The sequence below is a fragment of the Candidatus Omnitrophota bacterium genome, assembly GCA_003598025.1.
Classification (GTDB): domain Bacteria; phylum Omnitrophota; class Gorgyraeia; order Gygaellales; family Profunditerraquicolaceae; genus Profunditerraquicola.
Window position 1 is genome coordinate 57672 of the sequence record QZKH01000009.1, and the last position, 54981, is coordinate 112652.

75 protein-coding genes, 2 tRNA genes and 3 pseudogenes (2 of these 80 running past the window's edge) are annotated in these 54981 nt (G+C 41.8%); 74 read left to right on the forward strand and 6 right to left on the reverse strand.

Going from position 1 to position 54981, the window contains the following annotated elements:
- The 13 genes from C4533_07690 to C4533_07750 form a co-directional block, all read left to right on the forward strand.
- Window positions 1-242, forward strand: the 3' portion of a protein-coding gene (locus C4533_07690) for a hypothetical protein (GenBank protein RJP27335.1). It extends 1528 nt beyond the left edge of the window; 242 of the gene's 1770 nt are visible here — the last part of the coding sequence; the start codon falls outside the window, past its left edge; the stop codon is at window positions 240-242.
- Window positions 232-1584, forward strand: coding sequence for an exodeoxyribonuclease VII large subunit (gene xseA, locus C4533_07695; GenBank protein ID RJP27336.1), 1353 nt, complete (start codon window positions 232-234; stop codon window positions 1582-1584). Before C4533_07690 ends, xseA begins: the two co-directional genes overlap by 11 nt.
- A complete protein-coding gene (xseB, locus tag C4533_07700; protein RJP27337.1) occupies window positions 1577-1822 on the forward strand; it encodes an exodeoxyribonuclease VII small subunit in 246 nt (81 codons plus the stop codon). Before xseA ends, xseB begins: the two co-directional genes overlap by 8 nt.
- Window positions 1815-3665 carry a 1-deoxy-D-xylulose-5-phosphate synthase gene (dxs, locus tag C4533_07705; GenBank protein ID RJP27338.1) on the forward strand — a complete coding sequence of 617 codons (1851 nt, stop codon included), beginning with the start codon at window positions 1815-1817 and terminating at the stop codon, window positions 3663-3665. The genes xseB and dxs overlap by 8 nt, the downstream gene beginning before the upstream one ends.
- Window positions 3665-3868: a 4Fe-4S dicluster domain-containing protein gene (locus tag C4533_07710; GenBank protein ID RJP27339.1), complete on the forward strand. Its 204-nt coding sequence runs from the start codon at window positions 3665-3667 to the stop codon at window positions 3866-3868. The genes dxs and C4533_07710 overlap by 1 nt, the downstream gene beginning before the upstream one ends.
- 86 nt (window positions 3869-3954) lie before the next feature.
- Window positions 3955-5028: a 3-methyl-2-oxobutanoate dehydrogenase subunit VorB gene (gene vorB / locus C4533_07715; GenBank protein ID RJP27340.1), complete on the forward strand. Its 1074-nt coding sequence runs from the start codon at window positions 3955-3957 to the stop codon at window positions 5026-5028.
- Between the two features lie 2 nt (window positions 5029-5030).
- Window positions 5031-5759: a 2-oxoglutarate oxidoreductase gene (locus C4533_07720; protein ID RJP27341.1), complete on the forward strand. Its 729-nt coding sequence runs from the start codon at window positions 5031-5033 to the stop codon at window positions 5757-5759.
- Window positions 5756-6292 carry a 2-oxoacid:ferredoxin oxidoreductase subunit gamma gene (locus C4533_07725; GenBank protein RJP27342.1) on the forward strand — a complete coding sequence of 179 codons (537 nt, stop codon included), beginning with the start codon at window positions 5756-5758 and terminating at the stop codon, window positions 6290-6292. Before C4533_07720 ends, C4533_07725 begins: the two co-directional genes overlap by 4 nt.
- A 2-nt stretch (window positions 6293-6294) precedes the next feature.
- Window positions 6295-7590: a glutamate--tRNA ligase gene (locus C4533_07730; protein RJP27343.1), complete on the forward strand. Its 1296-nt coding sequence runs from the start codon at window positions 6295-6297 to the stop codon at window positions 7588-7590.
- A gap of 2 nt (window positions 7591-7592) precedes the next feature.
- Window positions 7593-7772 (forward strand): hypothetical protein, encoded by a 180-nt coding sequence (locus tag C4533_07735; GenBank protein RJP27344.1) that lies wholly within the window; start codon window positions 7593-7595, stop codon window positions 7770-7772.
- A gap of 18 nt (window positions 7773-7790) precedes the next feature.
- The gene (locus C4533_07740) at window positions 7791-8216 is read left to right on the forward strand and encodes a hypothetical protein (GenBank protein ID RJP27345.1); all 426 of its coding nucleotides are present in this window, start codon (window positions 7791-7793) and stop codon (window positions 8214-8216) included.
- Window positions 8217-8425: 209 nt separating this feature from the next.
- Window positions 8426-8500 (forward strand) — tRNA-Gln (locus tag C4533_07745).
- Window positions 8501-8683: 183 nt separating this feature from the next.
- The gene (locus C4533_07750) at window positions 8684-8908 is read left to right on the forward strand and encodes a hypothetical protein (protein RJP27346.1); all 225 of its coding nucleotides are present in this window, start codon (window positions 8684-8686) and stop codon (window positions 8906-8908) included.
- 156 nt (window positions 8909-9064) lie between these two features.
- Here the strand turns inward: C4533_07750 and C4533_07755 are convergent.
- The 3 pseudogenes from C4533_07755 to C4533_07765 form a co-directional block, all read right to left on the reverse strand.
- Window positions 9065-9199 (reverse strand): annotated as a pseudogene (locus tag C4533_07755) (hypothetical protein).
- Window positions 9200-9289: 90 nt separating this feature from the next.
- Window positions 9290-9631: pseudogene (locus C4533_07760) on the reverse strand (hypothetical protein).
- A 9-nt stretch (window positions 9632-9640) separates the two neighbouring features.
- A pseudogene (locus tag C4533_07765) lies at window positions 9641-10279 on the reverse strand (recombinase family protein).
- A 30-nt stretch (window positions 10280-10309) separates the two neighbouring features.
- Here C4533_07765 and C4533_07770 point away from each other — a divergent pair.
- The 33 genes from C4533_07770 to C4533_07930 all read left to right on the forward strand — a co-directional run bounded on the left by C4533_07770 (window position 10310) and on the right by C4533_07930 (window position 30668).
- Entirely contained in the window at window positions 10310-11353 is a 1044-nt protein-coding gene (locus tag C4533_07770) for a radical SAM protein (protein ID RJP27347.1), read from the forward strand.
- Between the two features lie 2 nt (window positions 11354-11355).
- Window positions 11356-11646 (forward strand): hypothetical protein, encoded by a 291-nt coding sequence (locus C4533_07775; GenBank protein ID RJP27348.1) that lies wholly within the window; start codon window positions 11356-11358, stop codon window positions 11644-11646.
- 15 nt (window positions 11647-11661) lie between these two features.
- Entirely contained in the window at window positions 11662-12216 is a 555-nt protein-coding gene (locus C4533_07780; protein ID RJP27349.1) for a DUF1566 domain-containing protein, read from the forward strand.
- An 18-nt stretch (window positions 12217-12234) separates the two neighbouring features.
- Window positions 12235-12438, forward strand: coding sequence for a hypothetical protein (locus C4533_07785; protein ID RJP27350.1), 204 nt, complete (start codon window positions 12235-12237; stop codon window positions 12436-12438).
- 3 nt (window positions 12439-12441) lie between these two features.
- Window positions 12442-12726: a hypothetical protein gene (locus C4533_07790; GenBank protein RJP27351.1), complete on the forward strand. Its 285-nt coding sequence runs from the start codon at window positions 12442-12444 to the stop codon at window positions 12724-12726.
- Window positions 12710-12892, forward strand: coding sequence for a hypothetical protein (locus tag C4533_07795; GenBank protein RJP27352.1), 183 nt, complete (start codon window positions 12710-12712; stop codon window positions 12890-12892). Before C4533_07790 ends, C4533_07795 begins: the two co-directional genes overlap by 17 nt.
- Window positions 12893-13000: 108 nt before the next feature.
- On the forward strand, window positions 13001-13333 hold the full coding sequence (locus C4533_07800) for a hypothetical protein (protein RJP27353.1): 333 nt from the start codon (window positions 13001-13003) through the stop codon (window positions 13331-13333).
- A 409-nt stretch (window positions 13334-13742) separates the two neighbouring features.
- Window positions 13743-15191 (forward strand): potassium/proton antiporter, encoded by a 1449-nt coding sequence (locus C4533_07805; GenBank protein ID RJP27354.1) that lies wholly within the window; start codon window positions 13743-13745, stop codon window positions 15189-15191.
- Window positions 15192-15239: 48 nt separating this feature from the next.
- Window positions 15240-15581 carry a DUF488 domain-containing protein gene (locus tag C4533_07810; protein ID RJP27355.1) on the forward strand — a complete coding sequence of 114 codons (342 nt, stop codon included), beginning with the start codon at window positions 15240-15242 and terminating at the stop codon, window positions 15579-15581.
- Window positions 15582-15595: 14 nt separating this feature from the next.
- The gene (locus C4533_07815; protein ID RJP27356.1) at window positions 15596-16075 is read left to right on the forward strand and encodes a hypothetical protein; all 480 of its coding nucleotides are present in this window, start codon (window positions 15596-15598) and stop codon (window positions 16073-16075) included.
- Between the two features lie 13 nt (window positions 16076-16088).
- Window positions 16089-16634, forward strand: coding sequence for a hemerythrin (locus C4533_07820; protein RJP27357.1), 546 nt, complete (start codon window positions 16089-16091; stop codon window positions 16632-16634).
- An 18-nt stretch (window positions 16635-16652) separates the two neighbouring features.
- A complete protein-coding gene (locus C4533_07825) occupies window positions 16653-16811 on the forward strand; it encodes a rubredoxin (GenBank protein RJP27358.1) in 159 nt (52 codons plus the stop codon).
- A 14-nt stretch (window positions 16812-16825) separates the two neighbouring features.
- Window positions 16826-17416 carry a hypothetical protein gene (locus C4533_07830; GenBank protein ID RJP27359.1) on the forward strand — a complete coding sequence of 197 codons (591 nt, stop codon included), beginning with the start codon at window positions 16826-16828 and terminating at the stop codon, window positions 17414-17416.
- A 117-nt stretch (window positions 17417-17533) separates the two neighbouring features.
- Window positions 17534-18202, forward strand: coding sequence for a DNA-binding response regulator (locus C4533_07835; GenBank protein ID RJP27360.1), 669 nt, complete (start codon window positions 17534-17536; stop codon window positions 18200-18202).
- Between the two features lie 2 nt (window positions 18203-18204).
- On the forward strand, window positions 18205-19236 hold the full coding sequence (locus C4533_07840; GenBank protein RJP27361.1) for a HAMP domain-containing protein: 1032 nt from the start codon (window positions 18205-18207) through the stop codon (window positions 19234-19236).
- 197 nt (window positions 19237-19433) lie between these two features.
- A complete protein-coding gene (locus tag C4533_07845; GenBank protein RJP27362.1) occupies window positions 19434-20162 on the forward strand; it encodes a response regulator in 729 nt (242 codons plus the stop codon).
- 51 nt (window positions 20163-20213) lie between these two features.
- Window positions 20214-20411 carry a hypothetical protein gene (locus tag C4533_07850; GenBank protein ID RJP27363.1) on the forward strand — a complete coding sequence of 66 codons (198 nt, stop codon included), beginning with the start codon at window positions 20214-20216 and terminating at the stop codon, window positions 20409-20411.
- A gap of 52 nt (window positions 20412-20463) precedes the next feature.
- Complete coding sequence (locus C4533_07855; protein ID RJP27364.1) at window positions 20464-21000, forward strand: DUF2179 domain-containing protein; 537 nt, start codon at window positions 20464-20466, stop codon at window positions 20998-21000.
- A gap of 13 nt (window positions 21001-21013) precedes the next feature.
- The gene (locus tag C4533_07860; GenBank protein RJP27365.1) at window positions 21014-21205 is read left to right on the forward strand and encodes a hypothetical protein; all 192 of its coding nucleotides are present in this window, start codon (window positions 21014-21016) and stop codon (window positions 21203-21205) included.
- Window positions 21202-21873, forward strand: coding sequence for a hypothetical protein (locus tag C4533_07865; GenBank protein ID RJP27366.1), 672 nt, complete (start codon window positions 21202-21204; stop codon window positions 21871-21873). The genes C4533_07860 and C4533_07865 overlap by 4 nt, the downstream gene beginning before the upstream one ends.
- Before the next feature lie 23 nt (window positions 21874-21896).
- A complete protein-coding gene (locus tag C4533_07870; GenBank protein RJP27367.1) occupies window positions 21897-22328 on the forward strand; it encodes a hypothetical protein in 432 nt (143 codons plus the stop codon).
- Window positions 22329-22364: 36 nt separating this feature from the next.
- On the forward strand, window positions 22365-22883 hold the full coding sequence (locus tag C4533_07875; protein ID RJP27368.1) for a nucleoside diphosphate kinase regulator: 519 nt from the start codon (window positions 22365-22367) through the stop codon (window positions 22881-22883).
- A gap of 11 nt (window positions 22884-22894) precedes the next feature.
- Window positions 22895-24247, forward strand: coding sequence for a magnesium transporter (gene mgtE / locus C4533_07880; GenBank protein RJP27369.1), 1353 nt, complete (start codon window positions 22895-22897; stop codon window positions 24245-24247).
- Between the two features lie 53 nt (window positions 24248-24300).
- The gene (locus C4533_07885) at window positions 24301-24516 is read left to right on the forward strand and encodes a hypothetical protein (GenBank protein RJP27370.1); all 216 of its coding nucleotides are present in this window, start codon (window positions 24301-24303) and stop codon (window positions 24514-24516) included.
- A gap of 2 nt (window positions 24517-24518) precedes the next feature.
- Window positions 24519-24806 (forward strand): hypothetical protein, encoded by a 288-nt coding sequence (locus C4533_07890; protein RJP27371.1) that lies wholly within the window; start codon window positions 24519-24521, stop codon window positions 24804-24806.
- A 79-nt stretch (window positions 24807-24885) separates the two neighbouring features.
- Window positions 24886-25062 carry a DUF2934 domain-containing protein gene (locus C4533_07895; protein RJP27372.1) on the forward strand — a complete coding sequence of 59 codons (177 nt, stop codon included), beginning with the start codon at window positions 24886-24888 and terminating at the stop codon, window positions 25060-25062.
- 118 nt (window positions 25063-25180) lie between these two features.
- Window positions 25181-25642, forward strand: coding sequence for a hypothetical protein (locus tag C4533_07900; protein RJP27373.1), 462 nt, complete (start codon window positions 25181-25183; stop codon window positions 25640-25642).
- 25 nt (window positions 25643-25667) lie between these two features.
- Entirely contained in the window at window positions 25668-26417 is a 750-nt protein-coding gene (locus tag C4533_07905) for a hypothetical protein (GenBank protein ID RJP27374.1), read from the forward strand.
- A gap of 128 nt (window positions 26418-26545) precedes the next feature.
- Window positions 26546-26677, forward strand: coding sequence for a hypothetical protein (locus C4533_07910; GenBank protein ID RJP27375.1), 132 nt, complete (start codon window positions 26546-26548; stop codon window positions 26675-26677).
- Between the two features lie 21 nt (window positions 26678-26698).
- On the forward strand, window positions 26699-27970 hold the full coding sequence (locus C4533_07915) for an MFS transporter (GenBank protein RJP27376.1): 1272 nt from the start codon (window positions 26699-26701) through the stop codon (window positions 27968-27970).
- 272 nt (window positions 27971-28242) lie between these two features.
- Window positions 28243-29481 carry an MFS transporter gene (locus C4533_07920; protein ID RJP27434.1) on the forward strand — a complete coding sequence of 413 codons (1239 nt, stop codon included), beginning with the start codon at window positions 28243-28245 and terminating at the stop codon, window positions 29479-29481.
- A 201-nt stretch (window positions 29482-29682) separates the two neighbouring features.
- Window positions 29683-30237 carry a hypothetical protein gene (locus C4533_07925; protein RJP27377.1) on the forward strand — a complete coding sequence of 185 codons (555 nt, stop codon included), beginning with the start codon at window positions 29683-29685 and terminating at the stop codon, window positions 30235-30237.
- Window positions 30234-30668: a HEPN domain-containing protein gene (locus C4533_07930; protein RJP27378.1), complete on the forward strand. Its 435-nt coding sequence runs from the start codon at window positions 30234-30236 to the stop codon at window positions 30666-30668. Before C4533_07925 ends, C4533_07930 begins: the two co-directional genes overlap by 4 nt.
- On the opposite strand, the gene C4533_07935 is transcribed toward C4533_07930, so the two are convergent.
- On the reverse strand, window positions 30654-32753 hold the full coding sequence (locus C4533_07935) for a hypothetical protein (GenBank protein RJP27379.1): 2100 nt from the start codon (window positions 32751-32753) through the stop codon (window positions 30654-30656). The two genes, C4533_07930 and C4533_07935, sit on opposite strands and share 15 nt — an antisense overlap.
- Before the next feature lie 57 nt (window positions 32754-32810).
- Here C4533_07935 and C4533_07940 point away from each other — a divergent pair, with 57 nt between their 5' ends.
- From C4533_07940 to C4533_08070, 27 genes are all read left to right on the forward strand, one after another.
- Complete coding sequence (locus C4533_07940; protein RJP27380.1) at window positions 32811-34337, forward strand: hypothetical protein; 1527 nt, start codon at window positions 32811-32813, stop codon at window positions 34335-34337.
- A 177-nt stretch (window positions 34338-34514) separates the two neighbouring features.
- On the forward strand, window positions 34515-34730 hold the full coding sequence (locus C4533_07945; protein ID RJP27381.1) for a hypothetical protein: 216 nt from the start codon (window positions 34515-34517) through the stop codon (window positions 34728-34730).
- 103 nt (window positions 34731-34833) lie between these two features.
- Window positions 34834-35163, forward strand: a complete 330-nt coding sequence (locus tag C4533_07950; protein RJP27382.1) for a hypothetical protein — start codon at window positions 34834-34836, stop codon at window positions 35161-35163.
- A gap of 205 nt (window positions 35164-35368) precedes the next feature.
- Window positions 35369-35659, forward strand: a complete 291-nt coding sequence (locus C4533_07955; GenBank protein ID RJP27383.1) for a MerR family transcriptional regulator — start codon at window positions 35369-35371, stop codon at window positions 35657-35659.
- A 154-nt stretch (window positions 35660-35813) separates the two neighbouring features.
- Entirely contained in the window at window positions 35814-36284 is a 471-nt protein-coding gene (locus C4533_07960) for an Hsp20/alpha crystallin family protein (protein RJP27384.1), read from the forward strand.
- A gap of 47 nt (window positions 36285-36331) precedes the next feature.
- Window positions 36332-36706 carry an Hsp20/alpha crystallin family protein gene (locus tag C4533_07965; protein ID RJP27385.1) on the forward strand — a complete coding sequence of 125 codons (375 nt, stop codon included), beginning with the start codon at window positions 36332-36334 and terminating at the stop codon, window positions 36704-36706.
- A 243-nt stretch (window positions 36707-36949) separates the two neighbouring features.
- Complete coding sequence (locus tag C4533_07970) at window positions 36950-37630, forward strand: Hsp20/alpha crystallin family protein (protein ID RJP27386.1); 681 nt, start codon at window positions 36950-36952, stop codon at window positions 37628-37630.
- Between the two features lie 260 nt (window positions 37631-37890).
- Complete coding sequence (locus tag C4533_07975) at window positions 37891-38181, forward strand: co-chaperone GroES (protein RJP27435.1); 291 nt, start codon at window positions 37891-37893, stop codon at window positions 38179-38181.
- A gap of 22 nt (window positions 38182-38203) precedes the next feature.
- A complete protein-coding gene (gene groL / locus C4533_07980; protein ID RJP27387.1) occupies window positions 38204-39823 on the forward strand; it encodes a chaperonin GroEL in 1620 nt (539 codons plus the stop codon).
- A 94-nt stretch (window positions 39824-39917) separates the two neighbouring features.
- Window positions 39918-40118, forward strand: a complete 201-nt coding sequence (rpoZ, locus tag C4533_07985; protein ID RJP27388.1) for a DNA-directed RNA polymerase subunit omega — start codon at window positions 39918-39920, stop codon at window positions 40116-40118.
- Between the two features lie 45 nt (window positions 40119-40163).
- Entirely contained in the window at window positions 40164-40352 is a 189-nt protein-coding gene (locus C4533_07990; protein ID RJP27389.1) for a hypothetical protein, read from the forward strand.
- 135 nt (window positions 40353-40487) lie between these two features.
- Window positions 40488-40679: a hypothetical protein gene (locus C4533_07995; protein RJP27390.1), complete on the forward strand. Its 192-nt coding sequence runs from the start codon at window positions 40488-40490 to the stop codon at window positions 40677-40679.
- 37 nt (window positions 40680-40716) lie between these two features.
- Window positions 40717-41253, forward strand: a complete 537-nt coding sequence (locus C4533_08000) for a hypothetical protein (protein ID RJP27391.1) — start codon at window positions 40717-40719, stop codon at window positions 41251-41253.
- Between the two features lie 183 nt (window positions 41254-41436).
- The gene (locus C4533_08005) at window positions 41437-41850 is read left to right on the forward strand and encodes a PilZ domain-containing protein (GenBank protein RJP27392.1); all 414 of its coding nucleotides are present in this window, start codon (window positions 41437-41439) and stop codon (window positions 41848-41850) included.
- A 16-nt stretch (window positions 41851-41866) separates the two neighbouring features.
- On the forward strand, window positions 41867-42091 hold the full coding sequence (locus C4533_08010; protein ID RJP27436.1) for a cytoplasmic protein: 225 nt from the start codon (window positions 41867-41869) through the stop codon (window positions 42089-42091).
- A gap of 9 nt (window positions 42092-42100) precedes the next feature.
- Window positions 42101-42733, forward strand: coding sequence for a 1-acyl-sn-glycerol-3-phosphate acyltransferase (locus C4533_08015; protein ID RJP27393.1), 633 nt, complete (start codon window positions 42101-42103; stop codon window positions 42731-42733).
- A complete protein-coding gene (locus C4533_08020; GenBank protein ID RJP27394.1) occupies window positions 42730-43725 on the forward strand; it encodes a MoxR family ATPase in 996 nt (331 codons plus the stop codon). The genes C4533_08015 and C4533_08020 overlap by 4 nt, the downstream gene beginning before the upstream one ends.
- The gene (locus C4533_08025) at window positions 43726-44604 is read left to right on the forward strand and encodes a DUF58 domain-containing protein (protein RJP27395.1); all 879 of its coding nucleotides are present in this window, start codon (window positions 43726-43728) and stop codon (window positions 44602-44604) included.
- Entirely contained in the window at window positions 44605-45810 is a 1206-nt protein-coding gene (locus tag C4533_08030; protein ID RJP27396.1) for a hypothetical protein, read from the forward strand.
- Window positions 45788-46750, forward strand: coding sequence for a hypothetical protein (locus C4533_08035; GenBank protein RJP27397.1), 963 nt, complete (start codon window positions 45788-45790; stop codon window positions 46748-46750). Before C4533_08030 ends, C4533_08035 begins: the two co-directional genes overlap by 23 nt.
- A gap of 3 nt (window positions 46751-46753) precedes the next feature.
- Window positions 46754-47749, forward strand: coding sequence for a VWA domain-containing protein (locus C4533_08040; GenBank protein ID RJP27398.1), 996 nt, complete (start codon window positions 46754-46756; stop codon window positions 47747-47749).
- Between the two features lies 1 nt (window position 47750).
- Entirely contained in the window at window positions 47751-48755 is a 1005-nt protein-coding gene (locus tag C4533_08045) for a VWA domain-containing protein (protein ID RJP27399.1), read from the forward strand.
- Window positions 48752-49603 carry a tetratricopeptide repeat protein gene (locus tag C4533_08050; protein ID RJP27400.1) on the forward strand — a complete coding sequence of 284 codons (852 nt, stop codon included), beginning with the start codon at window positions 48752-48754 and terminating at the stop codon, window positions 49601-49603. Before C4533_08045 ends, C4533_08050 begins: the two co-directional genes overlap by 4 nt.
- 9 nt (window positions 49604-49612) lie before the next feature.
- Window positions 49613-51460 carry a protein BatD gene (locus C4533_08055; protein RJP27401.1) on the forward strand — a complete coding sequence of 616 codons (1848 nt, stop codon included), beginning with the start codon at window positions 49613-49615 and terminating at the stop codon, window positions 51458-51460.
- A complete protein-coding gene (locus tag C4533_08060; protein ID RJP27402.1) occupies window positions 51457-52227 on the forward strand; it encodes a tetratricopeptide repeat protein in 771 nt (256 codons plus the stop codon). Before C4533_08055 ends, C4533_08060 begins: the two co-directional genes overlap by 4 nt.
- A gap of 108 nt (window positions 52228-52335) precedes the next feature.
- Window positions 52336-52875 (forward strand): ArsR family transcriptional regulator, encoded by a 540-nt coding sequence (locus tag C4533_08065; GenBank protein RJP27403.1) that lies wholly within the window; start codon window positions 52336-52338, stop codon window positions 52873-52875.
- A gap of 7 nt (window positions 52876-52882) precedes the next feature.
- Window positions 52883-53305: a HEPN domain-containing protein gene (locus C4533_08070; GenBank protein RJP27437.1), complete on the forward strand. Its 423-nt coding sequence runs from the start codon at window positions 52883-52885 to the stop codon at window positions 53303-53305.
- A gap of 28 nt (window positions 53306-53333) precedes the next feature.
- On the opposite strand, the gene C4533_08075 is transcribed toward C4533_08070, so the two are convergent.
- A complete protein-coding gene (locus C4533_08075) occupies window positions 53334-53675 on the reverse strand; it encodes a hypothetical protein (protein ID RJP27404.1) in 342 nt (113 codons plus the stop codon).
- Between the two features lie 302 nt (window positions 53676-53977).
- Here C4533_08075 and C4533_08080 point away from each other — a divergent pair.
- A tRNA-Leu gene (locus tag C4533_08080) sits at window positions 53978-54061 on the forward strand.
- Between the two features lie 54 nt (window positions 54062-54115).
- On the opposite strand, the gene C4533_08085 is transcribed toward C4533_08080, so the two are convergent.
- Window positions 54116-54981, reverse strand: the 3' portion of a protein-coding gene (locus C4533_08085) for a response regulator (GenBank protein RJP27405.1). The gene runs 61 nt beyond the window's last position; the window shows 866 of its 927 coding nt (coding positions 62-927); its start codon lies beyond the right edge, outside the window — the gene reads right to left on this strand; the stop codon is at window positions 54116-54118.

Consider the following 54981-nt stretch of genomic DNA (forward strand, 5'->3'; position numbering starts at 1 on the left):
AGAATATAAACGGTGATTATGTTTATCAGAGATACGTGGTAGATGCTGTGTGTATCAGCGATTGTGATTTTGCCCCAGCGGAAGAAAAAGATGTTTCTTCCAAAGATAATCTGACATTAGAGTTCAATTTTAAACCGTATTCTGTTAATTTATTAGTTCTAAAGAATAAGCCGCAAGAAGTAAAAAGTGAGGCAGCCAAACTACCTCAAGATACAAAAGTTAAGCAAGAAAATGCCCAATAACTCTACAGATGGCTCCAGTATTTTCCCTGTCGCCCAGCAGCAAGGTCTTGGCGGTAAAGCCGTTCTTACCGTTTCTCAGGTTACGCAGGATATAAAATTAGTCCTTGAGAGTAATTTTCAGGGGCTTTGGATCGAGGGCGAAATCACAAATTTCAGGCCTTCTTCAAGCGGACACTATTATTTTTCTCTCAAAGACGATCTTGCGCTGCTTAATTCCGTGATATTCAGCCGTATCGCAAAAACAGTAAAATTTAACCCCGAAAACGGGTTAAAGGTCATTTGTTTCGGCAATATTGAGGTTTACGGGCCTCATGGCAAATATCAACTTATTATAGAAAAGATAGAGCCTAAAGGTATAGGCAGCCTTCAGCTTGCTTTGGAGCAGCTAAAGAACAAGCTGGAAAAGGAAGGGCTGTTTTCTGAGCAGCGCAAAAGGCCGATCCCATACTTACCTTCAGTCATCGGCATAGTTACGTCTCTTTCCGGAGCCGCTATTAGAGATATGCTTAAGGTTTTGGATAACAGGTTCAGAGATGCCCATATAATTATAAAACCTACTATGGTTCAGGGTAGCACCGCTAAGGATGAAATAGCAAAAGCTATAGAGGAATTAAATTTCTTTAATGAGTCCGCCCCCAAGGAAGATAGAATTGAAGTTATGATTGTCGGACGCGGAGGAGGCAGCATGGAGGATCTCTGGGCGTTTAATGAAGAGGTGGTAGCCCGAGCAATATATAAATCAAGGATTCCCGTCATTTCTGCAGTAGGCCATGAACGCGATATAACTATAGCTGATCTGGTGGCAGACATGCGCGCTTCTACTCCTTCGGTAGCAGCAGAAAAAGTTATCCCCAGAAAGGAAGACCTTAAACAAAGATTAGGCGAACTTAAAGGCGACCTTTTAAGGTCGTTCATGGAGATACATGATAATTACCAGGCTTTTGTTTTAGAGAATGTGCGCAGAATTATATTAAGCGCAAACCATATTATCGAACTGAATTTTTCCAGGTTTAATACGGGTTTGCGAAAATTACATTTGCTTAATCCGGTAGCAGTGATACAGCAATACAAAGATAGGATTACGGATCTCGCCCGGCAGATTTTTGTAAGAACGTCGCATTATGTAAGATTGAGAGAGGCCGAATACGTTAGAGCCGCAGGTAGGCTTTCAGATTTAAGCCCTCTGGCGATACTATCTCGCGGTTATTCCATAACTTTTAATATAAGTTCCGGGGAAGTTATTAAGAACACAAAAATACTGAAAAAAGGCGACCTGATAAAGACAAGGCTTTCCGAGGGCGAAATTATAAGCTCGGTTACGGAGGTAAAAAAAGATGGCTGAGATGAAATTCGAAGATGCTTTAAAGAAACTGGAAAAAATAGTCGGAGATTTAGAATCCGGGGAACTTTCTCTTGATGAGGCTTTGAAGAAATACCAGGAGGGCATAGAGCTTTCCAGGCAATGTTCGCAAAGGCTTGATAACGCCAAGAAAAAAATAGATGTATTAACAAAAAACAAAAAAGGCGATTTTGAATTGAAGCCCTTATCGGAATCACAAGACCAGGAACAAGATGCTTGAAAAGATACATTCACCCGAAGATTTAAGAAAGTTGCCGCTTGAGGCTTTACCGGGCTTATCATCCGAGATCCGCAAGAGGATTATTGATGTAGTATCGGTAACCGGGGGGCATATTGCCTCCAGCCTCGGGGCGGTTGAATTGGCAATGGCGCTGCATTATTGTTTCAATACGCCAAAAGATAAGATAATTTGGGATGTCGGGCACCAGGCATACGCACACAAAATAATTACCGGCAGGAATGATTGCTTTGAGACATTAAGAAAATCCGAAGGCATAAGCGGTTTTCCCCATAAGGACGAATCTGAATACGACCCTTTTACGGTAGGCCACAGCTCTAATGCGGTGTCCTTGGCTTTGGGATTAGTCTGCGCCTATCAGCGATTAGGTGCAGAAAACAATCCAAAAATTGTCGCGGTAATCGGAGATGGTTCACTAAGCGGCGGGTTATGCTTTGAAGGCCTTAACAATGCAGGTCACCTGAAGAAAGATATCCTGGTTATACTTAATACAAATGAGCTTAGCATAGCGCCTAATGCCGGTGCCTTAAGCACCTATATAAATAAGGTGCTCTCTCTGCCTATCTATAATAGATTCAGGGGTTCTCTGGAGGGTTTTGTAAGCTCGCGCATACCTAAAGGCAGCAGGTTAATAAAGATCGCCAATAAGTTTGAGGAAGGATTAAAAGGGTTATTTATCCCCGGAATATTTTTTGAAGAACTGGGTTTTCGCTACTTTGGTCCTCTGGATGGCCATAACCTGGATCTGCTTATACCAACACTGAAAAATATTATGAACCTGAAGGGTCCGAGGCTGCTGCATATTATTACGAAAAAAGGCAAAGGTTATCCGCCTGCGGAAAAAGAGCCGGTAAAATTTCACAGTACCGGCCCATTCAACATCAGTAACGGGGACCCGGTTGATAAAAATAAAACCAAGTCCTATACGGAAGTTTTTAGCGAAAAAATAGTTGGGCTTGCGTCTCAAGATAAAAGGATAGTAGCCATAACAGCTGCTATGGCAGAGGGCACAGGCTTAGATAAATTCCGGGACTTATATCCTGATAGGTTTTTTGACGTAGGTATTGCCGAACAGCATGCTGTATGTTTTGCCGCAGGATTAGCCAGGGCGGGATTAAAACCGGTGGCAGCCATCTATTCAACATTTTTACAGCGCGCTTACGATCAACTTATCGAAGATGTCGCTTTGCAGGATTTACCGGTTGTTTTAGCGATAGACCGTGCGGGCATAGTCGGTGAAGACGGACCTACGCATCAGGGAGTATTTGATATCGCATATTTAAGAAGCATACCTAATTTTACGATTATGGCTCCCATGGATGCCAAAGAGCTTGAAAGTATGCTTTCTTTTGCGATGACCTTAGGTAAACCGGTTGCCATAAGGTATCCCAAAGGCACGATAGAAGAATTGGATTCCAAAAGGTGCAATAAAATAGAATTGGGTAAAGCCGAAATTTTAAGCGATGGCGATGATTTTGCCATAATAGCTGTAGGGACAATGGCTAGTACATGTTATAAGGTTATCGAGATACTTAAAAAAGAAGGCCTTCACGGATCTCTTGTCAATGCCCGTTTTATAAGGCCGATTGATACCGATGTTATTCAGAAAGTTTGTTCTAAGGCCAAAAGGATAATTACAGTAGAGGAAGGCGTTTTGGATTGCGGCTTCGGAGCTGCGGTGGTCGAAGCAACTGGTTTAGCGGTTACAAGAATAGGCCTTCCGTTTGAATTCATTCCTGCTGGCAAGAGAAAAACGCTTCTTGAGAAATATGGCTTGTCCGAGAGCGGGATAGCAAATACGATAAGAGGTTTGATGGGAAGATAATGGCTAAAATCGTGATTGACAGTCAGAAATGTAAGGGTTGCTTGCTTTGTATAAGTGTATGCCCGCGTAAAGAGATAGTCGTATCTGATAAGATGAATCGCCGAGGGGCAAGGATAGTTAAATTCAAGGATGACGGGCTGTGTTCGGGGTGCGGAATGTGTGCGATAATCTGTCCCGATTGCTGTATCGAAGTATATAAATGAGTAATGCGTATAGCGTATTGAGTATTGCGTAATGATTAATAGCTTGAGCGCGCTACGCCCGGGGCAATACGAAACAGGATTAACCAATGAATGATAAGATTCTAATGAGCGGCAATGAAGCCTTAGCTGAGGGCGCAATACGCGCCGGATGTAAATTCTATGCCGGGTATCCGATCACCCCGCAGAATGAGTTGACTGCCTACATGGCTGTTAATTTACCCAAGGCAGGAGGAATTTTTATCCAGGCCGAGTCTGAATTAGCGGCAATCAATATGGTCTTTGGCGCAGCAGCAGCCGGTGCGCGTGCTATGACTTCATCGTCCAGCCCCGGGATAAGTTTAAAACAAGAAGGCATATCTTACATTGCCGGAGCAGAATTACCGTCGGTAATTATCAACGTAATGCGGGGAGGGCCCGGCTTAGGCAATATTTCTCCAAGCCAGTCCGATTATTTCCAGGCAACGCGCGGAGGCGGGCATGGCGATTACCATTGTTTGGTGTTAGCTCCGTCGTCAGTCCAAGAGTCACTGGATTTAATGCCCCTTGCATTTAACCTTGCTGATAAATACCGTACTCCGGTCATGGTGTTAAGCGACGGTATGCTTGGGCAGATGATGGAACCGGTTTCAGTCCACAGTCCACAGTCCACAGTCCACAGCAAAAAACTACCAGAGAAGAAGTGGGCGTTGACTGGATGCAGGGGGAGAAAGCCCAATGTGGTAAAATCATTTTATATGCAGGAAGGAGGGCTTGAGAAATTCAATTTGTCCCTGCAAAAAAAATATAGTGAGATAAGGAATAAAGAGCAGCGCTTTGAAATGACCAATGTCAAAGATGCCGAAGTGATTATAGTAGCCTACGGTATAATGGCCAGGATAGCAAAGAGCGCCATGCAGGACCTGAATAATGCAGGCAGGAAGGTCGGATTAATCAGACCGGTTTCTTTATGGCCGTTTCCTAAAAATGCTTTCAGAGAAATAGAAAAAAGTAAGCATTTTAAAAGTTTTTTGGTTGTGGAAATGTCTTACGGCCAGATGATCGAAGATGTGCTTTTGTCTGTGGCAGATAAATCAAAGGTAGATTTTCTCGGACGCTCAGGAGGAGGCATTCCTGCTGAAGCCGAAATCATTGATAAGCTTAAAAAAATAATCCGTAGATAATCATGAAAAAAATTATAAAGCGGCCCAGAGCATTAAAGGATGTGCCAACGCATTATTGCCCTGGTTGCGGCCACGGTATAGCACATCGTTTAGTAGCAGAGGTAATCGATGATCTTGGTATAAGAGAGAAGGTTATTGCTGTAGCTCCTGTTGGCTGTGCAGTAATTGCATATGATTATTGGGATTTTGATTGCTCCGAAGCTGCCCACGGAAGGGCCCTGGCTGTAGCTACAGCAATTAAGAGAGTCAGGCCGGAAAATATTGTTTTTACTTATCAGGGAGACGGCGACTTAGCGGCTATTGGGGCCAACGAAACACTGCACGCGGCTAACAGGGGCGAGAACTTAACCGTTATTTTTATAAACAATGCAATTTATGGAATGACCGGAGGGCAAATGGCCCCGACAACGCTATTGGGCCAAACTACTGTTACTACTCCCGATGGAAGAATCAGCCAAATCCACGGGTATCCTCTTAAGATATCAGAAATTTTAGCCACCCTCCCGGGAGTTAAATACGTGGAAAGAGTAAGCTTAACCAGTCCACCCGAAATTATTAAAGCAAAAATAGCCATTAAACAGGCATTCAAGAATCAAATGGATAAGATAGGTTTTTCACTGGTAGAGATTCTTTCTGCATGTCCTACGTATTGGGGTATGTCTGCCAACGATGCTTTATCCTGGATGAAAGGCACAATGTCTAAGGAGTTTCCTCTGGGGAGGATAAAATGATTGAACGGGTAATTATTGCAGGAGCAGGCGGACAGGGAATTATGCTGCTGGGTAAGGTTTTGGCTGAGGCAGCAAGTTTAAAAGGCCTGCAGGTTACCTGGTTTCCTTGTTATGGCGCCGAAGTCCGGGGAGGGACGGCTTATTGCATGGTGATTATATCTGATAGAGAAGTCAGTTCGCCTTATATTGATAAAGCAGATACCCTTATAATAATGAATGAGCCTTCGCTTTTGAAATTTAAAGACAGGATAAAAGAAGATGGTATTATGCTTATTAATAGCTCTCTTGCCGATAGCAGCTCTTCATCTGTAAAAAACAGGAAATTTATTCTTAAAGCAATGGCCTTTACAGATATAGCTTCGCAGCTGGGCAGCGTCAAAGTGGCTAATATGGTAGCATTGGGCGCGTATATAAAAAACAAACCGTTGATAACTAAAAAGGAAATATTCAGGGTGTTTGAAAAAATGGCTTCCGGGAAAAGCAGGGCATTAATAACAATAAATAAGGTTGCCGTTGAGAAAGGCCTGGTTTGAAAATGATAAGAGTGAGGTTCGCGCCGTCGCCCACCGGGAATTTACATATCGGCGGGGCAAGGACAGCGCTTTTTAATTGGCTATTTGCGCAGGCAAAAAATGGCGAGTTTGTATTACGTATCGAAGATACCGATAGCCTGCGCTCAAGGCAGGAGTTTGTAGATGAAATTCTGAATAGCCTTAAGTGGCTTGGATTTAGCTGGGACGGTATGGAATTCCAAAGTAAAAGATTTGAACTTTACCGTTCCCAGGCAGACAGGCTGCTAAAAGACGGATCGGCATATATTGAGAAAACAGATAAGGGAGAAGCTGTTATTTATAAAGTTAAGCCTCAAAAGATTATAATCGATGACCTTATAAGGGGCTGTATTGAATTCGATACCAGTGTGATTAAGGACCAGGTTTTGATAAAATCAGACGGTACACCTACATATAATTTTGCCTGCGTAGTAGATGATGCGCTTATGCAAATCAGCCATGTTGTGCGCGGAGACGACCATATATCGAATACCCCTAAACAAATCTTGATTTATCAGGCGCTAGGTTTTGATTTGCCGAAATTTGCGCACCTTCCTTTAATCCTCGGCATGGAGGGGGGGCGTCTTTCAAAGAGGACCGGAGCTACGGCAATAAGCGAATACAGGGCAATGGGATATTTAGCGCCGGCATTAGTGAATTATCTCTTGTTGTTGAGTTGGTCTCCCGGGGAAAATCGCGAGATCATAGATATCAATGAGGCTGTTAAATTGTTTGAGCTGGAAAAAGTAAATAAAACGGCAGCAACATTTGATTTAAAGAAACTGGACTGGATGAATAACCAATATATCAAGAATGCAGAAACCAATCTTTTGGCTGAAAATATAATTTCACTGCTCATTGAAAGGGGCATGATAAAAAAAGATGATTTTGATAGAAATTACATTATTTCTTTGGTAAAATTATTTCAACCTCGGCTTGCAAAGGTTAATGATTTCTGTGATTGGGCAGATTTCTTTTTCGCCGAAGATATTAAAATAACACCGGAACTTGAAAATAAATTTTTTAGCAAAGATTTATCTAAGGAGTTCGGGCTTTTTGTGGCTAGGCTCAAGGGCTTAGAGCAGTTTGATATCCAAAACATTGAGACTGCCTTTAGAGAGCTAGTCGGTGAGCTGGGTATTCAGGCCAAGGAATTGATACATCCGGTCAGGGTGGCTTTAACCGGTAAAACCGTGGGGCCCGGGCTGTTTGAAGTCATATATTATCTGGGTAAAGATAGAGCAATAGAGCGTTTAAGCAGGAGGTTAAGAAAGGAGTAAAAATGTCTGTAAAAAAAGCAAGTCTGTTATTATTGTTATTGCCTGTCATGCTTATGTTGAGCGGCTGCCATACATTGTTTAATTCATCCAAGGGAGCTTACGAAGGCGCTAAAGAAGGGGCAAAGAAAGATTGGGAAGGTTTAAAGAAAGCTGATAACTGGCTTAAAGAAAATCTCTGGTAAATTTTTACGGTTTCACATATGAAAAAAATAAACAAGCAAAGATCGATTGGATTATCTCTTGCATCATTGATATCTGTAGTGTTTTTTGGATATAGTTTTTTGTTTTTTCTTTTCTTTTTCCCTACCAGGGAGAATCCATGGTTTGTCATATTAAGGTACGGGCTTTGTTTATTAGTCAGCCTCGCCGGATTTATAGCTTCTGTTTTTATATTTGATATTCGCCGTTGGGCACAGAAGTTGATGCTTTATTCATGCATCTTTTTCCTTAGTTTGGGATTAGTCACGGATTTTACAAATATGACCATATCCGGGTGGTACGGGGTTTCCGGATTCTCAACGCTTATTTATGCTACCTTTAGCATAAGAAAGCTTGGCCTCTATATTTTCTGGCTGATGCTTGTAGTTTTCCTTACCCGCCCCGACGTAAAAAAACAATTGAAATAAACTACGATTATTTTGCATTTTGTATAGGTTTCTCTAATACAACTGGTTAATGCCTGTCCGCGGCATTTTTTGATTGAAAACAGGTTTTACCCGGTATATAATTAACCATCAATTATTGCCCTGTCGTCTAATTCGAGCACTATAAATTTGATACAGCGAAATCCCGCCGTTTTCTGGCGGGACGGTAGGACTTGAAAATTGAAATGCTTTGCCCTGTCGTCTAATCGGTAGGACTTCAGATTCTGGATCTGACTATCTTGGTTCGAGTCCAAGCGGGGCAGCCATTGTTGACAACTATCCGAAACTCCGGATAGTGATGCAGTGGGAACAAGCGCCTTACAGTCTTCTGTAGGGCGCTTTTCCTTTGTAGAGGCTATTTCGCTAGGGAGGATGCCTTCAAGCGGCTCTTCGATATACATATTGATTACCAGCCTGTCGCTATAGACGTAAATGTCCTTGATCAGGGCATGTATAAGGCTTTTCTGGGCTTCCGGAGGGGCGTCTTCAAGGTGCTGTATGGCAAAGTTCATGCTGCGGTATACGAGCTCGCCGGAACAGGCGTTTATGCTGGCAACTCTCTTTTGCGCCTGCAGCTTGTCTATTTCGTCTTCCAGTTTTGCAATCTCCATTTCCAACTCATTCATTTTGTCTTTATAAGTGGAGCCTTTGGTGACTGTGTTGCCCATGGCTAATTCCAGCAGTTTATTGGCTTGGAAGCGGAAGCCGTTTAGCTTTGTCTCTCTTTCTTTTAAGTCGGTCTCTATCTTTTCAAGCTTTGCCTGCGACTCAAGCATGGCGTCTCCCAGGGCCTTTATGATAATGCCCTTGTCCTCAGATGCCCGCCTAAAATAGTCGATTATAGCTTTGTCAAAAGTAGTTGCGGAGATGCGTGTTGCTTTGCATCCCAGAGCCTGCTTGGAGCGGCTGCACTCATAATAAAAAAACTTTCTTCTGTCTCTACCGCCTGAAAAATTGCAGACCATATGGCTTCCGCAGTCGCCGCATCGGAGAATACCGGCGAGGAGGTATTCATAGAATCTTTCTTTCTGCACAAAGTTGTGGCCGGGAAGCTTGGCGCTCAATATTTTGTTGGCCCGCTCCCAGAGCTTCTCATCGACAATCGCCGGGTGATTGCCTTTGTGGTATTCTCCGCTGTATTGAATATAGCCTTTGTAAAAAGGATTTTTTAATATCCTTGAAATAACCTGCCTGCGCCATTCCTTGCCGTTTAGAGTTTTTAGCCCGCGCCTGTGAAGCTCAAGGCCTACCTGCGTAAGCGACCGGTTATCCGCGGCCATCTCCCAGATGATTTTAAGATGCGTAGTTATTTTTTCATCAGGAACAATTTTATGCGGCTGGCGGCCGTTAGGAAGCGGCTCTCCGTCTGGTATAAGCTTATATCCATAAGGCAGCATCCCGCCGACCCATTTGCCCTGGCGCACTCTGGCAATAGCGGATGCTTTCACGCGCTCGCCGGTGAGCTCCCGCTCAAAGGCTGACAAAATCCCAAGTATGCCAATTACTACTCTACCTATGGCGGTTGAGCTGTCCAAGTTTTCTCTTACCGAGACGAAATCGATTTCCTTTTCTCTGAATAGATCAATAAGCCAGTAGAGGTCCCGGGTATTGCGGGTCAAGCGGTCAAGGCGGAAGAAGATTATTCCGTCAAATGGGGCGGTTTCTCTACGCACGCGGTCGATAATCATCTGGATGCCGGGCCGGTTGAGATCCTTGCCGGAATATCCGTCATCGTCTATTCGGCCTTTTTTGCCTATCTTGGCAAGGTCATATCCAAAAGCGTCCAGCAGATTCTTGCAGTGATAGGCCTGGGAATCCAGGGTGGTAAAATCTCCCTGGGCCTGGTCATCAGTAGAGCAGCGGGTATAGATTACATAGCGTTTTTTGTTATTTGCATTATTTGTTTTGGCATTCATAATCATAGAATTCCTACCACATTTTAATGCAGGCATACGCCAGGCAGAAGATCTCCTTCTGCCTGGCGGCGCTAAAACAGTTATGCCTGGGCCTTCTGCTTTTTGCCTTTTCCCCAGCCAGCCTTCCATCTGGCCACTGCCCCGGAGACGATCTCGTTGATGCGCTCCTGGGTTGTGCCTTCCTTGAGGATCTCAACAAGCTCTTCTTTGTTGATTACCCGGAAGTTTTTGATGCCGCGCTCTTTGGCTTTAAGCATCAGCTCATGGCGCGACGACTCTTTGGCGGCTGATTTGCCGGCTTCAGGCTCTTTTGTAGCTTCTACCGGCGCGCTGGCTTTTTCAACGAACGGCATGTTCTTTGATGAGGACGTCTTTAAGAAATTTGCCGAGCTTGGCATGGCCATTCAGGTCAGCTGCGACGGAGATAAAATTACCCAGGAAGAATACCGGCACGGAGACCACGCGCTTATCATTGAAAATATGAAGAAGATTTTAAAGCTAAAGCCGGATATGAGCGTGCGCATGACTTTCACACCTAAGACAGTAGGCAGGCTGGCTATTAATATCCAGTATCTTCATGAGCTTGGCGTTGCCAAGATTACACACCATGCGGTGATGGAAGAGGACTGGACAGAAGAAGCAGTCCAGCAGTACCAGTATCAATTAGCTCAGGTTTATCATTACCGCAGGTACTGCAAAAGGCAGGATATCCCTCTTGAGATCGCTTTCATTGATAAGCCCCTCAAAGTCCTTAACGATGAAATCCCTGCAGAGAAGGAATACTGCCAGGCAGGCAAAAGCTACATTGCCGTATTAGACAACGGAGATGTTTACCCCTGCCACCGTGCAGCAAGCGCCAGGCTCTTTAAGCTGGGAAGTATCTTTGACGAGATTCCTTTTATCAGGGGAATCTTTTTAAATATAGACAAGGAATACACCGGCTGCTGGAAAAACTGCAGGCACTCCAGAACCTGCCACAGCTGCATTATTACGCACTTTAAGGTCAACCAGGAATTAAACGCGCCTTTAGCAAAATACTGCAAGCTCTGCGCTGTGGAAAACAATCAGGCATTAGGATATCTGCCGGTTGAGTTAGCTGACCGCAGGGAGCGGATGCTTTATAAAATAGGCAATGTCCTGGTGGATGTTGCCAGGCAGAATGAGGAAATCTTAAGACTGCTCAAGATAAAAGGAGGGGTTTAACCATGGGCAAAGTTATAAATCACGAGGAGATAACGGTTGAGGATATAGTAAAGAGCTTAAATCCGGCAGTATACAATCCGGGCAGCGGCGAGTCAGCTTCTTTTGCGCTTATCCATGCCGAAGGCGGGCCGATGAGATATTTTGTCAACGGCCAAAACCCTACGCCGTCATCCGGAGCGCTTTTAGAAGATGGAGACATTGTGGAGCTGCCGTCAATTTATCATATTAAGGATTTTAGGGTGGTTAAGTCAGGAGACGACCCGGGCAAACTCACCGTAACTTACGAGGCTTGAAAGGAGGCGTTAAATATGCAGCTGCATCTTAAACACAGAAAGGCAAGCAGAATACTTAAAAGGGCCTATGAGATAAATTCCGACGGAGGCCTTCCTAAGACCGGCCAGAGCATGATTTATCAGCCCGGAGACGACGGCTCATACCAGATGGGCTATCCTCTCGGCGGAGAAGCAAGGTTTATTGACAACGCAGATGGTACGGTAGTCGATTTGGCCACGGGTCTTATGTGGATAAAAAATCCGCAGGAGGCAGGATTAGGTTCTCCTATGTACTGGTATGACGCAATCAATGCCTGCGAGAATCTTGACTTTGCCGGACACAACGACTGGAGGCTTCCGAATATAAACGAGCTGATGTCTATTGTGGATCACTCCAGATATGACCCGGCATTTGACCCGCTCTTTTTTACGCCGTTTTCGGATACCTGGACTCCTTGCTGGTCCTCAACTTCAAGCGCGTCTTGGATAGACGGCGCGTGGGCAATGTATCCCTATGACGGCTATAAGACTACCTGGGGAAAACCCTGGGATATGTGTTATGTCAGACCTGTAAGAGGCGGGCAGGCTTAAGAAACGGAGGATATAAAAATGGCAGGCGAAAAAATTACTGTTGAATTCAAAGACGGAAAGAAAATAACCAAATACCCCGGAGGGAAGGTTTCCGAGCAGACCCAGGAGGACCTGGAAAGATACAAAGATTTTCTTACAAGGGAGAGGCAGCGGATTGACCGGCATATCTCTTTAATTGACGATGACCTCAGTCAAATAACGGCAAGCAAGAAGGCAAAGTGAGCGATGGAAAATAATAAAGGCTGGACAAAATTCATAACGCCGGTACTAGTTACGATTGCCATCTTTATGCTGGGCAATATCACTATGCAGCTCAGCCGGCTTGAAGATAGAGTATTCCAGCATCTGGCCAACGACCAGATTCATGCTCCGAGATCTCAATTCGTCTCTAAGGCAGAATTTGACTTGCACTGCAAATTCTCTGAAAAAGAAAACGGTCAAATCTTGAAGGCAATCGATGACTTGAGAAACGATTTAAAGGTAAAAAGCCGAGATGAAAGAAATCAGTAAAGTAAGGCTTGAATTTGACCTGCATGAGTATCGGCAGCTTGCTTTAGTTATTCGGGATCACAAGAGTCTGCTTTATAAGTTAAAAATGAATGAGCTGATTAAGCAGGGCCTTATAAAAGATCTGAATATTATTGTTGGCATACTGGAAAGAGCCGAGCTTAAATAGCTAAAAGGGGAGGTGAAAACATGAAGGTGCTTATAGCTTTTACTCTGGGGAATATCGTCGGCGGATTGGGAATGTTTTTCTATCTTTGGCTGAAAGGCAAGGTGCAGGATGGCGGAAAGCGAAAAATTTAGCCTACTTAAATTCGCTGAGAGCTTTTTTCAGTTTTTGCCGTGGGTTAAGACTTTACGCTACGCAGCCGGTATTGCGCTGATAAGTTTTGTGGGCCTTACGATTTATCGGGCATTCTTTATGCCTACGCAGACTACCAAGCAGGTCACTCATATTATTGCTCAGCCTGGCGCCCAGGTGACGGTAGATCAGAAAAAAGAGGAAAAGAAATCTAAGATTGAAGTCAGACCGTTCGCAGAGGGATATGGTTTTGCTGAATCTGACGACCGCAAGGGTGTAGGCGCTAAGGCCGGTATAAGGGTAGATTTCTAAAGAAATACCCTGTTAGCTATTTCTGCGATCCCCTTGACTCTTTAAAACACTAAAATAAAAACCCTCCGGTTAATTTAACCGGCGGGTTTTTTATTTTTAAATGGCATTACACTAAAAAAAATGGTATAATGGCAAAAAATAACTGTAAATATGGGAATATGGTTTCTTAACATCTTTTGAAGCCCCGAGGAGTTATTCTATGGCTAAAAAAATGAAGAAAACTACCATTGAGATTACCGAAGGCCAATATTTCTATTTAAAAGAAAAATCTCTTCAATTGCAGAAACAAAAGAAGCGTTACTCAATTGTTTCCATTATCAGGGATTTAATTGAGAATGATCGCAGAAAGCCTGTATTGTAGCTGGAATCAAAAAATATAAAATAAACAGTCATAAGGAGTAGGTTTATTATGGAGCTTGAGATTATTTTATTATGGGTTGCGGTGTTGATATTCGTGAGCGCTGTCTCAAGCAAGCTTTCGGACAGGTTCGCTATACCTGCTTTGTTGCTATTCTTGGTAATCGGGATTCTCGCCGGATCGGAAGGGATCGGCAGGATTTATTTTGATAATGCGCGGTTAGCTAAATCCATCGGAGTCATCGCCCTTATTTTTATCATTTTTTCCGGCGGCCTTGATACTAACTGGAAAGATACTAAGCCGATAGTTTGGCCGGGAATTATTCTTTCCACCCTAGGAGTTTTGCTGACCGCAGTCATAACAGGTTTTTTTGCCGTATATATCTTTAAATTTTCTCTGCTTCAAGGAATGCTTCTCGGCTCCATTGTTTCCTCCACTGATGCCGCAGCAGTATTTAGTATCTTAAGGTCAAAACGAATAAGCTTAAAACAGCCCCTGAAGCCATTACTTGAATTTGAATCCGGCAGCAATGATCCGATGGCGGTATTTTTGACTGTTGGTTTTCTTACTATCCTGATTGCCAAGAATATGGGTATCGCTGCTTTGATTCCTAGGTTTTTTCTGGACATGGGCATGGGCGCGGTTATAGGATATTTGATGGCCAAAGTCATCGTATTTTCCATTAACCGCCTGAAATTGTACTACGAAGGGCTGTATCCGGCCGTGGTTATTTCTTTGGTCCTTTTGACTTATGTAATCGCTGTTTTCCTGAAAGGTAATGGGATACTGGCGGTGTATGTTGCGGGCCTGATGCTTGGCCAGGCAGACTTTCCGAATAAGAGGATGATTATAAGATTTCATGACGGCCTGGCATGGCTGATGCAAATCGCGATGTTTATAACATTGGGCCTGCTCGTTTTTCCTTCTCATATCATTCCGTTGATAGGACAGGGATTGTTATTGACGTTTCTTCTTATGGCGATTGCCCGGCCTGTCAGTGTATTACTTTGTCTGTTACCGTTTAAAATGAATATGCGCAAAAAAGCCATGGTCGCATGGGTTGGCCTAAGGGGTTCGGTTCCGATTATCTTGGCGACATTTCCTTTTATGGCGGGCATCGCGCAGGCGGACATTATTTTTAATATTGTCTTCTTTATTGTTATCGCCTCGGTTCTTATCCAGGGGACATCTATTCCGATTGTCGCTAAAATATTGAAACTGGACCTTCCCTGGCCTAATAAAACGCGTTATCCTATTGAATTTGAAAAAACAGAAGGCATTGATGCTGAATTGACGGATATAATTGTCCCGTATAATTCAGGGGCAGTAGGTAAGATGATCCGTGATTTGAATGTTCCCGAAAAGTGTCTCATTATGCTTATTTCCAGAAACGATAAATTCATTATTCCTGCCGGACCTACGATTATAGAAGGCGGTGATGTTTTGCTTGTGCTTGCAAACACAGGAGATCTTTTGGCCTTTCAACAGGAGTTGGCATAGTTTAAGAGCAGTAAAAAAGCGTAAGATGTTCTTAAAAGGTTGAAAAAAATGATAAAAATAAAAAGAATTTACAACATGCCAGCAGGAGACGATGGTTTTAGAATCCTCGTGGATAGACTGTGGCCTAGGGGCGTGAGTAAAGAAAAGGCAAAAATTAACCTTTGGCTGAAAGACATTGCCCCAAGCGACAGCTTAAGAAAATGGTTTGCCCATGATACAGCAAAATGGGCTGTATTTAAACAGAAGTATTTTCTTGAACTCAAGAATAAAAAAGCCCTTATTGGTGAAATTAAGAAGAGAGCGAAAGGCGACGTGACGCTATTATACGCCGCTAAGGACGAACAACATAATAATGCACAGGCATTAAAAGAATATGTTGAAACGCAATAGTAAAGGAGCATGCTATGCCGGAAATGTTTAAGGCGGCAGAGATTTTAAAGACAGCTATACGCATTGAAGAAAACGGTATAATTTTTTACCGCGGGATGATCAAAAGATTCAGAATTCAAGAACTGCAGGATATCTTTAGCTTTCTGGCGGACGAAGACGAACGGCACCGTAAAACCTTCGAAGAAATGCTTTCTAAATCCGAACAATACGAAATGGTAGACAGTTATCCCGGGGAATACGAGGCGTATTTACACGCCTTTGCCGATGAGCATGTTTTTAGCAAGGAGAAAACAGGCGAACTTATGTCAAAGAAGGTAAAAAACACAAAAGAAGCCATTCAGTTTGGCATAGAAGTCGAACTTGACTCCATCAATTACTATCAAGAAATCAAGCGCTTCATTCCAGATTATCAAAAAGATACGCTAGAGAAAATAATTGAAGAAGAGAGAGGCCATTTTTTAAAGCTGACGGATATCAAGAAAACACAAAAGTGAGCAAGGAGACAAAATGAAGCCAACGGAACAGTTAAAAACAGAGCATAGAGGCGTAAAACTAATGTTAGTGATTTTGGATAAAGTTTGTGTTGAACCCGATGAAATAAATCGGGAGCATTTTACCAGGATATTAGAATTTTTGAAAGTCTTCGTAGATAAATGCCATCATGGCAAAGAGGAAGATTTGCTTTTGCCTGCAATGGTAGAAGCAGGAGTTCCGAAAGAAGAAGGTGCCATTAAATTCACACTTCTTGAACACGTGGAAGGCCGAGGGTATATTAAAGGCATGAGCGAAGCGTTCGATAAGCTGAAAAGATGCGATCGTCAAGCCTCAGCCAGGATTGCAGAGAATGCAAAAAAATATATTGCGCTCCTCGTAAAGCATATCGAAAAAGAAGATAATATACTCTTTCCCCTAGCGGATAAAGTATTATTACAAGCAAAGCAGGCCGAGCTTGAAGAAGAATTTGAGAAATTAGAAGTTGAGCGAATCGGTCTCGGTAAGCACGAAGAATTTCACGTATTGCTGCATCAGCTTAAAGAAATCTATTTAGATTGAAAAAGGAGGACTATTCATATGGATAAATATCAATGCCGAGCCTGCCCATATATTTATGACCCAGCTGTTGGCGACCCCACACAAGGGATTAAGCCGGGGACAAAATTCGAGGATTTGCCGGATGATTGGATTTGTCCTGAATGCGGCGTACCTAAGAGCATGTTTGATAAAATTTAAAAGGAGATGACAGCGTGAAGAACATAAAGATAAATATATTTTTCTTATTTCTGCTTACCGCAGCAACGGTCATGTTTATAGGACAAGGTAAACTATTTGCTCACTGCGACACTTTGGATGGCCCTGTGATTCAGGATGCGCGCACAGCTTTAGAGAAAGGCGATGTTACGCCGGTGCTAAAATGGGTCAAAAAAGACGCTGAGCAAGAGATACGCGTTGTTTTCGATAAGACGTTAGCCGAGCGCAAGTCTAATAAAGATGCCGCTGATATAAAATTCTTCGAGACGCTGGTGCGTATTCATCGCGCAGGGGAAGGCGCGTCTTTTACCGGACTTAAGCCAAGCGGTACTGTTGAAGCTATTATCGCCGGAGCGGATAAAGCATTGGAAACCGGCTCAATTGATGCTTTGACCCAAGAAATGGCAACACATCTTACGAGCGGCGTTAAGGAACGCTTCGAGCGTGCGTTTGAATTGAGGAAACATAAAGATGAAAGCGTCGAGGCAGGGCGTGAATATGTGGAAGCCTATGTCGAATACGTGCATTACGTAGAAGGATTGCACGATATGATAGGGGGCAAGGAAGGCCATAATCATGAAGAATAACTTCCGTTTCTTCCTAGCGAACAAAAATATTTAGTCTTTCTGCAAGCATTAGTATAGTCTTGGAAATAACGCCCTATTTATTCAAAAACAATTAAAATTTTTAAAGAGGAGCAGAAGTTGAGAATTTTATTAGTAGAAGACGAAATTAAGATGGCCAGTTTTATCCAGCGTGGCCTGAAAGAAGAGGATTATGTGGTTGACGTAGCCAACGACGGAGAGAAGGCTTTATTTCAGGCTGAAATTAACCCATACGATCTCATAATCCTTGACGTCATTTTGCCGGTTAAAGACGGTATTACTGTATGCAGAGAACTCAGAAGCAAAAAAATAAATGTGCCTATTTTGATGCTTACCTCAAAAGACAAGGTAAGGGATAAAGTTTTAGGATTAAATTCCGGCGCCGATGATTATCTGGCTAAGCCGTTTGCTTTTGAAGAGCTGTTAGCCAGAATCAGCGCGCTATTGAGAAGAAATAAGCAGGATAAAACCGGCATTCTTAAGATTGCCGACCTGGAAATGGATCAGCTCAGGCATAAAGTTACCAGGTCTGGAAAAGAAATCCAGTTAACCAGCAAAGAGTTTGCCCTTTTGGAATACCTTATGCTTAATGCTACTCATGTCGTCACCAGGACTATGATTTCTGAGCACGTATGGCATGAGGATTTTGACAGTTTCACGAATGTAATTGATGTGTATATGAATTTTTTGCGCAATAAGATTGATAAAGGGCACAAAAAGCAGCTTATCCATACCATCCACGGCAAAGGGTATGTTTTAAGGGAATAATTATGCGCGCTAAAACCATTAAATTAAAAATCAGCATATTATACGCATCCATATTAGGGGTTTTATTATCTTTATATATTGCTTTCTTATTTATTGTTCCCTCGGATACACTAAAAGGCAATAAGCTGCTTTATATATTAATTCCTATCCCAATAACTTTATTATTCGGGTATTTTATCGGCCGGGTGATTGTTGTAAGGATTTTAAGGCCAATTAAAGAAATTACCGATACTGCTAATAATATTACACATGAAGATTTAAGCCTGAGAGTCAAAGCAGAGAATGTTGATGAAGAGTTGCGTTTATTAATAGAGGCCTTTAACGGAATGGTTTCGCGCCTGGGAGAATCATTTGAGTATATAACAGATTCGAGTTCATATATCGCCCATGAACTAAAGACTCCTATCGCCATCATTAGAGGAGAGTCGGAGTTTGCCTTAAAAAAGGAGAGAGATAAAGAAGAATATAAAAGAGTCATCAGCGTCAGTCTGGAAGAAACCAAGAGAATGCTTAAAATTATTGAAGATTTACTGCTGTTGACCAAAATGAATTACCAGCCTGGTGTTTTGAAATTCGAACAGATTGATTTAACCCAATTTATCCGAATAATATACGAACAGGCAAAGATTTTGGCCTCCCAAAAGAAGATAACGGTAAATGCTGATATTCCGGAAGAAGCAGGTATGGTGAGTGCGGATGAGCTACACTTGAGGCGTTTATTTTTAAATCTAATAGATAATGCGATAAAATTTACCCCCGATAACGGCAGCATCGGTATAAGTTTAAAATACGAAAACCAAAAAGCCATTGTTTCTATCGTGGATACAGGAATTGGCATTGAAGAAGAGAATATGCCAAAACTTTTTGAAAAGTTTTTCCGTATCGAAGGAAAGACTAAAGACAATTCTCCCAGCAGCGGATTAGGTTTGAGCATCGCCCAATCAATAGCCGAACTGCATAACGGTGAAATTTCGGTAACCAGCCGTGCGGGGCAAGGCTCTAATTTTACCGTTTCCATCCCTCTTCTTAATTAACAAATCTTAAATTCTTCCCCCATTTTTCGAACAGCTAATTATTAAAAATTTTAATTTCTTTTTAACGTTTCTTTAATCCGTCATAAGTTATACTTATGGCAGGATAAAAAGAAAAAAAGAAAATTTGGGTGGCTGTGGAGGTTTATTAAGAAATGTAGTTTAACTCTGCAGCCGCCCGCTCATTTAAAGGAGCTAAAATGACAAAAATTCTTATTGTTGAGGATGAAGAGAAAGTAAGGCGGATGTATAACATAATGCTTAAAAATGAAGGCTTTGAGGTTATTGAGGCTCCTGATGCCATCCAGGCATCCTATATATTAAACAGAGAATCCGTAGATATAATGCTCCTGGATATAAAAATGCCGCAGGTTTACGGCAGTATTTTTTACGATATGATGCAGAGATCTTATAAGAAAGTTAAAGTAATCGTCGCAAGCGTTTATCCTCTTGACGAGCAAAAGAAAATGATTGAGGGTGCTGCGGATTACTATGATAAATCGCAAGGCCTGGATTTGCTGCTGGAAAAAGTCAAGAAAGCCGAACGTAGTATAAAACAGCAAAAAAGCATATTGGTGATTGACGATGAGCCTCGTATCAGGAAGATATACCGCCACTATTTAGAGGAATACGGCTACCGCATCATTGAAGCCCATGACGGCAATGCTGGTTTAGATATATTAAGGAAAAGCAATGAAATCGCCTTAGTAATTCTTGACCTTGCCATGCCCAAACAAAGCGGGTTTGAAATTTATGAGCAGATAAAAAAAGAGTTCCCGGGCATAAAAATATTAGTCGCCAGCGTTTTTAATCAAAATGACCAACAATTCTTCCTTCCTAATGCCGATGAGTATTACGATAAATCAGAGGATGCCTCAGGGCTAATCCAGAAGATCGAAAAGCTGATACATACAGATTGTCCCGCATAACTAACAATTGCCCCTGGAAGCAAAACGCCAAGGGGATGAAGGAGGTTAATTATGTGCCCATATTTTATTTATTCAAAACTCCAGAGTTTATGCGCTTGTTATCCCGGAAGGTTATTTTGCCCGAGCCTTCAAAGAAGGCATGATTTTTGTTTCAGCAGGTTCAGGGATTGTCCGTATTTTAAAATAGAAACAGTATCAAACTTGGAGCCGACGGTTCAAGAAAACGGCCAGTTGGCAGTATCTGATTGAATCAGGAAAAATCAGCGCCAAAAAATAAAGGAATTTAAGGAGAATTTTTGGTATGCAGTTTTATATCCCGCAAAACATTTTTATTCAAATAACCATCCCTCTCTTGATTTTTTTGGCCCGGGCGGCTGATGTAAGCATGGCGGCAATGAGGATTATTTTTGTTACGAGGGGGATAAGGGCGCTTGCTGCAATTATAGGGTTTTTTGAAATGTTAATTTGGCTCATTGCCATCACCCAAATAATGCAGAATTTAAATAACCCCATAAATTATATTGCTTTTGCGGCCGGATTCAGCATGGGGACTTTTGTCGGCATCACCATAGAAAAAAGGATAGCTATAGGGAATTTAGCGGTTCAATTCATAACAGGCAAGGATCCGGCTGGCTTATTAACGTATTTCCGCGCAAATGGTTACGGCGCAACTACAATCGACGCACAGGGGACATCCGGCCCTGTAAAGATTATTTTTATAATTGTGCGGCGCAAGTTATTGGACCGGACATTAGATATTATAAAGAAATTTGACCCCGATGCATTTTATACCATAGGGGATGTAAGGACGGCAGCGCGTCTTAGCCCTGCAATATAAGAGGAAATGAGTCATGTGCCCTTATTTTGTTGCTACAAGGCCGATTGGTTATTGCGGATGTTACGGAGACGGATTATTCCGCCCCAGCATCAAACGCAAAAAGCAGTATTGTGTGGGGAAATTTATGGATTGCCCATTCTATCAATTAGAAATGAGGCCTATTATTATCAAGTCAGTGCGGGGATCGAAAAGTAATGAGGCATGAATATTTTAGCCTGGTTATTGCAAAAGCATTGGATGGTTATGAGGGATATTTCAATAATGGACATTGAAAGAGATCTTAAGAAATTAAATGATGACTTGCTTAAAAGCTGCCGTTTAACGCAGGAAGCCATAAGCAAAACATCCAGCATCCTGATGCGTTTTGATGCCGGGAAGATACGAGAGATAATAGATAATAACAAAAAAATAGGAGCTCTTTGCGTCGCCTCCGGGGAATATCTTACTAATATCATTAAACAGTATCAGCCCGAGGGCAGCGTCTTAACATTCATCTCTTCAAGCATAAGCGTTAATATTGAATTAAAACAAATTGGAGACTTAACCGCTGGTATTGCGGAAAGCCTATTAAGTTTAAATACAGATATCCCCGAGAGGTATAAAATCAATATTTCTCAATTTGCTAAAATTTTTCAAAATATTGTCTGGGATTCGGTTATTGCTTTTTTAAAACAAGACGCAGGGTTAGCTAAGAAGACTATTTTAGCAAGCCTGGAGTTAAAAAAGATATGCAGCCGCATGCAGGACGATTTAATAGAAACAAATAAAAAAGCAGAAACAACGGAAAGAGGCGAAACCATTTTATTATTTATTATCCAGAGTGTAGGTGATATCGCTGCGCACACAGTCAATATTGCGGAAATTAGCGCATAAGGATTAAGAATGAGTTAAGCTAAATGTGTATAATTAAAAAAAGCGACTACAGGAGAATGAAGGAGTTAATAATTGGCTATGAGGCCGGGGGTTTTCCTGATCGACAAACAAAAAAACACATTTTATTTGTTAAAGAAAAGTTAAATAAAGCAAAAAAAGTTGATGATACTTATCCCGGACTCACTGATATCGTATACCTTAATTCTGCAGTAAGGTTTAAAAATATATCAACTGCGGAGGAAAAGGAATATTTATTTGTCATTCCAAAAATTGAGTGCAAAGAACTGGGCAGAGTTTCTGTGCTTTCTAATTTAGGAATTGCTTTGCTGGGGCATAAGAAAGGAGATACCGTAGAAGTAAAAGAATCCGACGGATCAAAATACAGTGTTCAAGTATTAAAGATACAACCCACATCAGAGTTATGGATTAAAAAGCTCGAGCAATATAAAGAATAGAAAGCTAATCTAAAATAATATAGAGAAGGAGCAGCAATGAAAGACAAACAAATTTATATAACAAAGCCGGATTTTGACCGCCTCACAGAAATAACCAAAAATATAAGGTCTAGGCAGGAGATTGACAGGCGCTCTCTTGATGAGCTGGAGCACAGCTTCAGCTCGCGGGATGAATTAGGATTAATTAAAGAAGTAAGAAAAATAAAAAGCTCAAGGAACGATACGGAGTGGGCGCGGATTGAAGAGCTTGAAGCCGAGTTAAACAGGGCAATTGTAGTTGATGCCGACAAAATTCCGCCTGATATCGTTACGATGAACTCAAAGGTTTGCCTTAGGGATGCCGATACAGGCAAAGACGAAATTTATCAATTAGTATACCCCGAAGACGCAGATATTGAGCAAAACAAAATCTCTATTTTAGCTCCCATTGGCACAGCAATATTGGGATATAAAGTAGGAGATATTATTGAATGGAAAGTCCCGGCAGGTTTAAGAAAACTTAAAATTAAGAAAATAGTATATCAGCCGGAAGCGGCCAAAGAATACCAACTCTAAACTCAGGCGATATGAATAAGAAAATTATTAAAAAAGCAGAAGAACTGATAGCGCAAAGAAAACTTTCCGAATTAAAGGAGATTATTCCGCAGCATCCGGAAGACATAGCGTATTTTATCTCTCATCTTTTTAATCCATCCTGGAAAATGATCGTATTCCGCATGATTCCTCCCGAGACCGCCGTGGAAGTCTTTATGAGTTTTCCTGTAGAGGAGCAGGAAAAAATGCTCGAGGATTTAACCACATCTGAAATCAGGACAATCTTAAATGAAATGTCGGTTGACGACAGGACTGGATTATTTGAAGAAATGCCCGCGGAGCTGGTTAAAAAATTTATGAGCTATCTTTATTATGAGGAAAGAGAGATAGCACAGCAGATACTTAATTATCCCGATAATTCCGTGGGAAGGCTGATGACTCCGGACTTTGTGCAGCTTTATGAAGACATGACTGTTGAAGCCGCCCTGGAGCACATAAAACAAATCGGCTTAAAAACAGAAACAATTTATCACGCTTATGTATTAAACGCCGAAAGGAAATTAATAGGCGTGGTATCGCTTAAAAAAATAGTTTTAGCCCAGGCTGGCGCGCTGATAAAAGACATTATGTTTAGAGATGTGAAGAAGATTAACGTATACCGGGATCAAGAAGAGGCTTTAGGCATTTTTAAAAAATATGACCTTTTGGCCCTGCCGGTTATAGATAATAACGAGAAGTTATTAGGGATAATAACCTTTGATGATCTGGTAGATGTTATTGATGAGGAGGCCACAGAAGACTTCCAAAGAATTGCCGCAGTTGTCCCTATAGAAGAGCCTTATCTTGAGACGGGCCTATTTAATATACTTTGGAAAAGAAGTTTTTGGCTTATCTTATTGGTGATTTTGGGATCTGCGTCGGGCTTTATTCTTCAAAAGTTCCAGCTGACTATACAAAAATGGATTGCATTAAGTTTTTTTCTCCCCATGCTTGTTGATACAGCCGGTAACGCAGGCACCCAATCCTCGACGATAGTTATCAGGAGTTTGGCGGTGGGAGAGATAAAAATAAACGATTTTCTCAGGGTAGCTTTAAGAGAGTCAATGCTGGGGATTTTATTAGGCGGCATTTTGGCCTTAGCGTGCATATTAAGGGTGTTTTTTCAAGAATATAACTGGGGTTTGAGCTTTTCTGTGGGGCTTTCTATGGGATTAACGGTTATCATTTCCGCAGTGATAGGCGCCAGCCTCCCCATTATATTAAAAAAGATTAAATTAGACCCCGCTCTGATGAGCGGGCCTTTACTTACAACAATAATTGATATCTTGGGCATTACAATATATTTCTGGATTGCAAATAAGTTCTTGTTTTTGCTGAGAATCTAAAAATAAGATTAAAGGCCAGCTTAGAAAGCTTAAAAAGTTAAGGAGGATGCCAAATGAGCCGGAATGTGATATTAAACATAGGAGACACGATAAAATATTCCGGAGAGTGTACCGGCATTATTGAGAAAATCAGGATAATTTCAACGGGGAATTATATTGAGCAGTATGAATATAACGGCAATGGCGAAGATATAGTTTTAACCTTAAGAAATGATCACGGCATAACAAATCTTTGGCTTAAAGATACGTCTATTTCTAAAATATTCTAAAAATGGGCTGCAAACGTAAAGGAAGGATTTCTGACAGATTACTGGAGGTTAAAGTAAAGAGCGTAGATAATAATGCCAAGAGATTAGTTACGGAGGAAATAAGGGTTAGCGGAAACAGGGCGAAGCATATAAAGACAATTTTTACTGTAGACACCCAAACACTGATTATAGGAAATGGCAATAAAAACGCTGGCCTTCACGATATAAAAGCCGGAAATAAGATCAATATAGATTTTATAAAGACCCAAGATAAAAAATTGCTGGCCAAGGGTATTGCTTTATTAGATTAAGTCTTATTGAAAGGAGGTGAGCGAAAAGCATTTCAGGCATAGCGGTTAATAGTAATTACATAACAGAAAGGAGCGTCTAATGGCTGCAAAAATAAAGAAAATTACAACCGATAAGAAAGAAACCTCCGTTGGATCTGAAAAGTTCTTTGTTGAGGTGCAGAAGAAAGCATATTATCTTTGGGAAAAAGAAGGAAAACCTCAAGGCAAGGATTGGGATATATGGCTTAAAGCGGAAAAAGAGGTTTTGGGCAGATAAAAATATTAAAGCAGTATGGGCAAATAACCCGCGGCCTGTATTTTAGGCCTTATAATAGGCTGTCTACGCAATAGCAGAGTTGCCATTATCCGGGTTTAAATGTAAAGGAGCGGAGGCCATGGCAATAACCGTATTTGTTAGTTTTAACCACGCTGACCAAAAACAGCTTGAAGCTTTTGATTTGCTTAAAAATAAGACGAAACATGTTTTTGAATCTCATGACCATTTATGCAAAGAAGTATCGCCGGACGGCAGCGAAAAATTAATTATATGCCAGATAAACGAAGGCCGTTCAAAACCAATGCGCGAAGAAATTATCAAGAAATTCGAGCAGTGTTCTAAGCTGGTAGTTTTAATGGGGAATGAAACCTATAAAGACGCATGGGTTGAATGGGAAGTCAACAATTTTTATAAGATGAAAGATGCGCTTTTGCCTGGTAAAGCGTGGATGAATATTCGTGGTATGTTTCTTGAAGGCTGCGAAAAAGCGACAGCTCCTAAGGCTTTGGAATGCAGGTCGACGCAACGCTTGGCTTGGGACCCCGAGGCTTTAGAAAAATGGATAGACGAATTAAGTTAAAACAGGCGCGCAATAAAGTGAAAGAATGCGGAAAGGGTATTTTTATATAGCAAATCAAACCCGCAGCGGAAAGCGCATAGGGTTGGTTTTTATCCTTAATATTGGGAATGGGAAGCTTCTAAAGCTCTCTACTTTAAAATATATTTGTAATGATAACAGCATTCTCATTATTTTTACGCCTGTATCAAATAGCGAATCCGGTATTTTAACAAAACATTTGAAACGGAGCAGTATTTTTCATAGAACATTTGACAGCCGAATTTGTAAATTACTCGGGGAGATTATTTCCGGCATGTTGAAGCCGGATATCGGCGCAGATCTTGTTATTAGAGAGCTTACCGAAAGGCAAAATAAGGACTATAAATATTTTGAATACAAATGCTATGATAAAATATATATACCCGGCACGATTCCAATGAAACGGAGTAATGAAATTGAAGTAAACAACCACAAAATAAAACTCGGAGACTCTATGTTTAAATTATTCCTGCGCCTTGTGCTAGAATTAAAAAAGAAAAAGGAGGGTTGGGTTCATAGGCATAGCCTGGGTTCAGACAATATCATTATGGATGTCGAAAAATTCCAGATTTACAGCAATCTTAGGACGGCTTTGCAAGGAAGTCTATTAGATAAGGACGGCCAGAAGTTTATAGAGAACAACGGCTCAAAGCAGTACCGGATATCGCTCCACCCAGATTTTATTACCTACGACAGAGAAAAACTCCTCAAGCACCCCGATAGCAGTATTCAGAAGCTCGCTAAAAAACTAACCTAACTATAATCCGGCGCATTAATCTTGATTGCTAATAAGAAAAATTCTTGGTATTATCTAAAGTGTAATAATGTTAAATCATTTGTGTTAGGAGATTCGCATATGCCTAAGAGTTACCTAAAAAATTTCTTATTGTGCTTATTTCTCGTGAAGGCAAGTTTATGATACCGTCAGGCAATACCGTTGTTATAGAAGGTAGAGATGTTTTGCTGGTGCTTGCAAATATGGCAGATCTTTCTATTTTTCAGCAAACCGTAGCATAGCTTAAAAGGGATCAAGAGTAGATGTCGAAATTCTCTGAGGTTTTAAAATCCCGTAATTTTTTCTGCCTCTGGCTGGGGCAGATCATCTCGCAACTTGGGGACAGGCTTTCACAGATGGCCTTGATTGCCTTTGTTTATTCAAGGGCGCCGGGTTCAGCTTATGAAATCGCCAAGATACTGTCATTTACAATAATCCCTGTATTTTTAATCGGTCCGATTGCCGGTGTTTATGTAGATAGATGGGATAGGCGTAAAACCATGTATGCATGCGAATTCCTGCAAATGATTTTAATTTTCACTATACCTTCCTTTCTATTTTATACCAAAAATATGATTCCTATTTATATCATCGTTTTTATATCATTCTGTATCGGCAGGTTTTTTGTGCCGGCAAAACTGGCGATTATCCCTGAGTTAGTTGAGCCCAGGAATTTGCTGATGGCAAATTCCTTAGTGAATATTACCGGTATGATCGCCACTATCGCCGGTTTTGGTATCAGCGGTATCTTGGTAGAGGTGGCTGGCCCCAAAAAAGGTTTTTACATGGATTCTTTAAGTTCTTTAATTTCTGGCACATTTATATTTTTTATTTCCAGCAAAACTGCTGTTTCCTTAAAACATCCGGCGTTTAAAGATGTAATTTTAGTAAGCCGGGATATCGTGCAGAAGATCAGAAAGTCTATTTGGCTTGAGATCAAGGAAGGTATAATTTACTTTTTACGCCATAAAAATATTCGTTTCATCGCCGCAGTGATGTTTCTGGTATTCTCTGCCCTGGGTTCGGTGTATGTGGTTTTGATTATCTTTGTGCAGCAGGTTTTACAATCCGCGACCAAAGACGTAGGGTTATTAATTATGTTTTTGGGTGCCGGGCTTTTTGCGGGCTCTATGCTTTACGGCAAGTTTGGCAGCCGGGTTTCCGAATATAAGGCGATATTTTCCGCCTTAATTTTAAGCGGTATGGTGTTGATTGTATTTGCCGTAACGCTAAAGAATTACCCTAAATTCTATATGGCGGCATTTTTATCTTTTATCTTCGGCATATTTGTTTCGCCGATTCTATCTGCCTGTAATACCATTATACATAATGTCAGCAGCAATGAAATGATGGGCAAAGTTTTCAGTTCCCTTGAGATGGTAATGCATCTCGGGTTTCTTATATTTATGTTTATTAGCAGCATCTTAAGCGCAAAATACGGTCCTTTCATCATGCTTGTGGTTGTGGGAAGCGTAATAATTCTTTTAGGGGCAATCAATCTTATTTATCAGCGCAGGGCTTCTTGGCTGAATTAGTCTAAGTATTTTTCTTATTATTGGTGCTGGCCCTTGGTCGATTGACGCAGATATAATAGCCGCCCATATAATTTTTTTAATTCAACGGACGGCGTAACAAGGAATGGGAGGGGTGTTTAGCATGACTGGTAATTTATATCAGGATTGGCCTGTATATGTATTGCTAGGAGGAGCAGTAGTATGGATTATTTGGTTAATTATCAAAAGTAATTTAGCAGACAAAAAGGATGACTCTTCAACGAAAAAAGACAATAAATAGTTCAATGGCACTTATGACTTTTAATTCTCCAACCGCAGCAAGAAGGAGAGCCTTAAATATTATTATTCTTTTTGGTTTGGTCAGCCTTTTTGGTGATATTGCTTATGAGGGGGCGCGTAGCGTCAACGGTCCTTATCTAAAACTGCTTGCGGTAAACGCTGTTACCCTAGGGGTGATAACCGGGATAGGAGAGTTTCTGGGATATACCTTGCGTTTACTTTCAGGGTATGTTTCGGACAAGACAAAATCGTACTGGCTTCTGACTATTGTTGGATATGGTTTGTTGGTGAGTGTGCCGTTGCTTTCTCTGGCTGGCATATGGCAGATTGCTGCGCTGTTTATAATTTTAGAAAGAATAGGCAAGGCCATCCGCAGCCCCGCAAGGGATACCATACTTTCGCAGGCAAGCTCACAGGTTGGCACCGGATTTGGGTTTGGCCTGCATGAAGCGATGGATCAGATTGGCGCGGTTGCCGGGCCTTTGATTTTTACGGTCTTTTTTATGCTGATAGGCAAAGAGCAGATAGGAATTGTCGCTTATCAGAAAGGGTATGCCTTTCTTTGGATTCCTTTTTTACTGGTCATGTTTTGCCTGTTTGTTTCTTACCGGGAGGTCCCTCATCCAGCTGCTTTGGAGGCCGCGGGGAAAAAAGCAAAAATTCTAGATAGACTCTCCAAAGTTTTTTGGCTGTATACGCTGTTTACTTTTGTTACGACGTTGGGTTTCTGCTCTTTTTTACTGCTTGCTTTTCATTTTAAGTCTTCTAATATTCTCCCTGACGCGCAGATTCCTTTGTATTATTCAATAGCGATGGGCATTGATGCCGTAGCTGCTTTATCGGTCGGTAAACTATACGATGTAATGAAAACCCGCAAGAATAACCACAATGCTGGATTAGATTTATTGGTTATCATTCCAATTATGACGCTTTTGATGTCGCTATTCGTATTCTCCCAACGCCATATCCTTGTTATTATCGGAGTGCTTTGTTGGGGGATAGTAATGGGCGTTCACGAGACAATTATGCGCTCGGCGATTGCAGATATTACCTCTCTAAACAAGCGAGGAACAGGTTACGGCATTTTTAACACCACATATGGTCTGGCAGTTTTTTTGGGGAGTGTCTTATTGGGATTTTTGTATGATCGTTCGATAGCATTCGTTATCACGGCAGTTATTTTTGTGGAGTGCCTGGCCTTAGCGGCTTTCTTTTATCTGAAACAAGAAACCTCAAAGGAGATAACGGCATAGCGCATGCATAGACAAGAATTACCGAAATGCTGGTTTATGCTTTTGGCAATAGGTATTCAATTATCTCCCGGCGTTCTTGGATGGGTTTTAGGTGTGAATATTTAAAAGTTCTCTGCCGGTGAAACAAATCAAAATTGTGTTGACTTTATCTAATTGTCTAATATAATAAACAATTGTCTAATACATTAGACAGGAGAGAAGATGGGGAAAAGAAATAATAAGGTAATAGATATATTCGGCGCGACTAATTCCCTTAAGGTGCTTTCGTATCTTGCCCAGGACCCGAGTAAGGAATTCTTAGCCAGCGAAATTCAGAAGACTACCCTTGCCAGCAGAGCAGGGGTGTATTTCGCTTTAAAAGAGCTTATGCGGCAGGGTCTGGTTTCGCAAGAGAGAAGAGGCAAGGTTATCTTTTACCGCATTGTCTATGATGACGCAGCTATAAAGCAGTTTAAGATATTGAAGAATGTGTTTTCCTTACGCCCTATCGTAGCCAAGCTTAAACCTTTCTCGCGTAAGATTGTGCTTTACGGCAGCTATAGCCGCGGTGAGAATGATCCTGCCAGCGACATAGACCTTTTTATACTCTCAAAGGATCCAGAGGCAACAAAAGACGCCCTTTCTTCCCTTAAAACTAAGCAAAAACTCCAGACTGTAATTAAGACTGCAACTGAAATGGCCAGCTTTAAAGAAAGCGAAAAAGTCTTCATGCAGGAAGTAGAACGTGGCATAGTGCTCTGGGAGGAGAAGGGATGACCATAGAATATGATGATTGCCTAAAGAGAGGCAAGATTAAGCCGTTTTCACGCGGGCCTGCGTTGGCAGCAAAGGAAATAGAAGCAGCAGAAGCAGACTTAAGTCGGGCGCATAAAACCTACAGCGAAACCGACTATAAATGGGCAACTATTCAGACCTATTATTCGATGTTTCACAGCGCAAGGGCCTTGTTATACGCCAAAAGCCTGCGGGAACACAGCCATTATTGCCTTGTCGCTGCCATTAAGACTTTGTACGTTGAGACGAAGGTTATCCCGGTATATATCCTTGAAGGTTTCCAGCAGGCCAAAACTTTAAGGGAAGAGGCTGATTATTATAACCGTTGGTCCCAAGCAGGCTGCGAAAAACTTATAAAGTTGGCCGAAGAGTTCTTAGGAATAGGTAGGAATACAATTTTACCTAGGCAATAATAGCTGGTTTATCATATCCCGGCGTTCTTGAATGGTTTTTAGGCGGGAAATGTTCAAAAGGCGTCTGCCGGTGAAGATTCTTAATGTCTCTTGATTGCCGCATTGCTTCATATTTTCAACAAATTCCGGAGGTAGCTTGTTGACTATTTTCAACAAGTGGGCTAATTTAGACTCTGATATATTTAGTTCTCTACAGGTTTTTGCCCAGGTTATTTTGGTCTGGCCGCTGTTAATGAAGGCCTTAATCTTTAGGGCCTCTACTATGGTGTTTGGGTAGATTCGGGGCTTGCGGACGGGTACCGGCGGCAGAGGATCTACTAAACTAAGCAAAATCCGCTTGCTTCTCCGGATATCCATCTTCACAACCAATTGAACCACTTGGGGTTCTGCGGTGCGGCGGAAGACAACATTGGGCAGCCACTCTGGACGAATATTCGAACCACCAGCAGTTGGCACCAGTGCCCTACAGTGATCCTGTGGGGCATTGCTGTTTTTAGGGGCATTTCCGGGGTTATTGTGGGTGTTTTCGGGTAGGTGGCAGGCAATCTCTTCGTAAGGGCTGCCTACATACATGCGGAATTCCACACGGTCATCTAGGACTGTTATGGATTTGATTAATAGCTGCAGCAGGGCTTTCTGGTTTTCCGGAGTGGCCTTATCAAGGTACTGAATAGCAAATTTAAAGTTAGAGTATAAAAACTCGCTGGAGTTAGCGGTCATTTGAGCGACTTTTCTTTGGGCTTCAAGCTTGGATAATTTCTCTTGAAGCGCGAAGATCTCATTATCAAGGGCATCCATCTTGGTTTTGTAAGTGGCGCCTTTTGAGATAGCGCCTTCAATCGCAAGGGAGAGCAGCTTGTCTGCTTTTTCCCTTGCGATTTTTAGTTTCTCCTCGGCCTGCTTGATTTCTTTCTGCACTTTACCAAGTTTGTCCTTGGCATCAATTGCCGCGTCACCCACGGCCTTTACGATAATGTCCTGGTTCTGTGAGGCAACTCTAAAGAAATCAATTACAGCTTGGTCAAGCTGCGTAGCCGGTAGATTAGGGACATCACATCCTAATCTTTGTAATGACCGGCTGCAGGCGTAGTAAAAAAACTTCCTGCTCCTGCCATTAGCAAAATAGGATATGTAGTGGCTTCCGCACTTTCCACACCGAAGTATCCCATTCAATAAGTAAACATACTCCTTAGGTTTTTTAGTGAAGTAGTGCTTTGGCGTGTTGCCGGTAAGAATTTTATTGGCTTTCTCCCAGAGGCCGTCGTCAATAAGCGGAGGGTGGTTACCTTTGTGCAGTTCACCGGCGTAGCGGATCATGCCTTTGTAGAAAGGGCTTTTTAGTATGGCAGCAATGCTTTGCTTGCGCCAGCTTTTTCCTTTGTAGGTTGGGACTTCCAGCTTAACCAATGTATTGCCGATTTCAGTCAACGACTTATTCTCAGCAGCCATTTGCCAGATGGCTCTTAACTTCGGGCCTATTTCTTCATTGATTACAACCTTGTGAGGCTGCCTGCCGTTTGGCAGCATGGGTCCGTCATTAATAAGTTTATAACCTAAAGGAAGCGCTCCGCCAGTCCACTTGCCTTGGCGGGCCCGGGCAATGCAAGAGGCTTTAACGCGTTCACCGGTGAGTTCGCGTTCAAAGGCAGAAAGGATCCCGAGTATGCCAATTACTACTCTGCCTATAGCAGTTGAGCTGTCAAGATTCTCGCGTACGGATACAAAAGCAATTTCTTTGGAGTTGAATAGATCAATAAGCCAGTAGAGGTCGCGGGTATTGCGAGTCAAGCGGTCAAGCCGTAAGAAGATTAAGCCGTCAAAGGATTTCTTGCCGCTATGAATATCGTTAAGCACTGACTGTATGCCTGGCCGATTCAAGTCTTTTCCGGAGTAGCCGTCATCATAGACAACACCGGATTTTCCGAAAGCAGCCATCTCATAGCCAAAGGCGTCAATCATATTCTTGCAGTGGTGCGCCTGAGCATCAAGAGTGGTATAGTCGCCCTGGGCCTGGTCATCAGTGGAGCAGCGAGTATAGATGATGTAGCGTTTCTTTTTGTTATCTGGTTTTGCTTTCATAATCATAAAAATCACTCCTTTAATCTGCTGGGGTTGCCGACACGCGGAAAGTAAATCTTCCGCATGTCGGCAGCAAAGCGTTTAAGCTTGAGGCTTTTGTTTTTTGCCTTTGCCCCCCAGGGCAACTCTCCGATTGACGCCAAGGCTGACGCTGCTGATGCGACCAGTATCACAGATGCGAGTATAGCAGGCTTTGGGAACAATTACTTTGTCGGGGACGTGATCCTGCAGACCAGCGGAACCTATAAAGGCCAAGAGGCAGTGGTCACCGGCTACAATAATTCTACAGGGCAGATTTCCGTAGCGTCTTGGCCTTCGGGAACGCCGAGTATTAATGATGAATTTGTTATCAAAGACCGGGCTTATTATAAAGTAAGGGCAGTAGACACTTACGGTCCCGGGAGTTTCTCATCCGCAGTAACAATAAACTTCACGCCTTTGGCTGAGGCAGAAATAGGCGATACTATAATCTCAGCAAGAAAGCTTATTGCCGGAGAGCTGATTACCTTATCTGCGCAGATAAAAGACCTTATTGTCACTAATGCCAAGATTTACGATTTAGACGGAAGCAAAATTACCGCCCAATCCATAACGCTTTCCAAGCTGGCCAGTGACGCTATTCCGCCCAAAACTTATTATCAGGCCAGCGAGCCGACAAGCGGCATGAATGAAGGGGATTACTGGATTGATACGGACGATAATAATAAGCTCTATATTTATCAAAACAGCTCCTGGCAGGTGGTCTCTGAAAGCGGTGGAGGAGGAGGTATCACTGTTTTTAAGCAGGCCTCTATCCCTACTTCTTTATCCATCGGAGATTTATGGATAGATACCGACGACGGGGATAAATTGTACCGGGCAGCTAGTGTCGGCGCAGATCAAATTGTTTCTGGCGAATGGGAATTGGTGAATGTTGCAACAGCCACCGGTTGGGCGCACGGTTCTGATATCACCAAGATTGACGGTGGCAAGATTTACACGGATTCCATTACTGCGGACAAGATAAATGTCAACCAACTGGATGCCTTGGCAGTTAATACCGGAAATTTGAATGTAGACGGCTATATAAAAAGTAATAATTATGTAGCAGGCACCACGGGCTATAAGCTAAGCGCAAGCACAGGCTTAGAGGTAAATACCGGCGTAATCAAGGGGCAGGTCTTAGAAACCAACGCCATCTCAGAAATAATCACCGCAACCGCCACAAATAAGTCAACCGGCAGCACCAGCTATGTGGATTTAATCAGCGCTCAGATTACCACGCCGGATGCCACCAAGTTATTGATATTATTTCAGGCAGGCGATTTAAGGCTGGATTACCAGGAAGACCAGTCTGACTGGATAGATATCCAGGTTTTGATTAACAGCGTTGAGAAAACCGGAGCAAGAGTCGGCGGGCTTTTTGCTGATATTCCCGGAGGCATACTTTTTTACAACCAGAGACTCCCTACGCAGATCCATCACTGGGAAGCGGTCAACGCTGGCACATATACAGTACTAGTACGCTGGAAAGTGGGAAGATCAGGCATCACTGCTTATGCAGGGGATAGTTTCGCGGTAAAACTTTCATTGATGCAAAACAAAAAATAATCTCATGGAGGGCTAAATGCTTGAAGAATTAAAACAGCAGTTGAAACACTTAGAAGTCACAGCCGTGCAGTTGAAGGAATCCCAGGAAAAGGCAAAAATAGCCTACTGGCAAACCGTGGGCAGGATAGCGCAACTCGAGGAAATTATTGCAATACTGCAGAAGGAGGCTGAAAAGAAATGAATGGGGAAACCAAAATTAAGTTAAAAGCCGGGTTTACCGGCGCAATTATCACCTTGATTCTTACCCTTGCTGGAATTGCCTTTGGCTACGGCCAGTTAAACAACCGAGTAGAGGCTATGGAAAAAAGAATAAGCTGCATTGAGGAAATCAGGGAGCGCTTGGTCAGGGTTGAGACCTTGGTTGAGCGGATAGACAGGAAAATCGGAAACTAAAGGGAGGTGGATAATATGAAGGTGTTGATAGCTTTTACACTTGGCAATATCGTCGGAGGACTGGGGATGTTTTTCTATCTGTGGCTGAAAGGTAAGGTGCAGGATGGTGGAAAACGAAAGATTTAGCCTGCTTAAATTCGCCGGAAGCTTCTTTCAGTTTTTGCCATGGGTTAAGACCTTGCGCTACGCGGCCGGTATTGCGCTTATTGGCTTAGTGGGCCTGACGATTTATAGGGCGTTCTTTATGCCTACGAATAAGCAGATTACTCAGATTGTAGCCCAGCCCGGGTCCCAGGTTACAGTGGTTGAGGAAAAGAAGAAAGAAGCAAAGAAACTTTTTAGGCCCCAGCCCTTTATTGAAGGTTATGGCTTTGTCGAGTCAGATGGAAGAAATGGGTTAGGGGGTAGATTAGGAATAAGAATTGAGTTCTAAGGTAACATTTCAGCCTCCAGAAGTAGCCCGTCGGGACGACCCAACCTACCTTGAGCATGGTCTCGTCGGGGCACTTCCAAGAGCTGAACAGTTACAACTGTTACAAAAATTAAGTTGGATATGCGGTTATTAAATTACGAAAACCGAAAAAAAAATTGCGAAAAACACTTGAAAAAATGCGAAAATTGTGCTATATACATAGCTGATGAAAAAAGCAATCAAGTATGGAGATATCTTTGATGTGGGGATAGACGAGCCGGTATATACGAGCGGTGTAATTAATAAACTTCTTGGAATACCGGTCTGGGTACTAAAGCAGCTCGACAAAGAGGATATTATTCGTCCGCCCCGAAAAAAAGGAAGGTCACGACTTTACTCAAAAAATGAGCTAAATAAGTTAAGCCATATTTGGTATCTGATGAAGGAGAAGAAAGTAAAGGTAGACGGTTTAAAAGTTATATTAGAAATGGAAGAAAGAATGTGCGTGAAGACCTAAAATTTTTTGCCCTTAAGTTGGCACTCTCATACGGAGAGTGCCAACAAGGGACGGCGACTTATGGAGGTGATGTGCCAAGAACGGCGATACTTAAGCTTCGGGTATTGATTTTGACAATAACAAAAACTAATCATTTTGAAGGGAGGTGTTAACTATGGCGCTTATACCGTGGAGACCGAGAGAAACATGGTGGGATCCTTTCAGGGATCTGGAAGTGATTCAGAATGAGATGAACAGAATGTTTAACTCTTCCTTAGTAAGATGGGGTGATCGGGATGTGGGTTTACTAGAAGGCGCTTGGAGTCCTGCGATAGATATTTACGACTCCAAAGACAACATCATGGTTAAAGCCGATATCCCGGGAATGAAGAAAGACGAAATAGAAGTTTCTGTGCATGGAGACACCTTGATTATAAAGGGAGAGAAGAAACAAGAAAAAGAGGTTAAAGAAAAAGATTATGTCAGGACAGAACGCTTCTATGGTTCTTTCAACCGGGCAATTAGTCTGCCTGCGGCGGTAGATGCCTCTAAAGTAAACGCCAGCTACAAAAATGGCGTATTAGAGCTTGTGCTACCCAAAAAAGAAGAGGCAAAACCAAAACAGCTTAAGGTCGATATAAAATAACGTTTTTCCCCAGAGACGCTATTTTGTTTGGAAGGGGAGGTGGAACTATGGCGCTTATTAAGCAAAAACAAAAACAGCCTGAGTCAAGGGTTATACAACCTTTGGTTAACATACATGAAACCGATAAAGAAGTGGTTCTTGAAGCAGAGATGACCGGTTTAACCAAAGAAGATATAGGGCTTGAGCTTAAAGGAAATGAGCTGACTATTAAAGGAAAGACCCGCGAGAATGATGAGGCTATACCTAAAGGATATACCGTTATCCATAGAGAGCGCTGTCCACTAGAATATATTAGAACCTTTGTTATTGGCGATGATATTGACAAGAGCAAAATCGACGCTCAATATGAAAACGGTATCTTAAGAGTAAAGCTAGTCAAGTCAGATGAAGCTCAGCCAAAAAGAATTGAAATTAAAGAGTGAGGTGGTTTGGTATGTCCAAGGGAGAATATATTAAAAGATTAGGTGAGCAGTTTAAGGGCTGGACAGCCAAGATCGGTACATTAAGGCAGAGACTGACAAAGTCGTTCTTAAGACAAAAATAGGCCTAAGCCGAAGAATGGAGATTAAACAACTAAAAAAGCCTAAAATCTAAGGTAGGGTATTTTTATCTTTATGCCCCAGCTTCACAGCTCGAACGTATGATTTAAAAGGAGATGATGGGCGATGAAGAATCAAAAAATATTAATAGCTTTGGTAATCATATTGGCTATCGGATTGATTGTCGAGGGGGGATATCTGATTAGCCTTAAGAAGCGCGTAGATAGTTTCGGGAGTATATCAGCGAGAAGCAATTCCCCTGTATTCTCAAAAAAAGCTACAATCCCAAGATTTGCCCAAAGGGCTTTTGATAATGATTGGTACTGGGATGATTTTTTTAGTGACGAATGGAAGCCTTTTGAAGAAATGAAACATATGCAACAACAGCTTAACAAGATGTTTAATGAAAGCTTTGGGAGAGGCATGAGGAGTCAGGGATTTTTGCCTTCTGATAAGGGGAGCTTCTTTGAGCCGGATATCGATATTAAAGAAGATAAAACTCACTACATGATCACAATGGATCTTCCCGGCATGGATAAAGATAAAATAAGCGTGGAAATAAAGAACAAGGTGCTTAGGGTATCCGGCGAACGAGAAACCGTGCTTGAGGAGAATAAGGGCGATAAGTTTTTTAGGCAGGAAAGAAGTTACGGGCATTTTTCAAGGGCTATTCCTTTGCCTGATAATATAAAAGAAAATGAAGTTTCAGCTGACTATAAGAATGGCGTATTAACTATTAAGGTAGCAAAAGCTATTACTGAAGGTGAAGAGGAAGAAGAAACGGCGAAGAAGATCCCGATATCTTAATCAAAGCTAGCGCTGATTAAATCCAAAAAGTGCTCGCTGCCTCACGTTAAGCCGAAACAAGACAAAAAATAAAATCTAAATTTTCCCTACTTTCATTGTAAAGGAGGTGACAATTTATTAAGATGAAAAAACGAAGAACTATCTCTAAAAAGAAACCTTTAGCTCGGACAAAAACTCTAAAGGAAAAGCCCATTGAAGAGAAGGAAGAGATAAAACCAGAGATAACTCAACAGGATATTCAAGGAAAGGAGGAGGTGTCTATGCAGATTACGCCATTAGGAGACAGAATTCTGGTTAAGCCTTTGGAAGCTGAAGACAAAACCAAGGGAGGGATAATCTTACCGGATACTGCCAAGGAAAAACCGCAAGAAGGCAGGGTAGTTGCAGTGGGAAAGGGCAAGGTTTTAGAGGATGGTAAAGTTCAGCCCTTAGAGGTTAAGCCGGGAGACAAAATCCTCTACGGAAAATATTCCGGCACAGAAATAAAATTAGAGGATGAAGAGCATTTGATTATTAAGGAAGAGGATGTTTTAGCTATTATTATCGATTAAGTGAAAGGGAGGTGAATTCAATATGGCGAAACAACTTTCTTTTGGCGAAGAAGCCAGACAGAAAATATTAAAAGGTGTAGAGAAATTATCTGATGCAGTAGTAGTTACCTTAGGTCCCAAAGGCCGTAATGTAGTTTTGGATAAGAAGTTTGGCTCACCGACCATTACCAAAGACGGCGTTACGGTAGCGAAAGAAATCGAGCTTGAGGATGCCTATGAGAATATGGGTGCTCAAATGGTTAAGGAAGTGGCTGAAAAGACATCTGATACTGCGGGTGATGGTACGACCACAGCGACACTTTTGACTCACTCAATCTATAAGGAAGGCATGAAAAACGTCACTGCTGGCGCAAATCCCATGGGTCTTAAAAGAGGCATAGACAAAGCAGTGGAAGTGGTCATTGATGAGCTTAAACGGATGGCAAAGCCTATTAAAGATAAGAAAGAAACCAGTCAAATTGCCACTATTTCAGCCAATGGCGATGAAACCATAGGGAATCTCTTGGCTGATGCTATGGATAAAGTAGGTAAGGATGGGGTGGTTACTGTAGAAGAAGCAAAGTCCATGGCCACAACCCTTGATGTAGTCGAAGGTATGCAATTTGACCAGGGGTATCTATCTCCTTACTTTGTGACCGATGCTGAAAGAATGGAGTGTGTGTTAGAAGAGCCGTATATTTTAATCTATGAGAAAAAAATATCGGCGGTAAAAGACATTATTCCATTGTTGGAAAAAACTGCTCAGCAAGGCAAGCCCCTACTGATTATTTCAGAAGAGGTTGAAGGCGAGGCCTTGGCAACCTTGGTAGTTAACAAGATCAGGGGTACGCTTAATGTCTGCGCAGTCAAGGCTCCTGGCTATGGCGATAGGCGAAAGGCAATGCTTGAAGACATAGCCATTCTCACCGGAGGAAGGGCGATTGCCGAGGACTTAGGGATCAAATTAGAGAATGTCCAAATGTCTGATTTAGGCAAAGCCAAGCGAATCAAAGTGGATAAGGAGAATACCACTATTATTGAAGGAGCGGGCAAAACCTCCGATATTAAAGGAAGAATTGAACAGATCAAGAAGGAAATTGATAAAACCGATTCTGATTATGACCGGGAGAAACTCCAAGAGCGTTTGGCAAAGCTCTCGGGTGGGGTGGCGGTAGTTAATGTGGGCGCTGCCACTGAAACTGAGATGAAAGAAAAGAAGGCGCGCGTAGAAGATGCACTTCATGCGACAAGGGCAGCAGTTGAAGAGGGTATTGTCCCGGGCGGCGGAGTAGCGCTTTTAAGGTCGATTCCTCGTGTTGAATCTCTTAAGCTTGAAGGTGATGAGAAAATCGGGGTTGATATTGTGAGGCGGGCCCTGGAAGAGCCAATCAGGCAGATTGCCCAGAATGCTGGGGTGGAAGGCGTGGTAGTAGCTCAAAAAGTCAAGGACGAAAAAGGCGCCTTTGGTTACAATGCCGAAACAGGCGAATACACTGATTTAATCAAGGCAGGGGTAATTGATCCGGTAAAAGTGGTCAGGCTGGCCATACAAAATGCTTCAAGCATTGCCGGGCTTATGCTTACCACCGAAGCAGTAGTGTGTGAACTTCCGGAAAAAGAAAAGATGCCACCTATGCCGCCATCGCCGCACGGTGACTATTAATCGCAACTAAAGGTTAAAAATAAGGGGCTGCTGTCATTATAAATGGCGGCAGCCTCCCGTCTGTAATTAGAAATGTGCATATCTGAATTTGGCAATGACAAGAGAAGTGCCATTAGAGAAAGTTCTAGATAAATGTGGCAATTCTATTTATAAATTGGTGGTTTTAGCTTCTAAGAGGGCTATAGAAATTTCTGAAGGTCAACCCAAGCTTGTAGAGGCAGATGCGGTCGCTAAACCCTCTACCATTGCCTTGCTTGAGATTGCCGAAGGAAAAGTTAGATTGAAGGAAGAATAAACAATGCCACTGGTGCGGTCAAGACCTTTTTCAGATAGATAAGGCATGAGTTCAAAAAGAAAGTTGCAGATTAAATTCAGACAGAAATTAAAGAGGCGCCGCAGGCGGCTTAATCTATTAAAGAAAGGCATTGATCCAAAAGATTATTATTGTGGGGGATATTACATAAAAAATAATTCAAAACCGCAATGGGAAGAAAGCCGGAATGAGGATGGGGAATTATTGAAGCAATAGAGCAATTGCCAGAGGTAATATCTCTAAAGGTAAAAATCTGTTTTATGTGCAGAATGCGAATCTTACATCATGCCGCGTAAAAGATTGGCAGAGTTGGTGATATTAGGTGGTAAAGGTTAAAACAGCGATATGCCTATGAGCGGAAAAATTAGATGTCCTTGGTGCGAGAAGATTTTCGATTCGCCTGCAAACTGTAAAGTCAAAGATACTATTGAATGCCTTTCTTGTTTTACTAGATTGGAGATTACGCAAGCTTCCCCTGTGCAAGTAAAAATAGCCGGCGAAGTCGATGATTATATGTACGAAGAATACGATGATTGGAAATAAGAGAAAGTAGATATGTTGGTGGTGGAGGTAAGCAAGAATGAAAAAAGATCTGCAATGCAGAAAACATAAATATATAGGTAAGAGAATAGAAGGCATCCATTCGCATGCGGGTTTACCCGCAGAATGTAAGATTTGCAGCAAAATGTATTTGTCTGATAACCCTTTGGTTTTCAAAACAGCGTCTCTTAAGAAGGTAAGTATATGCACTGCTTGTCAGGAAAAGCTGCATTGCGCTAAATGCAAACAGGAATTTATATTAAAGAAATTCTTTGTTGCAGAATGCACTCAGTGCGGGCATTTAGAATTCTACTGCAAGAAGTGTAGTAAAAAATTGCCGACCTTGCCTGTAGGTTGCGAGCCGCATGAGCAGATTTTACGTAAGATGCAGACAATTCTAAGAGAGTATATGCCGGATCTTGGAGATAATCTGCCTAAAAATTTAAAAGACCTTAAGAAATTCAAAGGTTTTGGGGATATACCGTCGTATCTTTTCCTCCATTTTAATATCATTCTGCCTCCGGATTTTGACAAGTTCGAGGAGGAAGGCGATGATGCGGATTGGTGGAAGAAATAAGATAATGAATACCCTTGTTAATAAATACATCGCGTATCTGATGGTAGCTGAAAAAGAGCTTGCCGGAGCACATGCGTCTAAAAGCTTTCCCGGTAAGCAGAACAAGGAAGAAAAGCAGGCATTCAGCTTGAAAGGGAGTGAAAATTGAGGATATCGCCTGCGGTTTTGTGGGAGGTGGTAGAAATGAACGAAGAAAGAAGAGCATTTAAAAGGCTACCTGTAGAATTGAAAACCCACTGTATCAGAAACCTCTGCGGGAAATCCCATGAATATTTCCCGTCTTTCGCGAAAAATATCTCATTTCAAGGTATGCATCTTATCTCTTCTAAGGATATCGGGATAGGCGAACGTTTAGATTTTGCCTTAGAGGTTCCTATCTACTTTATACCGCTCTTGCTTCATGGAGAAGCTAAATGGGTAATACATAAAAATGGCCTGAATAATAACGTCGTGTGCGGTTTTAAATTCTTTAAAATGGAGCCAATTGATTATAAGAGATTGAAAAATTACTTAATCTCAATTGAAAAAGAATATTTCTCCTCTCTCAATGAAGCAGCTTCTATCCGGGAAGATGCTGGTATCTTACAGGAGGTTTGAATCCGAGAAAGAAGAGATGATGTGGGACGAAAGAGAAGACGAGCAGGACCGGCAATTCGAAAAAATGACCGCTACGCATTTGTATTGCAACAATTGCGGCAGGTCAATGCCGGTGCAAGAAACATTACTGTTGGTATTGCCCGATGGTGAATTATATGATTACCGTTGCATGCAATGCCATGAATCAGTTGGCACGCGCAAGGAAACAAAAAGGCCATCTTTAGAAATAAAAGGCGGATAAATTAAATATATGGACATTGGTAAATGTATCTACCGAGTTTCTCAAGGTTTATTTTTTGTAATTTTAAAGTTATTTTTCAGACTAGAGATAAAGGGAAAAGAAAATATACCCCAAAAAGGCCCTGCCATATTGGTTGCCAATCATTTTAGCCTTCTCGATCCGTTCGTAGTTACCTGCTGCACAAACCGCATAATCCATTGGTTAGTAGCAAGTTGGGTTTTTTGCATTAAACCTTTCTCTTTTTTTGCCAAACGAGTCCCCTTTTTTAAAGTAGAACCGGGTAAAGGCAATAATAAAGAAGCGCTGAAACAGGCTACGAATCTTTTAAGCCAAAATCGGATTATCGGCGTATTCCCTGAAGGTAAATTATCAAGGAGCGGAGAATTAAATCCCTTCTTTTCCGGCGCTGCTTATATAGGAATTAAATCCAAAGCTCCCATTATCCCTTTGTATATAGATGGCACTTATAAAGCATTTAGGCGAGTTAATAATTTTTTGAAATGGCCTAAAATTTGCGTTATAATTGGAGAGAAATTTTCTCTTAATGGGGTTTATAACCTTGTTTATAAAGAAGATATTGAAAAAGGCAGCGAATTTATTAAAAATAGAATTGCTGGGTTAAAAAAGGAGGTCAAGACATGAACTATACTGGCGTAACTGCAATAAATGAAAAAGTGAAGCAGGAAAGCAGTTTTGTCATTAGCCTAAAGCAGGAGATTGAAAAGGTTATTGTCGGGCAAAAATATTTGATTGAGCGGCTTTTGGTTGGGCTTTTAGCTAATGGCCACATGCTTGTTGAGGGTGTGCCAGGCCTGGCCAAGACACTTTCTGTAAAAACCCTATCCCAAGCGATCAATACGAAATTCCAGAGAATTCAGTTTACCCCTGACCTTCTGCCCGCGGATTTAATCGGTACGCTTGTTTATAATCCCAAAGATGGGGCCTTCACTACAAAAAAAGGTCCTATCTTTGCGAATATCATTCTAGCCGATGAGATTAACCGCGCTCCGGCAAAAGTGCAGAGCGCACTCTTAGAGGCAATGCAGGAGAGGCAGGTCACTATTGGCGAGAATACTTTTAAATTAGATGAGCCGTTTTTGGTGATGGCTACACAAAACCCGATAGAACAAGAAGGAACTTATCCTTTGCCTGAAGCGCAGGTTGATAGGTTTATGCTAAAAATCAACATCACCTATCCGAATAAAGACGAAGAGCGCAAGATTCTAAAAGAAATGAGTGTAACGGATAAGGAGATAAAGGTTTCTCCTGTAGTCGGACCTGACGATATCAAGCGCGCTCGCAAGGTAGTAAATGAGATTTACATGGATGAGAAGCTTGAGAATTACATCATTGATATTGTATTTGCTACCAGAGAGCCAGCTAAATATAAACTGAGCGATTTAACTAATTTAATCCAATACGGCGCTTCTCCTCGCGCCAGCATTTATTTAACGCTTGCCTCAAAAGCGTATGCTTTTATCCAGGGTAGAGGCTATGTCACGCCACAGGATGTGAAGTCCATTGGTCCGGATATCTTAAGGCACAGAGTTATCGTAAGTTATGAAGCAGAAGCGGAGGAAAAGACATCCGAGGATATTATTAAGAGGATATTTGATGAGGTTGAGGTTCCTTAAATGATCCCTAAAGAAGTCTTACAACAAATAAGGCGCATCCAGATTACTACCTCGCGCATGGTTACTGATGTGTTTTCCGGCCAATATCAAAGCGTATTTAAGGGGCGAGGTATGGAGTTTGATGAGGTAAGGGAGTATCAAGTAGGCGATGAAATACGCTCAATTGATTGGAATGTAACCGCGCGCATGGGTCATCCCTATATCAAAAAGTTTATGGAAGAAAGAGAGCTGACAGTAATGTTGTTATTGGATTTATCCGGCTCTTCCTATTTCGGCACGGTTAATAAACTAAAAAGGCAAATTGCCGCAGAGATTTGCTCAGTCTTGGCTTTTTCGGCAATCCGCAATAACGATAAAGTAGGGCTGATTATTTTTACCGATAAAATCGAGAAATTTGTCCCAGCAAAAAAAGGAATAAGCCATGTGCTGCGTATCATTAGAGAGGCGTTGTATTTTAACCCGCAAGGCAAAAAAACGGACATTCCCGCGGCCTTAGAATATCTCAATAAAGTATGCAAACGCAGCACGGTTACTTTTATCGTATCTGACTTTTATGATACTAACTTTGAGAAGCCGCTTTCCATTGCCAATAAGCGCCATGACCTGGTAAGTATTACCATAACCGACCCCAAAGAACTGGATTTGCCTAATATTGGCATGGCACAATTCGATGATCCGGAAACCGGCAAGATGTATAATCTGGATACCTCAAATGAAGCCTTGCGCCGCTCTTTCCGGGAAAACGCCTTAAAGATAACAGGCGAACGCAAGAAAACATTTGATAGATTGGGGGTAGATAATGTAGATATTCGCTGCGATATCCCCTACAACCGCACCTTATTTAAATTTTTCCGCATGCGGGAAAGGAGGCTACGTTAAATGCGCCAGGTTTTCTTTTCCATAATTATAGTTTTAATGTTAGCGGTTTTAATATTTTTGGTGGCAAATTTACCTACACGGATAGTTAAACCTAAAGAGCAGAGCTCTTTCTTGACCAGCCCAAACCAGATAGATTATGCTAACAAGCTTTTAAGCAAAGGGCTAAAGAGTGAGGCTGCTGAAGCATTCGAAGAATATCTTGCCGCTGGCAAGATGCAGCTACAAGAAGAGGCCCAGCTTTTATATAAACTAGGCAGTATTTATATGGAGTTATATAAGTATGAGAAGGCGCTGAAAAGTTTCTATAAAGCAGAGATGTTAAATCCAAAGGCAGAGTTCGCTCAAGAAATGAACCAAAAGATAATTGAGGCATTGGAGAATTTGGGAATGAGCGCTCAAGCCAGATACGAATTGGAGGCGCGGACTTCTTTGGGCAAAGAAAAACAGGCAAAGGGAAAGGTAGTTGCGCGTATCGGAAAAAGAGAAATAACCGATACTGAGATTGATGAAGCCCTCAAGAATGTTCCGCAATGGATGAGAAAGAGTTTAGAAGAGCCGGAAAGGCGCCTTGAATTCATTAGAAATTATGTCGGGCAAGAAGTTCTTTATACAAAAGCAAAGCGTTTAGGGTTGGACACAAAAGAAGAAACCCGCTCAACCTTAGAGCAGCTAAAAAAACAGATTGTGGTTGAACAGCTTTTAGGTAAAGAGATACAGGAAAAACTGGATAAGATTAGCCCCGAAGATATCAAATTGTATTACGAAGCCAATAAAGATAGTTTTACTGAGCCGGCACAAATAAAGGCGGCTTTCTTAAGCTTTGAAAACGAATCCCAAAAAGACGAAATGGTTCAAAAGCTCAAGAAACAGGAAGGAAAATTCCAGGAGGCTTCAATTACAGAAGAAGACTCAAGTATTGCCGGTATCGGAGAGGCAAAGGATGTAATTGCCGGCCTATTCCTTAAAGAAAAGGGGCAAATAAGCGATCCTTTAAAGATAAAAGATAAATTTTACGTTTTTTCTATACTTGAGAAAAGACAGAAACGACAGAAAAGTTTTGATGAAGTGAAATCAGAAGTTGAATACGAATATAAGATGAAGAAGCAACAGGAAATAAGCCAGGATTTGCTTAAAAAAGCATTGGAAGAGCAAGAAGTAGAAATTTTTGAAACAGGAAATAAGAATGAAACCAAAAAAGATAATTAATTTAATCTGCGCCATTTTCTGCTTAGGAGTGTTTTTGGTAAACAGCAGTATGTCTTTTGCGGCTCAAAATAAGGGAAAGAAAAATTCAGACATCGAAGCGACTGCCGCAGTGGATAAAACTTCAATACAAATAGGCGATAAGTTCACCTATACAATTACGGCAAAGGCAAAAAAGAATATTGAAGTTGAATTCCCGCAAATTCTTCCAGAGGACTTATCCGGTTTTGCGATTAAAGACTTCGGATCTAGCGCCAAAGGATTATTCGCAAAAAAGACTTTCAAGCACTGGTATCTTTTGGATACTTATGTTAGCGGAGAACATACTATTCCGGCGTCAGTAGTTAAATATCGCACTAAAGGACAAACTGATTGGCAGGAGTTAAGTGTAAATGAAGTAAAATTGGAGGTTAAAAGCGTATTGGATAATGCGTCAAATCGAGCGGATATCCGCGATATAAGGGGGCCGAAAAGTTTTACCAGCAGAACGTGGCTCTATATCTTAATAGTATCAGCACTTCTTTTAATTATAGGAGGAGTTTTTGGTTTTATTTCTTTGAAGAAAAAGCAAGAAGAATCCAAGGCGCCGCCTACTCCCGCGCACATTATTGCTTATGAAGCCTTGGCGGCATTAGAGAAAAAGGACTATATTCGCAAAGGACAAACCAAGGCTTATTACATAGAACTCTCAGATATTGTGCGGCATTATCTTGAAAACAGATTTAATATCCGAGCTCCGGAGATGACTACCGAGGAATTTCTGCTTAAGGTTAAAGAGGATAGCTCTTTATCGGTTGAGCATAAAGGCTTATTACGTGATTTTCTGACTAATTGCGACTTGGTTAAATTCGCAAAATATCAACCTGCCCAAACAGAAGCAAGTTTAGCGCTTGCCTCGGCAAGAAGATTAGTTGACCAGACTAAGCAAGAAGATAAGTCTTAAGATATGCTTATTCAAAATCCCATAAATTTTTTATTAATTCCCGTTGCGGCGGGGATTATCTATTATTCTTTACGCAAGAATAAATCTCCCGGAATCCGGTTTTCTTCGGAGAGGTTTCTAACCATAGGCAGCCCTACTTTTAAAACCCTTTCTAGCCGTTATATATGGGTTTTACGCCTATTGGTGTTTGTGTTCCTGGCTCTTGCCTTAGTTAGGTTTCGAGTGCCCATTGAAGAATCAAAGATTCAGACCGAAGGCATTGACATTATACTTTGCTTGGATACCTCAACCAGTATGCTGGCAGAGGATTTTACTCTGCGAGGCAGGCGGGCAAACCGTTTAGATGTAGTAAAAGATGTGGTGGAAAACTTTATTCAGGGAAGGAAAAATGACCGCATCGGCATTGTTGCCTTCGCTGCCCGCGCCTATACCGCAAGCCCCTTAACGCTTGATTACGGCTGGCTGCTTGAGAACCTTAAGCGCGTTAAAATCGGCATGATCGAAGACGGCACGGCTATCGGCTCGGGCTTATCAGTTGCCCTCAAGCGGCTGGAAAATACCAAAGCAAAAAGTAAAATCGTAATTCTTTTAACTGACGGTATAAACAATGCAGGAAAAATCTCGCCTTCTTTGGCAGCCGAGGCTGCTAAGGCTTTAAAGGTGAAAGTGTATACTATCGGCGCCGGCACTAAGGGTATGGCGCCGTACCCGATGAAAGACTTCTTTGGCAATACTGTGTATCAGCCGGTAAAAATAGATATTGATGAGGATAGTCTGATAAATATCGCATCCAAGACAGAAGGCAAATATTTCCGCGCTACAGATACAAAATCATTAAAAGAAATTTATGCCGAAATTGACCATATGGAAAAAAGCCCTATTGAAGAAAAGGGATATATGGAATACCGGGAATTGTTCCCGATATTTTTAACTATTGCTATGGCGCTCTTGTTATTAGAGGTTTTATTGAGAAACACAATTTTACGGAGAATTCCTTAATATGAGATTTGCCAATATGCAAGCAGCTCATCTTTTTTGGTTGATTATAGCCTTGATAGGTTTCTTTTTCTGGGTAAACGCAAGGAGAAAAAAATCTCTGGAAGCCTTTGCCGATAAAAATCTGTTAGCTACGCTCCTTGCTTCTTTCGATATTCGTAAATACAGATTAAAACAGGTTTTGATTATCGTTGTTTTCTCATTAGCAGCTTTTTCTTTTATGCAGCCGCAATGGGGGTTTAAGTGGCAGGAGATAAAACGCAAAGGCTTGGATATATTGGTAGCGGTAGATGTATCCAAGAGCATGCTTGCAGAGGACATAAAGCCAAATCGCCTGGAACGCACAAAATTGGCATTGGCAGATTTTGTCAAGCACCTTAAAGGCGACCGCATTGGCCTGATTGCTTTCTCCGGAACCGCTTTTGTGCAATGCCCCCTGACAGTGGATTATGGCGGATTTCTTTTATCTGTAGACGCGCTTGATATAAATACCATCCCTAAGGGCGGAACCTCAATTTCCAGCGCGATTCGGCAGGCGATGGAAAGTTATGAGGGCGGACTTAAGAAATATAAGGTGTTGATTATTATTACTGACGGCGAGGATCATGAGGGAGATCCGGTTAAGGCTGCTGAATTGGCTCAAAAAGAAGGCATAAAGATATTTTGCATAGGCATAGGCACAAACGAGGGCGAGTTGATACCGGTAACTGATGAAAGTGGTGATAAAGCCTTTTTAAAGGATAGAAGCGGAGCGGTGGTCAAGAGCCGCCTTGATGAAGCAACTCTGCAAAAAATAGCTCTGGCTACGGCGGGGAGTTATGTGCGCGCAAGCGCCAAAGAGTTCGGGTTAGACTTAATTTATAAAGAGAAACTTTCGGAAATGGAAAAGAGAGAACTTGAGACCAAGATGGCTAAGCAGCATGAGGAGCGTTTTCAGATTCCACTGTCCATTGCTTTCTTTCTTTTGGCAGTCGAATTTCTCTTAAGCGATAGGAAGAAGGCGTTATGAGTAAAAGTTGCAGGGTAGCTACATTTTTTATTAGCTTGTGTATTTTTGCGGTTGCGAACTTGCCGTGCTTTGCTGCAACTGATGCTAAGAAAAACGTCAAGGAAGCAAACAGGTTTTACAAACAAGGAAAGCTTGATGAGGCGCTACAGAAATATAATGATGCAAGCGTAGCCCTTCCTGATTCTGATATCGTAAACTTCAACATGGGGACAGCGTTATATAAAAAAGAAGATTACGAGAAGGCGCAAGATGCCTTTACTAAGGCCTTAACCAGCGAAGATAAGAAGCTCGAAGCAGATGCCTTATATAATTTGGGGAATTGCAAATATAAATTGGGTAAGCTTAAAGAAAATACGGATTTATCAACCACCGTAGCACTTTTGCGGGAGTCATTGGATTATTATAAAAGAGCGATAGATTTAGACCAGAAAAATACCGATGCGCGTTTTAACCATGAGTTTGTTGAAAGAGAGCTGAAGGTTTTACTGGATAAATTAAAGCAGCAACAATCTAATACCGATAAACAGAAAGAACAAGAGCAGCAACAGGAGGAACAGAAGCAAGGCACTTGCCCTACGGGTAAAGAACAGGGTAAGGAAGATAAAGAAAAAGAAGGGTCGGCTCAAGAAAAGGAGCAAAAGCAACAAGAAAAAGAAGGTCAAGAGGGGCAGTCGCAACAAGAGGAGCAAGCAGCCGCAGAAGAAACACAACAAGAAGAGCAAGGTAAGGAGTTATCAGAAGAAGGGGCACGCGCGCTTTTAGAGCGCTATGGGCAAGAAGAAACAACGCCAAATTATGAAGATAGGCGCACCGGAGCCTATGATAGGGAAGTATCGAAGGATTGGTAGATTAGGATTATGAAGAGGGCATTATCTTTTACCTTATTTTTTGCGTTATTTTTAACTTCAGTCGCTCATGCTAGTGATATCCAGCTTGAAGCAACGGTTGACCGCAATAAAATAGCGCTTGGCGAAGCGCTCCAGCTTAATCTGACTTTTCAGGGAACGCAGAATGTTTCTGCGCCAAGTATAGATAAAATAGAAGGCTTTGATGCGCGCTATCTTGGGCCTTCTACCATGGTTTCGATTATTAACGGGGCGGTCACAAGTTCCATAACCCACGTTTACACCTTAATTCCTTTAAAGACAGGTACCTTTACCATAGGGCCGTTTTCCGTGCAAGCTCAAGGGAAAACTCTGACTTCTAAGCCGATAACCGTAGAAGTAGTTTCAGCTCCTACTGGAGGCCAACAATCTGCTCCCGGTCAAGCCTTACAAGAACCAGCTCCTACAAAAATAGACGCGGAAGAATTAAAGGATAGAATTTTTTTAATCTTGAGCATAGGAAAAAGAAAAGCATATTTAAGTGAGTTTGTACCGCTAACCGTAAAACTTTATGTAAACCGCTTAGGCGTGCGGGATATTCAGTTCCCCGAAATAGAAACAAACGATTTTTCCATTGAAAAATTTGGTCAGCCAAAACAGTACCGCGAAGAATTTGGCGGTGTCTTGTATGATGTTATTGAGTTCACGACGAATATGTTTGGAATAAAGCCGGGAGATTTTACTTTAGGACCGGTAAAATTAAAGTGTAATTTGGTGGTGCGCAGACAAGCTCAAGCGCACCGGCGAACTCCCTTTGATGATGATTTCTTCAACGGGATGTTCAATGACGACATTTTTAATGATTTCTTCGGTAGATATGAAGCGTATCCCTTAGAGTTAAAATCCACAGAGATTCCGATTACAGTGTTATCTTTACCGCAAGAAGGAAAGCCTGAGGGTTTTGATGGAGCATTGGGTAATTTTCAATTAAATGTTGAAGCAATGCCTCTTGAAGTAAAAGCAGGAGATCCTATTGCCTTGAAAATGACAATAAAGGGAGAGGGGAATTTTGATAGCGTTAAGGCCCCGCGGTTACAATCCAAAGATGGTTTTAAGGTTTATGACCCACAGGTTAAACAGAATGAAAACGAGAAAATTTTTGAACAGGTAATTATTCCGGATTCGGAAAACATAACCCATATCCCGCAGATAAATTTCAGTTTCTTTAATACAAAAACAGGACAATATGAAGTCTTAACGCATGAACCTATTCCGATAACGGTATTGAAAGCCGATGAGGCTCAAACAAAATTGATAGAATTACCCCAAGCTCAGGTTAAGATCGCGCAAAAAGAAGAGCTGGGAAGGGATATAATTTACCTTAAAAGCTCGCCTGGCCAATTCAGGAAAATCGGCCGTTATCTTTATCAAAATTTAGGCTTTTGGCTATTTCAGATATTAAGTCTTATTATATTCTTGGGTATCCTTATTTTTAATCTTAGACAGCAAAGATTAATTACCGATCAACGTTATGCGCGCAGGTTGCAAGCTCCGGCAAATGCAAAAAAAGGCATAAAAGAAATTGACAGGTTATTGCGGGAAGGTAAAACAGAAGCATTTTTTGACACGCTGTTTAAAACGGTCCGAGAATACCTGGCTGATAGATTTCATTTGCCCGCAGGCGGCATAACCGCGATTACCATTGAAGAACTAGCCAAAGAAAAAGGTATTGCCCAAGAGACCTTAGATAAAATAAAGAAAATTTTTGCTGATTGTGATATGGCTAGATACGCGCCCAGCCAATTTGGTCAGAAACAATTAGAAGACATCTTCCAAGACTTGAAAGAGATTATTGATTATCTGGAGAAGCAAAAGGCATGAGAGCCAAAAATATCCGAAATATCTTTATTTTAGCTGCGCTATTCTTACTTCTTTTCTTAGAAGCAGGATTTGTTTTTGATGATCAGGAAACAGGGGCTTTTAACCGGGCCAATGTTTATTATGAGCAGGGAAATTTTGACGAGGCAATCAAACAATATAAAAGCATTGTTGAAGAGGGTCTGGAAAGCGGCAATCTCTATTATAATCTCGGCAATTGTTATTTTAAGAAAGGCAAGCTCGGAGAGGCTATTTTTTACTATGAGAAGGCTCGCAGACTGATTCCACGGGACAGGGATTTGGAATCTAATTATGAATACGCTTGCTCGTTGATTAAAGGCGGCACTTTCAGTAGCCAGGAAAGCTTTCCCGCAAGGTTATGGAATAAGCTATTTGAAAAGCTTGCGATTGACGGATTGACTCTCGCACTCAGCATATTTTTTATTTCAATTCTAATTAGCATCTTGGCGAGTCTTTTCTTTGCGCCGCTTAAAAAACAGGCTTTAATTCTTACTGCCTTTTTGGGATTGTGCTTTGTTGTTGGTCTCGTCGGTCTGAAAGGAAAAATTTCTCGCTTAAACAAAGAGGCAATCGTGGTAGTGGAGCAGGCGGATGCCAAATTTGAGCCGATGGAAAAAGCAACAACCTATTTTACTCTCTACGAGGGTATGAAAGTCGAAGTGGTAGAATCCAGAGATAATTGGCATAAAGTCAAACGCCAGGATAAGAAGAGCGGCTGGGTGCAGTATAGCGCAATCCTTCCCTTTTAGCAGTAAAACAAGCATCAAACAAAATTTTAAGCCTTGACATTTGCACTAAATGTTCATAAAATGTGAACTAATCGTTCACGCATCGTGAACACTTATCCGGAGGCGATAATGGAAAGCATTTTTTCTACAAAGGAACGATTAAAAATCCTAAAAGCAGTTATTTTTAATAAAGCGCCTATCAGCGTTAATGTCATTGCCGCTCAGCTTAAACTAAGCAAGGGGCTGGTCTCTAAGTACTTTGAAGTTCTGCTAAAAGAAGGCATTGCTAAGAAGTCAAATGGTAAATACCTTATAGTTGACTCTTCCTTTACAAAGGCAGCCAAGATTTTATTAAATATAATCGGCATTGATGCGGAAATTTTCAAGAAGTTTGACTTTGTGGAGGCTGTTGGCCTTTATGGTAGTTGCGCTAAAGGGGAGAACACAGATGATTCTGATGTGGATCTCTGGATAAAGATTAAAAGCGTAAGTGATGAGAAAGCCGCCTCTTTAACTACTATAATGAGCAAGAAAATCAAGAATGTTAAGCCGTTATTCTTAACTACCGAGAAGATTGAGAAGATGAAAAAGGATGACATGCTTTTCTATCATTCCTTGTCATTCGGCTCAATCGTTCTCTACGGAGAAAATAATGCCATTCAATTATAACGATTGCATGAGGGAAGGGTTACTGAGGAAAATCCCGCCATCAAAAGATAAGGCTGTCCAGTCATTAAAGAAAGCGCAACAGTGGTTAAAAGAAGCGGAGAATTCTCTGGAAGGGAATGCATTCAACTCATCAATTTTGGCTTCTTATATGGTAATGTTTCATGCGGCTAGGACTATCCTGTTTTTTGATGGCTTCCGGGAAAAGAGCCATGCCTGCGTAGCAAGATATCTTGAAGAGAAATATGTTAAAACTGGCAAGCTGGATAAGAAGTGGGTTGAACTATTGGATCACAGCCGGGAAATTAGGCACGATGACCAGTATGACCTTAGTTTTTTCTCAACCAAAGAAGAAGCGGAGAATGCCTTGAAGTCCGCTAATGACTTCTGGGGTGCTATAGACGGTTTATTTAAGGCGATCTCTTCTAAGTAGGGTGAAACAGCATTAAAGGGGCATGAAACTAAGCCTTTGGAAATAGGCTTTCAAGCGCGTTTCGCCGTTCTTTTTCGGTTTTGAGGCGGGATATCCTTAAAAGCCGTTTGCCGTTGAATATCTTTAGCTTGTCTTGATCCTGGCAGGATTTTATGGTTTCAATGAAGTCCTGGGGTAGGGTGTTAACTATCTTTAAGAGGTGGGCTACCTTGGAGTCTGAAATTTGCAACTCTTGGCTGGCTCTTGCCCAGGTCATCCTGGTAGGGCTGTTTTCAATAAAGGATTGCAGTTTGAGGCCCTCATAGATGATATTTTGGTAGATTCTCTTGGGCCGTGCCGGAGGCGCTTCAAACGGCTTGATTAAAGACAATAAAGTGCCCTTTTTGCGGCTTTTATAGAACCTAAGAAGCAGGATAGCCTCTGTGGTTCGAAAACCGTCTATTGTGGGCAGTACTTCGACTCGGCCTTCGGCCTCGCTCAGTACGAGTAGTTTATTAGAAAAGTCCGTATTGGGTTGCTTTTATTTATTACTTGGACGAGAACCAAAGTGGTGCGGGGTGAGACCGTCCCCGCGCTTTCGCGGTGACAGGGAGCTAAGGTAACGACGAATCGAAGGAAAACATTCTTGATAATAGTTTTTTCAGGGGTATAATAGATAAAAATTTACGGATTGCGCGGGTGGTGGAATGGCAGACACGCTACTTTGAGGGGGTAGTGGGGCAACCCGTGAGAGTTCAACTCTCTCCCCGCGCACCAAATAAAATACCCGCATAAGCATGCGGGTATTTTTATAATGTAATAAGTATTATTTTATCTGCGCTTATCTTTTATAAAATTTGATTTTTCCATCCTTTTAGCAGCTTCTTTTAATTCTGCCCCTATTTCTCCGATTTGAGCAACATGCTCTATTTTCCTGAATTCATTTGTGACAACCCCGATAGACACTGACAGGATGGGTACCTTTTGTTCGCGGCCCTGGCGGTCTTTACCAATAATATAACCAAGTTTTCTATCATGTTCATTATAGAAAGAGGGGGCTATTTTATCAAAATCAGATATTATCTTTTCGCAAATTCCATCCGCAGATTCAAGAGATGTGACTACTACAAAATCATCGCCTCCGATATGGCCTACAAAATCTCCTTGAGAGCCTAGCTCCTGCGTTGACCTGATAAGGATACGGGCAGTTTCACGGATAACCTGGTCGCCATGTTCAAAACCGTATTTATCATTGTAAGATTTGAATTTATCCAGGTCAATATAACAGACGGCAAATTTTTCCTGGCTTTCGATCCTCCTTGATAGCTCATTCAATATCGATACGTTACCAGGCAGGCGGGTAAGGGGATTGGCCTCTAAGTCAATTTCGGTACGCCGCAATATCATTTTTATGCGCGCTATTAATTCTTTGGGCTCAAAGGGTTTTACAATATAATCATCAGCCCCTGCGTCGATTCCGCCTACCTTATCATTGAGATCGCCTTTGCCTGTTACCATTATTACAGGCATATGCCTCAGCAACAGGTCTTTTTTAATCAACGCACAAACCTGCCTGCCGTCTACCTTAGGCATTTTATAATCAAGCAATACCAAGTCAAATGCCCGGCTGTTAATTAATGCCAGCGCCTCTTCCCCGTCTTTTGCCTCGTGGACTTCGTAGTTTTCTTCCGCCAGGG

Coding starts and splice junctions, on each gene's coding strand:
- xseA (RJP27336.1), top strand. CDS start 232: ATGCCCAATAACTCTACAGATGGCTCCAGTATTTTCCCTGTCGCCCAG.
- xseB (RJP27337.1), top strand. CDS start 1,577: ATGGCTGAGATGAAATTCGAAGATGCTTTAAAGAAACTGGAAAAAATA.
- dxs (RJP27338.1), top strand. CDS start 1,815: ATGCTTGAAAAGATACATTCACCCGAAGATTTAAGAAAGTTGCCGCTT.
- C4533_07710 (RJP27339.1), top strand. CDS start 3,665: ATGGCTAAAATCGTGATTGACAGTCAGAAATGTAAGGGTTGCTTGCTT.
- vorB (RJP27340.1), top strand. CDS start 3,955: ATGAATGATAAGATTCTAATGAGCGGCAATGAAGCCTTAGCTGAGGGC.
- C4533_07720 (RJP27341.1), top strand. CDS start 5,031: ATGAAAAAAATTATAAAGCGGCCCAGAGCATTAAAGGATGTGCCAACG.
- C4533_07725 (RJP27342.1), top strand. CDS start 5,756: ATGATTGAACGGGTAATTATTGCAGGAGCAGGCGGACAGGGAATTATG.
- C4533_07730 (RJP27343.1), top strand. CDS start 6,295: ATGATAAGAGTGAGGTTCGCGCCGTCGCCCACCGGGAATTTACATATC.
- C4533_07735 (RJP27344.1), top strand. CDS start 7,593: ATGTCTGTAAAAAAAGCAAGTCTGTTATTATTGTTATTGCCTGTCATG.
- C4533_07740 (RJP27345.1), top strand. CDS start 7,791: ATGAAAAAAATAAACAAGCAAAGATCGATTGGATTATCTCTTGCATCA.
- C4533_07750 (RJP27346.1), top strand. CDS start 8,684: ATGTATAAGGCTTTTCTGGGCTTCCGGAGGGGCGTCTTCAAGGTGCTG.
- C4533_07770 (RJP27347.1), top strand. CDS start 10,310: ATGCGCTCCTGGGTTGTGCCTTCCTTGAGGATCTCAACAAGCTCTTCT.
- C4533_07775 (RJP27348.1), top strand. CDS start 11,356: ATGGGCAAAGTTATAAATCACGAGGAGATAACGGTTGAGGATATAGTA.
- C4533_07780 (RJP27349.1), top strand. CDS start 11,662: ATGCAGCTGCATCTTAAACACAGAAAGGCAAGCAGAATACTTAAAAGG.
- C4533_07785 (RJP27350.1), top strand. CDS start 12,235: ATGGCAGGCGAAAAAATTACTGTTGAATTCAAAGACGGAAAGAAAATA.
- C4533_07790 (RJP27351.1), top strand. CDS start 12,442: ATGGAAAATAATAAAGGCTGGACAAAATTCATAACGCCGGTACTAGTT.
- C4533_07795 (RJP27352.1), top strand. CDS start 12,710: ATGAAAGAAATCAGTAAAGTAAGGCTTGAATTTGACCTGCATGAGTAT.
- C4533_07800 (RJP27353.1), top strand. CDS start 13,001: ATGGCGGAAAGCGAAAAATTTAGCCTACTTAAATTCGCTGAGAGCTTT.
- C4533_07805 (RJP27354.1), top strand. CDS start 13,743: ATGGAGCTTGAGATTATTTTATTATGGGTTGCGGTGTTGATATTCGTG.
- C4533_07810 (RJP27355.1), top strand. CDS start 15,240: ATGATAAAAATAAAAAGAATTTACAACATGCCAGCAGGAGACGATGGT.
- C4533_07815 (RJP27356.1), top strand. CDS start 15,596: ATGCCGGAAATGTTTAAGGCGGCAGAGATTTTAAAGACAGCTATACGC.
- C4533_07820 (RJP27357.1), top strand. CDS start 16,089: ATGAAGCCAACGGAACAGTTAAAAACAGAGCATAGAGGCGTAAAACTA.
- C4533_07825 (RJP27358.1), top strand. CDS start 16,653: ATGGATAAATATCAATGCCGAGCCTGCCCATATATTTATGACCCAGCT.
- C4533_07840 (RJP27361.1), top strand. CDS start 18,205: ATGCGCGCTAAAACCATTAAATTAAAAATCAGCATATTATACGCATCC.
- C4533_07845 (RJP27362.1), top strand. CDS start 19,434: ATGACAAAAATTCTTATTGTTGAGGATGAAGAGAAAGTAAGGCGGATG.
- C4533_07850 (RJP27363.1), top strand. CDS start 20,214: ATGTGCCCATATTTTATTTATTCAAAACTCCAGAGTTTATGCGCTTGT.
- C4533_07855 (RJP27364.1), top strand. CDS start 20,464: ATGCAGTTTTATATCCCGCAAAACATTTTTATTCAAATAACCATCCCT.
- C4533_07860 (RJP27365.1), top strand. CDS start 21,014: ATGTGCCCTTATTTTGTTGCTACAAGGCCGATTGGTTATTGCGGATGT.
- C4533_07865 (RJP27366.1), top strand. CDS start 21,202: ATGAATATTTTAGCCTGGTTATTGCAAAAGCATTGGATGGTTATGAGG.
- C4533_07870 (RJP27367.1), top strand. CDS start 21,897: ATGTGTATAATTAAAAAAAGCGACTACAGGAGAATGAAGGAGTTAATA.
- C4533_07875 (RJP27368.1), top strand. CDS start 22,365: ATGAAAGACAAACAAATTTATATAACAAAGCCGGATTTTGACCGCCTC.
- mgtE (RJP27369.1), top strand. CDS start 22,895: ATGAATAAGAAAATTATTAAAAAAGCAGAAGAACTGATAGCGCAAAGA.
- C4533_07885 (RJP27370.1), top strand. CDS start 24,301: ATGAGCCGGAATGTGATATTAAACATAGGAGACACGATAAAATATTCC.
- C4533_07890 (RJP27371.1), top strand. CDS start 24,519: ATGGGCTGCAAACGTAAAGGAAGGATTTCTGACAGATTACTGGAGGTT.
- C4533_07895 (RJP27372.1), top strand. CDS start 24,886: ATGGCTGCAAAAATAAAGAAAATTACAACCGATAAGAAAGAAACCTCC.
- C4533_07900 (RJP27373.1), top strand. CDS start 25,181: ATGGCAATAACCGTATTTGTTAGTTTTAACCACGCTGACCAAAAACAG.
- C4533_07905 (RJP27374.1), top strand. CDS start 25,668: ATGCGGAAAGGGTATTTTTATATAGCAAATCAAACCCGCAGCGGAAAG.
- C4533_07915 (RJP27376.1), top strand. CDS start 26,699: ATGTCGAAATTCTCTGAGGTTTTAAAATCCCGTAATTTTTTCTGCCTC.
- C4533_07920 (RJP27434.1), top strand. CDS start 28,243: ATGACTTTTAATTCTCCAACCGCAGCAAGAAGGAGAGCCTTAAATATT.
- C4533_07925 (RJP27377.1), top strand. CDS start 29,683: ATGGGGAAAAGAAATAATAAGGTAATAGATATATTCGGCGCGACTAAT.
- C4533_07930 (RJP27378.1), top strand. CDS start 30,234: ATGACCATAGAATATGATGATTGCCTAAAGAGAGGCAAGATTAAGCCG.
- C4533_07935 (RJP27379.1), bottom strand. CDS start 32,753: ATGATTATGAAAGCAAAACCAGATAACAAAAAGAAACGCTACATCATC.
- C4533_07940 (RJP27380.1), top strand. CDS start 32,811: ATGTCGGCAGCAAAGCGTTTAAGCTTGAGGCTTTTGTTTTTTGCCTTT.
- C4533_07945 (RJP27381.1), top strand. CDS start 34,515: ATGAATGGGGAAACCAAAATTAAGTTAAAAGCCGGGTTTACCGGCGCA.
- C4533_07950 (RJP27382.1), top strand. CDS start 34,834: ATGGTGGAAAACGAAAGATTTAGCCTGCTTAAATTCGCCGGAAGCTTC.
- C4533_07955 (RJP27383.1), top strand. CDS start 35,369: ATGAAAAAAGCAATCAAGTATGGAGATATCTTTGATGTGGGGATAGAC.
- C4533_07960 (RJP27384.1), top strand. CDS start 35,814: ATGGCGCTTATACCGTGGAGACCGAGAGAAACATGGTGGGATCCTTTC.
- C4533_07965 (RJP27385.1), top strand. CDS start 36,332: ATGGCGCTTATTAAGCAAAAACAAAAACAGCCTGAGTCAAGGGTTATA.
- C4533_07970 (RJP27386.1), top strand. CDS start 36,950: ATGAAGAATCAAAAAATATTAATAGCTTTGGTAATCATATTGGCTATC.
- C4533_07975 (RJP27435.1), top strand. CDS start 37,891: ATGCAGATTACGCCATTAGGAGACAGAATTCTGGTTAAGCCTTTGGAA.
- groL (RJP27387.1), top strand. CDS start 38,204: ATGGCGAAACAACTTTCTTTTGGCGAAGAAGCCAGACAGAAAATATTA.
- rpoZ (RJP27388.1), top strand. CDS start 39,918: ATGACAAGAGAAGTGCCATTAGAGAAAGTTCTAGATAAATGTGGCAAT.
- C4533_07990 (RJP27389.1), top strand. CDS start 40,164: ATGAGTTCAAAAAGAAAGTTGCAGATTAAATTCAGACAGAAATTAAAG.
- C4533_07995 (RJP27390.1), top strand. CDS start 40,488: ATGAGCGGAAAAATTAGATGTCCTTGGTGCGAGAAGATTTTCGATTCG.
- C4533_08000 (RJP27391.1), top strand. CDS start 40,717: ATGAAAAAAGATCTGCAATGCAGAAAACATAAATATATAGGTAAGAGA.
- C4533_08005 (RJP27392.1), top strand. CDS start 41,437: ATGAACGAAGAAAGAAGAGCATTTAAAAGGCTACCTGTAGAATTGAAA.
- C4533_08010 (RJP27436.1), top strand. CDS start 41,867: ATGATGTGGGACGAAAGAGAAGACGAGCAGGACCGGCAATTCGAAAAA.
- C4533_08015 (RJP27393.1), top strand. CDS start 42,101: ATGGACATTGGTAAATGTATCTACCGAGTTTCTCAAGGTTTATTTTTT.
- C4533_08020 (RJP27394.1), top strand. CDS start 42,730: ATGAACTATACTGGCGTAACTGCAATAAATGAAAAAGTGAAGCAGGAA.
- C4533_08025 (RJP27395.1), top strand. CDS start 43,726: ATGATCCCTAAAGAAGTCTTACAACAAATAAGGCGCATCCAGATTACT.
- C4533_08030 (RJP27396.1), top strand. CDS start 44,605: ATGCGCCAGGTTTTCTTTTCCATAATTATAGTTTTAATGTTAGCGGTT.
- C4533_08035 (RJP27397.1), top strand. CDS start 45,788: ATGAAACCAAAAAAGATAATTAATTTAATCTGCGCCATTTTCTGCTTA.
- C4533_08040 (RJP27398.1), top strand. CDS start 46,754: ATGCTTATTCAAAATCCCATAAATTTTTTATTAATTCCCGTTGCGGCG.
- C4533_08045 (RJP27399.1), top strand. CDS start 47,751: ATGAGATTTGCCAATATGCAAGCAGCTCATCTTTTTTGGTTGATTATA.
- C4533_08050 (RJP27400.1), top strand. CDS start 48,752: ATGAGTAAAAGTTGCAGGGTAGCTACATTTTTTATTAGCTTGTGTATT.
- C4533_08055 (RJP27401.1), top strand. CDS start 49,613: ATGAAGAGGGCATTATCTTTTACCTTATTTTTTGCGTTATTTTTAACT.
- C4533_08060 (RJP27402.1), top strand. CDS start 51,457: ATGAGAGCCAAAAATATCCGAAATATCTTTATTTTAGCTGCGCTATTC.
- C4533_08065 (RJP27403.1), top strand. CDS start 52,336: ATGGAAAGCATTTTTTCTACAAAGGAACGATTAAAAATCCTAAAAGCA.
- C4533_08070 (RJP27437.1), top strand. CDS start 52,883: ATGAGGGAAGGGTTACTGAGGAAAATCCCGCCATCAAAAGATAAGGCT.